This window comes from Streptomyces sp. NPDC096193, from assembly GCF_040302905.1.
Lineage (GTDB): Bacteria > Actinomycetota > Actinomycetes > Streptomycetales > Streptomycetaceae > Streptomyces.
The window spans coordinates 1-56004 of sequence record NZ_JBEOSJ010000017.1 but is presented as its reverse complement, the minus strand read 5'-3'; the positions used below and the strand labels follow the sequence as shown (position 1 = coordinate 56004).

The 56004-nt window shown below is 70.4% G+C and carries 54 protein-coding genes, 2 tRNA genes and 1 riboswitch (1 of these 57 only partly in view); of the genes, 21 read left to right on the top strand and 35 right to left on the bottom strand.

What is annotated here, in order from left to right; all coding sequences use genetic code 11:
- From ABTX78_RS23755 to ABTX78_RS23745, 3 genes are all read right to left on the bottom strand, one after another.
- A protein-coding gene (locus tag ABTX78_RS23755) for an FAD-dependent oxidoreductase (protein ID WP_352208800.1) crosses the window boundary here: on the bottom strand, positions 1-266 show its start. Its footprint begins 1267 nt before the window's first position; 266 of the gene's 1533 nt are visible here — the first part of the coding sequence; the start codon lies at positions 264-266; its stop codon lies beyond the left edge, outside the window.
- A gap of 13 nt (positions 267-279) precedes the next feature.
- Positions 280-1242, bottom strand: coding sequence for a TIGR03557 family F420-dependent LLM class oxidoreductase (locus ABTX78_RS23750; protein WP_352208799.1), 963 nt, complete (start codon positions 1240-1242; stop codon positions 280-282).
- A gap of 88 nt (positions 1243-1330) precedes the next feature.
- Entirely contained in the window at positions 1331-2053 is a 723-nt protein-coding gene (locus ABTX78_RS23745; protein ID WP_352208798.1) for a UdgX family uracil-DNA binding protein, read from the bottom strand.
- Positions 2054-2431: 378 nt separating this feature from the next.
- On the opposite strand from ABTX78_RS23745, the gene ABTX78_RS23740 reads away from it, so the two are divergent.
- Positions 2432-4234, top strand: coding sequence for a thiamine pyrophosphate-requiring protein (locus tag ABTX78_RS23740; protein ID WP_352208797.1), 1803 nt, complete (start codon positions 2432-2434; stop codon positions 4232-4234).
- Between the two features lie 82 nt (positions 4235-4316).
- Here the strand turns inward: ABTX78_RS23740 and ABTX78_RS23735 are convergent.
- Positions 4317-4393: transfer RNA gene (locus tag ABTX78_RS23735), tRNA-Pro, on the bottom strand.
- A 125-nt stretch (positions 4394-4518) separates the two neighbouring features.
- Between ABTX78_RS23735 and ABTX78_RS23730 the strand changes: the two genes are divergently transcribed.
- Entirely contained in the window at positions 4519-4986 is a 468-nt protein-coding gene (locus tag ABTX78_RS23730; protein ID WP_352208796.1) for a DUF309 domain-containing protein, read from the top strand.
- A gap of 156 nt (positions 4987-5142) precedes the next feature.
- On the opposite strand, the gene ABTX78_RS23725 is transcribed toward ABTX78_RS23730, so the two are convergent.
- Genes ABTX78_RS23725 through ABTX78_RS23715 form a run of 3 tightly spaced genes read right to left on the bottom strand, consistent with a single transcriptional unit; the run spans position 5143 to position 7897 of the window.
- Positions 5143-5775: a LutC/YkgG family protein gene (locus ABTX78_RS23725; protein WP_352208795.1), complete on the bottom strand. Its 633-nt coding sequence runs from the start codon at positions 5773-5775 to the stop codon at positions 5143-5145.
- Positions 5772-7190, bottom strand: a complete 1419-nt coding sequence (locus tag ABTX78_RS23720; RefSeq protein WP_352208794.1) for a LutB/LldF family L-lactate oxidation iron-sulfur protein — start codon at positions 7188-7190, stop codon at positions 5772-5774. Before ABTX78_RS23720 ends, ABTX78_RS23725 begins: the two co-directional genes overlap by 4 nt.
- Positions 7187-7897 (bottom strand): (Fe-S)-binding protein, encoded by a 711-nt coding sequence (locus ABTX78_RS23715; RefSeq protein ID WP_352208793.1) that lies wholly within the window; start codon positions 7895-7897, stop codon positions 7187-7189. The genes ABTX78_RS23720 and ABTX78_RS23715 overlap by 4 nt, the downstream gene beginning before the upstream one ends.
- A gap of 72 nt (positions 7898-7969) precedes the next feature.
- On the opposite strand from ABTX78_RS23715, the gene cobF reads away from it, so the two are divergent.
- Positions 7970-8725, top strand: coding sequence for a precorrin-6A synthase (deacetylating) (cobF, locus tag ABTX78_RS23710; protein ID WP_352208792.1), 756 nt, complete (start codon positions 7970-7972; stop codon positions 8723-8725).
- Here the strand turns inward: cobF and ABTX78_RS23705 are convergent.
- From ABTX78_RS23705 to ABTX78_RS23675, 7 genes are all read right to left on the bottom strand, one after another.
- The gene (locus ABTX78_RS23705; protein WP_352208791.1) at positions 8694-9455 is read right to left on the bottom strand and encodes a cobalt-precorrin-6A reductase; all 762 of its coding nucleotides are present in this window, start codon (positions 9453-9455) and stop codon (positions 8694-8696) included. The genes cobF and ABTX78_RS23705 overlap by 32 nt on opposite strands.
- Positions 9456-9464: 9 nt before the next feature.
- On the bottom strand, positions 9465-9665 hold the full coding sequence (locus ABTX78_RS23700; protein WP_352208790.1) for a hypothetical protein: 201 nt from the start codon (positions 9663-9665) through the stop codon (positions 9465-9467).
- A 146-nt stretch (positions 9666-9811) separates the two neighbouring features.
- Complete coding sequence (locus ABTX78_RS23695; RefSeq protein WP_352208789.1) at positions 9812-10567, bottom strand: sulfite exporter TauE/SafE family protein; 756 nt, start codon at positions 10565-10567, stop codon at positions 9812-9814.
- Positions 10568-10806: 239 nt separating this feature from the next.
- A complete protein-coding gene (locus tag ABTX78_RS23690; protein WP_352208788.1) occupies positions 10807-10989 on the bottom strand; it encodes a hypothetical protein in 183 nt (60 codons plus the stop codon).
- Positions 10986-11408 (bottom strand): ATP-binding protein, encoded by a 423-nt coding sequence (locus ABTX78_RS23685; protein ID WP_352208787.1) that lies wholly within the window; start codon positions 11406-11408, stop codon positions 10986-10988. The genes ABTX78_RS23690 and ABTX78_RS23685 overlap by 4 nt, the downstream gene beginning before the upstream one ends.
- Before the next feature lie 125 nt (positions 11409-11533).
- On the bottom strand, positions 11534-12745 hold the full coding sequence (locus tag ABTX78_RS23680) for a helix-turn-helix domain-containing protein (protein ID WP_352208786.1): 1212 nt from the start codon (positions 12743-12745) through the stop codon (positions 11534-11536).
- A gap of 359 nt (positions 12746-13104) precedes the next feature.
- A tRNA-Pro gene (locus ABTX78_RS23675) sits at positions 13105-13178 on the bottom strand.
- A gap of 160 nt (positions 13179-13338) precedes the next feature.
- On the opposite strand from ABTX78_RS23675, the gene ABTX78_RS23670 reads away from it, so the two are divergent.
- Positions 13339-14058 carry a thiamine pyrophosphate-binding protein gene (locus ABTX78_RS23670; protein ID WP_352208785.1) on the top strand — a complete coding sequence of 240 codons (720 nt, stop codon included), beginning with the start codon at positions 13339-13341 and terminating at the stop codon, positions 14056-14058.
- 61 nt (positions 14059-14119) lie between these two features.
- Positions 14120-15025: a transketolase family protein gene (locus ABTX78_RS23665; RefSeq protein WP_352208784.1), complete on the top strand. Its 906-nt coding sequence runs from the start codon at positions 14120-14122 to the stop codon at positions 15023-15025.
- Between the two features lie 36 nt (positions 15026-15061).
- Here the strand turns inward: ABTX78_RS23665 and ABTX78_RS23660 are convergent, their stop codons facing one another.
- On the bottom strand, positions 15062-15427 hold the full coding sequence (locus tag ABTX78_RS23660) for an MmcQ/YjbR family DNA-binding protein (protein ID WP_352208783.1): 366 nt from the start codon (positions 15425-15427) through the stop codon (positions 15062-15064).
- 190 nt (positions 15428-15617) lie between these two features.
- On the opposite strand from ABTX78_RS23660, the gene ABTX78_RS23655 reads away from it, so the two are divergent.
- Both ABTX78_RS23655 and ABTX78_RS23650 read left to right on the top strand, forming a co-directional pair.
- A complete protein-coding gene (locus ABTX78_RS23655) occupies positions 15618-19091 on the top strand; it encodes a ThuA domain-containing protein (protein WP_352208782.1) in 3474 nt (1157 codons plus the stop codon).
- A 28-nt stretch (positions 19092-19119) separates the two neighbouring features.
- Positions 19120-19977: a sugar phosphate isomerase/epimerase family protein gene (locus tag ABTX78_RS23650; protein ID WP_352208781.1), complete on the top strand. Its 858-nt coding sequence runs from the start codon at positions 19120-19122 to the stop codon at positions 19975-19977.
- A 202-nt stretch (positions 19978-20179) separates the two neighbouring features.
- Here ABTX78_RS23650 and ABTX78_RS23645 read toward each other — a convergent pair whose 3' ends face one another.
- Genes ABTX78_RS23645 through ABTX78_RS23635 form a run of 3 tightly spaced genes read right to left on the bottom strand, consistent with a single transcriptional unit; the run spans position 20180 to position 22931 of the window.
- Complete coding sequence (locus tag ABTX78_RS23645) at positions 20180-21016, bottom strand: ABC transporter ATP-binding protein (RefSeq protein WP_352208780.1); 837 nt, start codon at positions 21014-21016, stop codon at positions 20180-20182.
- Positions 21013-22032, bottom strand: coding sequence for an ABC transporter substrate-binding protein (locus ABTX78_RS23640; RefSeq protein WP_352208779.1), 1020 nt, complete (start codon positions 22030-22032; stop codon positions 21013-21015). Before ABTX78_RS23640 ends, ABTX78_RS23645 begins: the two co-directional genes overlap by 4 nt.
- A gap of 35 nt (positions 22033-22067) precedes the next feature.
- Positions 22068-22931 carry an ABC transporter permease gene (locus ABTX78_RS23635; RefSeq protein WP_352208778.1) on the bottom strand — a complete coding sequence of 288 codons (864 nt, stop codon included), beginning with the start codon at positions 22929-22931 and terminating at the stop codon, positions 22068-22070.
- A 186-nt stretch (positions 22932-23117) separates the two neighbouring features.
- Here ABTX78_RS23635 and ABTX78_RS23630 point away from each other — a divergent pair, with 186 nt between their 5' ends.
- From ABTX78_RS23630 to ABTX78_RS23620, 3 genes are all read left to right on the top strand, one after another.
- Complete coding sequence (locus ABTX78_RS23630; protein ID WP_352208895.1) at positions 23118-24158, top strand: LacI family DNA-binding transcriptional regulator; 1041 nt, start codon at positions 23118-23120, stop codon at positions 24156-24158.
- Complete coding sequence (locus tag ABTX78_RS23625; RefSeq protein ID WP_352208777.1) at positions 24158-25357, top strand: mandelate racemase/muconate lactonizing enzyme family protein; 1200 nt, start codon at positions 24158-24160, stop codon at positions 25355-25357. The genes ABTX78_RS23630 and ABTX78_RS23625 overlap by 1 nt, the downstream gene beginning before the upstream one ends.
- Positions 25358-25841: 484 nt before the next feature.
- The gene (locus ABTX78_RS23620) at positions 25842-27038 is read left to right on the top strand and encodes an acyl-CoA dehydrogenase family protein (protein ID WP_352208776.1); all 1197 of its coding nucleotides are present in this window, start codon (positions 25842-25844) and stop codon (positions 27036-27038) included.
- Positions 27039-27126: 88 nt separating this feature from the next.
- Here the strand turns inward: ABTX78_RS23620 and ABTX78_RS23615 are convergent, their stop codons facing one another.
- From ABTX78_RS23615 to ABTX78_RS23585, 7 genes are all read right to left on the bottom strand, one after another.
- On the bottom strand, positions 27127-27726 hold the full coding sequence (locus ABTX78_RS23615; protein ID WP_352208775.1) for a GAF domain-containing protein: 600 nt from the start codon (positions 27724-27726) through the stop codon (positions 27127-27129).
- The gene (locus ABTX78_RS23610; protein WP_352208774.1) at positions 27723-28337 is read right to left on the bottom strand and encodes a GTP-binding protein; all 615 of its coding nucleotides are present in this window, start codon (positions 28335-28337) and stop codon (positions 27723-27725) included. Before ABTX78_RS23610 ends, ABTX78_RS23615 begins: the two co-directional genes overlap by 4 nt.
- A complete protein-coding gene (locus ABTX78_RS23605; protein WP_352208773.1) occupies positions 28315-28686 on the bottom strand; it encodes a DUF742 domain-containing protein in 372 nt (123 codons plus the stop codon). The genes ABTX78_RS23610 and ABTX78_RS23605 overlap by 23 nt, the downstream gene beginning before the upstream one ends.
- 2 nt (positions 28687-28688) lie before the next feature.
- Positions 28689-29123 (bottom strand): roadblock/LC7 domain-containing protein, encoded by a 435-nt coding sequence (locus ABTX78_RS23600; RefSeq protein WP_352208772.1) that lies wholly within the window; start codon positions 29121-29123, stop codon positions 28689-28691.
- Positions 29124-29129: 6 nt separating this feature from the next.
- A complete protein-coding gene (locus ABTX78_RS23595; RefSeq protein WP_352208771.1) occupies positions 29130-31022 on the bottom strand; it encodes a sensor histidine kinase in 1893 nt (630 codons plus the stop codon).
- Positions 31023-31301: 279 nt separating this feature from the next.
- A complete protein-coding gene (locus ABTX78_RS23590) occupies positions 31302-32543 on the bottom strand; it encodes an MBL fold metallo-hydrolase (protein ID WP_352208770.1) in 1242 nt (413 codons plus the stop codon).
- Between the two features lie 93 nt (positions 32544-32636).
- On the bottom strand, positions 32637-33080 hold the full coding sequence (locus tag ABTX78_RS23585; RefSeq protein ID WP_352208769.1) for a PPOX class F420-dependent oxidoreductase: 444 nt from the start codon (positions 33078-33080) through the stop codon (positions 32637-32639).
- Positions 33081-33708: 628 nt separating this feature from the next.
- Between ABTX78_RS23585 and ABTX78_RS23580 the strand changes: the two genes are divergently transcribed.
- The 5 genes from ABTX78_RS23580 to ABTX78_RS23560 all read left to right on the top strand — a co-directional run bounded on the left by ABTX78_RS23580 (position 33709) and on the right by ABTX78_RS23560 (position 38630).
- Positions 33709-34911 (top strand): thiamine pyrophosphate-binding protein, encoded by a 1203-nt coding sequence (locus tag ABTX78_RS23580; RefSeq protein WP_352208768.1) that lies wholly within the window; start codon positions 33709-33711, stop codon positions 34909-34911.
- Entirely contained in the window at positions 34908-35636 is a 729-nt protein-coding gene (locus ABTX78_RS23575) for a thiamine pyrophosphate-dependent enzyme (RefSeq protein WP_352208767.1), read from the top strand. Before ABTX78_RS23580 ends, ABTX78_RS23575 begins: the two co-directional genes overlap by 4 nt.
- Positions 35633-36811: a Glu/Leu/Phe/Val dehydrogenase dimerization domain-containing protein gene (locus ABTX78_RS23570; RefSeq protein ID WP_352208766.1), complete on the top strand. Its 1179-nt coding sequence runs from the start codon at positions 35633-35635 to the stop codon at positions 36809-36811. Before ABTX78_RS23575 ends, ABTX78_RS23570 begins: the two co-directional genes overlap by 4 nt.
- Positions 36812-36965: 154 nt before the next feature.
- Positions 36966-37586, top strand: coding sequence for a TetR/AcrR family transcriptional regulator (locus tag ABTX78_RS23565; RefSeq protein WP_352208765.1), 621 nt, complete (start codon positions 36966-36968; stop codon positions 37584-37586).
- A gap of 186 nt (positions 37587-37772) precedes the next feature.
- Positions 37773-38630, top strand: a complete 858-nt coding sequence (locus tag ABTX78_RS23560; protein WP_352208764.1) for a carbohydrate kinase family protein — start codon at positions 37773-37775, stop codon at positions 38628-38630.
- A gap of 181 nt (positions 38631-38811) precedes the next feature.
- Here ABTX78_RS23560 and ABTX78_RS23555 read toward each other — a convergent pair whose 3' ends face one another.
- Both ABTX78_RS23555 and ABTX78_RS23550 read right to left on the bottom strand, forming a co-directional pair.
- Positions 38812-39861: a DUF6745 domain-containing protein gene (locus tag ABTX78_RS23555; protein ID WP_352208763.1), complete on the bottom strand. Its 1050-nt coding sequence runs from the start codon at positions 39859-39861 to the stop codon at positions 38812-38814.
- A gap of 159 nt (positions 39862-40020) precedes the next feature.
- Positions 40021-40347, bottom strand: a complete 327-nt coding sequence (locus ABTX78_RS23550) for a DUF8820 family protein (protein WP_352208762.1) — start codon at positions 40345-40347, stop codon at positions 40021-40023.
- 245 nt (positions 40348-40592) lie between these two features.
- Between ABTX78_RS23550 and ABTX78_RS23545 the strand changes: the two genes are divergently transcribed.
- From ABTX78_RS23545 to ABTX78_RS23525, 5 genes are all read left to right on the top strand, one after another.
- A complete protein-coding gene (locus tag ABTX78_RS23545) occupies positions 40593-41534 on the top strand; it encodes an STM4015 family protein (protein ID WP_352208761.1) in 942 nt (313 codons plus the stop codon).
- A 5-nt stretch (positions 41535-41539) separates the two neighbouring features.
- Positions 41540-42682, top strand: a complete 1143-nt coding sequence (locus tag ABTX78_RS23540) for an STM4014 family protein (RefSeq protein ID WP_352208760.1) — start codon at positions 41540-41542, stop codon at positions 42680-42682.
- A gap of 124 nt (positions 42683-42806) precedes the next feature.
- Positions 42807-43616: an STM4013/SEN3800 family hydrolase gene (locus tag ABTX78_RS23535; RefSeq protein ID WP_352208894.1), complete on the top strand. Its 810-nt coding sequence runs from the start codon at positions 42807-42809 to the stop codon at positions 43614-43616.
- A complete protein-coding gene (locus tag ABTX78_RS23530; RefSeq protein ID WP_352208759.1) occupies positions 43613-44950 on the top strand; it encodes an STM4012 family radical SAM protein in 1338 nt (445 codons plus the stop codon). The genes ABTX78_RS23535 and ABTX78_RS23530 overlap by 4 nt, the downstream gene beginning before the upstream one ends.
- 7 nt (positions 44951-44957) lie before the next feature.
- Positions 44958-45812: an STM4011 family radical SAM protein gene (locus tag ABTX78_RS23525; RefSeq protein ID WP_352208758.1), complete on the top strand. Its 855-nt coding sequence runs from the start codon at positions 44958-44960 to the stop codon at positions 45810-45812.
- Between the two features lie 19 nt (positions 45813-45831).
- On the opposite strand, the gene ABTX78_RS23520 is transcribed toward ABTX78_RS23525, so the two are convergent.
- The 3 genes from ABTX78_RS23520 to ABTX78_RS23510 all read right to left on the bottom strand — a co-directional run bounded on the left by ABTX78_RS23520 (position 45832) and on the right by ABTX78_RS23510 (position 50301).
- Positions 45832-46623: an SGNH/GDSL hydrolase family protein gene (locus ABTX78_RS23520; protein WP_352208757.1), complete on the bottom strand. Its 792-nt coding sequence runs from the start codon at positions 46621-46623 to the stop codon at positions 45832-45834.
- A gap of 161 nt (positions 46624-46784) precedes the next feature.
- Positions 46785-47735 (bottom strand): M23 family metallopeptidase, encoded by a 951-nt coding sequence (locus ABTX78_RS23515; RefSeq protein WP_352208756.1) that lies wholly within the window; start codon positions 47733-47735, stop codon positions 46785-46787.
- A 4-nt stretch (positions 47736-47739) separates the two neighbouring features.
- Positions 47740-47892: riboswitch (cyclic di-AMP (ydaO/yuaA leader) on the bottom strand.
- 315 nt (positions 47893-48207) lie between these two features.
- Entirely contained in the window at positions 48208-50301 is a 2094-nt protein-coding gene (locus tag ABTX78_RS23510) for an alpha-galactosidase (RefSeq protein ID WP_352208755.1), read from the bottom strand.
- Between the two features lie 180 nt (positions 50302-50481).
- Here ABTX78_RS23510 and ABTX78_RS23505 point away from each other — a divergent pair, with 180 nt between their 5' ends.
- Complete coding sequence (locus ABTX78_RS23505) at positions 50482-51294, top strand: tyrosine-protein phosphatase (protein ID WP_352208754.1); 813 nt, start codon at positions 50482-50484, stop codon at positions 51292-51294.
- Positions 51295-51318: 24 nt separating this feature from the next.
- Here ABTX78_RS23505 and ABTX78_RS23500 read toward each other — a convergent pair whose 3' ends face one another.
- The 5 genes from ABTX78_RS23500 to ABTX78_RS23480 form a co-directional block, all read right to left on the bottom strand.
- Positions 51319-51441 carry a DUF6126 family protein gene (locus ABTX78_RS23500; RefSeq protein ID WP_352208753.1) on the bottom strand — a complete coding sequence of 41 codons (123 nt, stop codon included), beginning with the start codon at positions 51439-51441 and terminating at the stop codon, positions 51319-51321.
- Positions 51442-51483: 42 nt separating this feature from the next.
- Positions 51484-52071 carry a helix-turn-helix domain-containing protein gene (locus ABTX78_RS23495; protein ID WP_352208752.1) on the bottom strand — a complete coding sequence of 196 codons (588 nt, stop codon included), beginning with the start codon at positions 52069-52071 and terminating at the stop codon, positions 51484-51486.
- Positions 52072-52130: 59 nt separating this feature from the next.
- Positions 52131-53555: an aspartate aminotransferase family protein gene (locus ABTX78_RS23490; RefSeq protein WP_352208751.1), complete on the bottom strand. Its 1425-nt coding sequence runs from the start codon at positions 53553-53555 to the stop codon at positions 52131-52133.
- Between the two features lie 3 nt (positions 53556-53558).
- Positions 53559-55433 carry a 1-deoxy-D-xylulose-5-phosphate synthase gene (gene dxs, locus ABTX78_RS23485; protein ID WP_352208750.1) on the bottom strand — a complete coding sequence of 625 codons (1875 nt, stop codon included), beginning with the start codon at positions 55431-55433 and terminating at the stop codon, positions 53559-53561.
- A 25-nt stretch (positions 55434-55458) separates the two neighbouring features.
- Positions 55459-56004: flavodoxin-dependent (E)-4-hydroxy-3-methylbut-2-enyl-diphosphate synthase (locus ABTX78_RS23480; RefSeq protein WP_352208749.1), on the bottom strand; the 546-nt coding region annotated here is incomplete at its 5' end.

Below are 56004 nucleotides of genomic sequence, written 5' to 3'. Positions count from 1 at the left end.
TCCAGCTGTGCGTAGTGCATTCCGTGCAGGGAGGTCAGTTTGGCCGTCGTGTAGCCGGTGACGCCCGCGGCGATCCGGTCGGCCTCCAGGACGACGACGTCCAGACCGGCCCGCTGGAGCTCCCATGCGGTGACGAGCCCGGCGATGCCGCCGCCGATCACCGCCACGTCCGCTGTCGCCTGCGACCGCAGGGGCGGATGGTTCGTGGCGGCGGTCGTGGTCATCCAGTACGACTCGTCGACGGTCGGGCGGTGGGCGAGGGCCATGGTTCCTCCGGAGTCAGCCTGCGTCCCGCAGCCGGGGCAGGACGCTGGTGCGGTAGAAGTCGAAGAACCCCTGCTGTTCGGGTCCGATCTGGTTGACGTAGACCTCGTCGAATCCGGCCTTCGCGTAGGCCCCGACGGTCTTCACATGCTCGTCGACGTCGTCACCGCAGGTCACGCCCTCACGCACCATGTCCTCGGTGACCAGCTCACTGGCCTGCTCGAAGTGCTTGGGGGTGGGCAGGATCTGGGCGAGTTCACCGGGCAGGAACTGGTTCGGCCAGAGCCGGTGCACGGTCTTGACCGCCTGGTCGCGGTCGGTGCCCCAGCACACCTTGAGCCCGCCGATCACCGGCTTCTGCCCGCCGCCGGCCCTGCGGAACTGCTCGACCAGGCTCTCGTCCGGCATCATCGTGACGAGTCCGTCGGCGATGCGGCCGGCGAGGGTGGCGGCCTGCGGTCCGAAGGCGGAGACGTAGAGGGGCGGCGGCTGGTCGGGGACCGTGTAGAGGCGGGCGTTCTCGACGGTGTAGTGCTTGCCGCGGTGGGAGACCTGCTTGCCGGTGAAGAGGTGGTTCATGACCTGGACGGCCTCTTCCAGCATCTCCATCCGCTGGTCGGCCTCCGGCCAGGCGTCGCCGTAGATGTGCTCATTGAGGGCCTCGCCGGTGCCGATGCCGAAACGGAACCGCCCTTCGGTGAGCACCGAGGCGGTGGCCGCCGCCTGCGCGTTGATCGCGGGATGCATCCGGACGGTCGGGCAGGTCACGAACGTGGTCACCGGCAGTGACGTGACCTGTGACAGTGCGCCGATCATCGACCAGACGAAGGAACTCTGCCCCTGCTCGTCGTTCCACGGATGAAAGTGGTCCGAGATCGCCAGTGCCTCGAAGCCGGCCTGTTCGGCGGCCCGGGCCTGGGCGAGCAGCTCGGCCGGGGTGAAGTCCTCGGACGAGAGAAAGTATCCGTAGGTGGTCATGACACTCCTTCGAGGTGCACCCCCGCTTCCCGGATCGAACGCTGGGCGAGTAACCGCTCACCTGCCCCTCAAACGACCGCCTGCCCATTCAGCCCAGTGCGCCCGCCGCGGCCCGCAGGTCGGTGACCAGCCCGGAGTAGGCCGCCTCCCGGTCCGTGGCCCGCAGGACGGCCGAGGGGTGGACGGTGGCCACCAGATGCGCTCGACGGTCCGTTCCGTCGTGCGCCGGGCCCTCTCCGAGGGCGTCCCAGTCCGGCATCGGCAGCACGGCACCGCGCTGCTGCGAGACCTTGAAGGAACTGCCGAGGAGGGCTTTGCCGGCGGTCGCGCCGAGTGCCACCACCAGATCGGGGTCCACCGCTCGCAGCTCGGCCTCCAGCCAGGGACGGCATGCGGTCATCTCCCGCAGGCTCGGGGGTTTATGGATTCTGCGCTTGCCGCGCTCCGCGACGGTGAATTTGAAGTGCTTCACCGCATTGGTGACGTAGGCCTCCCTGGCGTCCAGCCCCGCCTCGAAGAGGGCCTTTCTCAGCAGGCGCCCGGCGGGGCCGACGAAGGGCTGTCCCTCGCGGTCCTCCTGGTCCCCCGGCTGCTCGCCCGCCAGGACGTACCGTGCCGAGCGCGTGCCCGAGCCGAAGACCGTCCCGGTGGCCTCCGCGAACAGCGGGCAGCCACGGCAGTGGGCCGCCGCACGCCGAAGCGTCGGCAGGCCTCCGCCCTCGGGGAGATAGGGGCGGGCGTCATACCCCTGGCCGGTGTCCTGCTGCGGTGTTCTGCCCTGCCCGGTGTGCTTCGTTGCGGCGCCGCTCATGTCCATCGCCTCCTGCCATCGGCTCCGAGCAGGCCGGCGGCCATCGCCCCACGGCCTGCTCGACGGGCCCCTGTGTCGCCGGTACCCCGAATCGGCCTCCTGCCCCGTGGCCGGGAGCGCGCGGTGCGATGTTGCGCCGGCCTCCTCGGGAAGCCCTGGCCGCAGCCGGGGCCGCATGCGGTACGGCCGGGCGGGTTCGGCCTGGGATGACTGCCGGCATACGGGGGACTCGGGAGACATCACGCCGGTCGCGCCGATCACGTCACGAGGAGGGCGCGACACCCCCGGCAGGCGGCCGGTACCGGCCGCATGTCCACGCCCACCCCACGTCCACGCTCAGCAACGACACCGCACACCGACACCGAGAGGACCTTTCCGTTGTCGATCAAGGTTTCCGACCACATTCTCCAGCGCCTGCGCGAATGGGGCGTCGAACACGTCTTCGCCTACCCGGGTGACGGCATCAACGGCCTGCTCGCGGCCTGGGGACGGGCCGACAACTCACCGCGGTTCGTGCAGTCGCGCCACGAGGAGATGTCCGCGTTCCAGGCTGTCGGGTACGCCAAGTTCTCCGGCCGGGTGGGGGTGTGCGCCGCGACGTCGGGCCCGGGAGCGATCCACCTGCTCAACGGCCTGTACGACGCGAAGCTCGACCATGTGCCCGTCGTCGCCATCGTCGGTCAGACCAACCGCAGCGCCATGGGCGGCTCGTACCAGCAGGAGGTCGACCTGCTGAGCCTCTACAAGGACGTGGCATCCGACTTCTGCGAGATGGTGACGACACCCGAGCAGCTTCCCAACGTCCTCGACCGTGCGATCCGGACGGCCTACGCCAAGCGGACGGTGACGGCCGTCATCGTCCCCGGCGATGTCCAGGAGCTCGAATACACCCCGCCCACGCACGAGTTCAAGATGGTCCCGTCCAGCCTCGGCATGGCTCCCTACGCCCCGGTGCCGGACGACGCCGACATCGCCCGCGCCGCGGAACTGCTCAACGAGGGTGAGAAGGTCGCCGTTCTCATCGGCCAAGGTGCGCGCGGCGCCCGTGCGCAGGTCGAACAGCTCGCCGACACGCTCGGCGCCGGCGTGGCCAAGGCGCTGCTGGGCAAGGACGCGCTGCCGGACGATCTGCCCTATGTGACGGGTGCCATCGGTCTGCTCGGCACCCGCCCGTCGTACGAGCTCATGCAGGACTGCGACACCCTGCTCGTCATCGGATCGAGCTTCCCCTACAGCCAGTTCCTGCCGGAGTTCGGCCAGGCGCGCGCCGTACAGATCGACATCGACCCCTTCATGGTCGGGCTGCGCTATCCGTTCGAGATCAATCTCGTCGGTGACGCCCGCAAGACGCTCGAACGTCTGCTGCCGCAGCTGAAGCGGAAGAAGCACGGAGCCTGGCGCAAGAAGATCGAGAAGAGCACCGCCCGCTGGTGGGAGGTGATGGAACGGCGGGCCGCGGTCGACGCGGACCCCGTCAACCCGGAGTACGTCACGCATGTGCTGGACGGGCTGCTGCCCGACGACGTGATCCTTTCCGCGGACTCGGGCTCCGCGGCCAACTGGTACGCCCGCCATCTCCGGCTGCGCGGCGGGATGCGCGGCTCCCTCTCCGGCACGCTCGCCACGATGGGCCCCGGCGTGCCGTACGCCATCGGCGCAAAGTTCGCCCACCCGGGGCGTCCGGCGATCGCGCTCGTCGGGGACGGCGCGATGCAGATGAACGGCCTGTCAGAGATGATCACCGCGGCGAAGTACTGGCAGGAGTGGGACGATCCCCGGCTGGTCGTGGCGGTGTTCAACAACCAGGACCTCAACCAGGTGACCTGGGAGATGCGGGCGATGGAGGGCGCGCCGCAGTTCCTGCCGTCCCAGCACCTCCCCGATGTGCCGTACGCGGACTTCGCCCGGTCCATCGGGCTCGGCGGTGTGCGGGTGGAGAAGCCGGACCAGGTGGAGTCCGCCTGGCGGGCGGCGCTGGAGGCAGACCGTCCCTTCGTGATCGACTTCCGGACCGATCCGGCCGTACCGCCGATCCCGCCGCACGCGACGCTCGAACAGATCGAGGCCGCCGCGTCATCGGTCCTCAAGGGCGACAGCGACCGCGGGGCGATGATCCGGCAGGGGTTCAAGGCGAAGGTCCAGGAGATGCTGCCCGGCGGCCGCCACCGGGACGACCGCTGACGCGCCCCGGGGGCGCGGAGCCGGTGAACGGCGAAGAGGTCGTACCGGATGTTCCGATACGACCTCTGACCCGCGTAAACGCTGGTCGGGACGACAGGATTTGAACCTGCGACCCCTTGACCCCCAGTCAAGTGCGCTACCAAGCTGCGCCACGTCCCGATGCGTGCCTGCGCCGTTCCCGGCCGGGCACGCAGGAGAAACACTACCCCACTCTCCGGCACCGGCGGACGCCCCGCCGGATGGGCGGATGCAGGTCCGGCGGGGCGGGAGGGACAATCGGGAACGTGAACGCATCACGCAGGGACCGAGACGACGACGGGCGCGCACGCAACGCCCGGCCCCGCGACGGGCTCGGGCGGCCGCTGCCGTACGGCGCGCCCGGTGTGGAGCGACAGCCCGAGGGGATCGTGCGCTCCCCCGAGGAGACGTTGGCGGAGGCGCAGCGGCTGCTGGACGCGGGCAAGCCGTTCCACGCGCACGAGGTGTTCGAGGACGCGTGGAAGTCCGGGCCCGAGGAGGAGCGTGAGCTGTGGCGTGGCCTCGCGCAACTCGCGGTGGGTCTGACGCATGCCGCCCGCGGCAACGGAACGGGCGGGGCGCGTCTGCTGCTGCGCGGCGCGGACCGAATCGTCGCATTCGGCGATCCGCACGGGGTCGATGTGTCCGGCCTCGCCGCGTGGGCGCGTGACCTCGCGGGACGGCTCAGCGGCCCGGTGGACCCGGGCGCCGAGGCTCCCCGGCTGGCGCTCTAGGGTCCGTCGTTCGGATGGCCCCGGGTCAGTGAGCGGTGGTCCCCGTAGAGGGAGCGACGCGGTGGGGGTACCTCCCGTGCCGCATGGGCTACGGAGAGTGCGTGCCGGAGCACGCGCGTCCGGCAGGATCCGCACGAGTGGCCCCGGCCGCGGGCCTCACCCCTGGAGCAGGATCACTTCCAGGGTGCGGGGGCCGTGGACGCCCTCGACACGGTCGAGTTCGATGTCGCTGGTGGCGGACGGACCCGAGATCCACGTCAGCGGGCGGGTCGGGTCCAGGCGCGGCATCGCCTGCGGCACCGAGGCGACGACCTGCTCGGGGGCGCGGACGACGCAGAGGTGCAGATCGGGGACGAGGGTGAGGGCCCGGCGGCCCTGACCGGGACCGGCGTCCAGCACGATCGTGCCGGTCTCGGCGATCGCGAGCGCACATCCGCTGACCACGGCGTCGGTCGCGTCGAGTTCATAGGCCGTGAGCGGTCCCTCGTCGCCGCGCCGTTCGGCGGCGGTGGCCGCGAGCCAGTCCTCGGGCAGGCCGTCCGGCACCGCGACCGACCGTGCTCCGTGCCCGGCCAGCAGTGCGCCGATCAGTCCTGGCAACGCCGCGGGCGTACTGCGGTGCACGATCGCCCGGTAGTCGGCGAGGCCCTCGTGCAGCAGGTCCAGCACGAGGGCCGGGTCGTCCGGTGTGTGGGTGGCGAGATAGTCGCGTGCGGCTTCCGGCACGTCGGGAGCGTCGCCGACGGCGGCGCGGATCCTGCCGAGGATGCGGTCACGTGAAGAGGTCATCGGCGGTTCTTCTTCCACCAGTCGCGGAAGGACTCCGCGGGCACGTCGGGCAGGTCCCTGCTCGCGGTCCATCCGCCGGCGCCCGGCGGTTTCGCCGGATGGAATCGGCGGGTACTCGACGCGAGGCGCTCACCGGCGGCGAGGGCGCCGGGATGGTTGAGCACCCAGCCCGCCGCCATGATCGCGGCCTTCTCCAGCCGGTGCCCCTTGCCGCCCCTCTGTGCGACCGACTCCCGCAGATGGACGAGGACTTCGGGGATGTCGATGGCCACGGGACAGACCTCGTAGCAGGCGCCGCAGAGCGAGGAGGCGTACGGCAGGGAGGCGTCGATGTCGCTCTGGATGCCGCGCAGTTGGGGGCTGAGGATGGCGCCGATGGGGCCGGGGTAGACCGAACCGTAGGCGTGACCGCCGGCCCGCTCGTACACCGGGCACACGTTCAAGCAGGCGGAACAGCGGATGCAGCGCAGTGCCTGCCGGCCCACCTCGTCGGCGAGGGTGTCGGTGCGGCCGTTGTCGAGCAGGACCAGATGGAAGGTTCGCGGCCCGTCTGCGTCCGCCGTCCCGGTCCACATGGACGTGTAGGGGTTCATCCGCTCGGCCGTCGAGGAGCGGGGCAGGGTCTGGAGAAAGACTTCGAGGTCCCGCCAGCTGGGCACCACCTTCTCGACGCCGACGACGGAGATCAGGGTCTCCGGCAGGGTCAGACACATCCGTCCGTTGCCCTCGGACTCGAAGACGACGAGGGTTCCGGTCTCGGCGACCATGAAGTTGGCTCCGGAGACGCCCACCTTGGCGCGCAGGAACTTCTCCCGGAGGTGGAGCCGGGCGGCCTCCGCGAGTTCGGCCGGGGTGTCGGACAGTCCCTCGGGCGCCGCCCGGCCCCAGTCCGCCATCCGGCTGCGAAAGATGTCGCGGATCTCGCCGCGGTTGCGGTGGATGGCGGGGACGAGGATGTGGGAGGGCCGGTCGTCGCCGAGTTGCACGATCAGCTCCGCGAGGTCCGTCTCGTACGCGGAGATGCCCTCGGCCTCCAGCGCTTCGTTGAGGCCGATCTCCTGCGTCGCCATGGACTTGACCTTGACGACCTCGCGTTCGCCGGTGGCCTTGACCAGATCCGCGACGATGCGGTTGGCCTCGTCGGCGTCGGCGGCCCAGTGCACCAGCCCGCCCGCCGCGGTCACCCGCTCCTCCAACTGCACCAGATACCGGTCCAGGTGACGGAGGGTGTGGTCCTTGATCTGCTTGCCCGCCTCCCGCAGCAGCGACCAGTCGGCGAGCTCGGCGACGGCCTTGGCCCGCTTGTCGCGGATGGTGTGCGTGGCGTGCCGCAGGTTGGCCCGGAGGGTCGCGTCGTGCACCGCGTCCTTGGCGGCAGCGGGGAAGGACGGCATACCGAGATACGTCCCGCTCATACGTGGGGCTCCTCTTCCGTCGCGCTGAGGATCTCGGCGATGTGCAGCGCCCGCAGGGGCTCGTCCTGGCGGCGGATGATGCCGCCGATGTGCATCAGACAGGAGTTGTCCGCGCCGCACAGGACGGAGGCCCGGGTGGCGACGGCGTTGCGGACCTTGTCCTGGCCCATGGCGGCGGAGACATCGGGGTTCTTGACGGCGAAGGTGCCGCCGAAACCGCAGCACTCCTCGGCGCCGGGGAGCTCACGCAGCTCCAGTCCCTTGACCGCTTCGAGGAGCCGGCGCGGTCTGTCCCCGAGCCGCAGCATGCGCAGGCCGTGGCAGGAGGGATGGTAGGTCACGGTGTGCGGGAAGTACGCGCCGACGTCGGTAACCCCGAGGACGTCGACGAGGAACTCCGTCAGTTCGTACATCCGCGGCGGCAGGCCGGTCTCCCCGAACTTCGGATAGTGGTCGCGCACCATCGCCGCGCACGAACCGGACGGGGTGACGACGTACTCGTACTCCTCGAAGACCCGGGCCGTCCGCTCGACCAGGGGCCGCGTCTCGCGCCGGTAGCCGGTGTTGAACTGGGGTTGTCCGCAACAGGTCTGCCCGGCCGGGAAGTCCACCTCCACTCCGAGCCGTTCCAGGAGCCTCGTGGTCGCGATGCCGGTGGCCGGAAACATCGCGTCGTTGACGCAGGTGACGAAGAGTGCGACACGCATGGTCGGAGGATATGCCGCGACCGAGGACCCCGGTAGGTCCCGCGATCCGCCGAATGGGGCAGACTCGGCGGGGTGAGGAAGATCTATGTGATCGGCATCGGGGCGGGCGACCCCGACCATCTGACGCTTCAGGCCGTCAAGGCGTTGAACAAGGCGGATGCCTTCTTCATCCTCGACAAGGGTGAGGAGAAGGCGGATCTGACCCGGCTGCGCCGGGACATTCTCGACGCGCACATCGACGACCCCGCATACCGGCTCGTCGAGGCCCGCGATCCGGAGCGGGACCGTCAGACATCGGACTACTCCCCCGCCGTCGACGACTGGCGCCGTCGCCGCGCCGATCTCTACCAGCGGTTCATCACCGAGGAACTGGCCGACGACGAGTGCGGGGCCTTCCTCGTCTGGGGCGATCCCGCGCTCTACGACTCCACGCTCGGCATCCTGGAGGAGATCCTGGAACGCGGCGCGGTCGCCTTCGACCACGAGGTCGTTCCCGGTATCAGCAGCGTCTCCGCCCTGCTCGCAAGGCATCGCACCGGCCTGAACCGGGTCGCACGCCCGGTGCAGATCACCACCGGCCGGCGGCTGGCCGAGGGCTGGCCGGAGGGGGTGGACGACGTGGTGGTGATGCTCGACGCCCGGCAGGCGTTCACCCGCCATCTGGACCAGGACCTGTACATCTACTGGGGCGCGTACGTGGGCACGGAGGACGAGATCCTGGTGTCGGGCCGGCTTTCGGAGGTGTCGGACCGCATCGAGGAACTGCGGGCCGCGGCACGCGCCCGCAAGGGCTGGATCATGGACACCTATCTGCTGCGGCGCGACTGAGCAGCGCGAGCACTCCGGGCACGTCCTCGGCGGCCGGTACACCTGCGGGCCCGGGCGGCCGGCGGACCACGACGACCGGCAGGCCCAGCGACCGGGCCGCCGTGAGCTTGGCCGCGGTGGCCGGTCCCCCGCTGTCCTTGGTGACCAGCACGTCGATGCGATTTGTCCGCATCAGGTCCAGCTCACCGTCCACGGTGAACGGGCCCCGGGCCAGGACCGTCTCCGTGTGCGGCGGCAGGGGCGGATCGGGGAGTTCCACGGACCGTACGAGAAAGTGCGGTTCGGCGAGTCCGGCGAAGGCGGCGAGACCGAGCCGCCCGGTGGTGAGGAAGATCCGCTGCCCCAGTGCCGGCAGCTGCGCCGCGGCGTCGGCGAGGGAGAGCGCGTCGTACCAGCGGTCGCCGGGCCCGGCGTGCCAACCGGGCCTGCGCAGGGCGACGAGCGGGGTACCGGTGAGGGCCGCGGCCCGGGCGGCATGGCTGCTGATCACTTCCGCGAACGGATGGGTGGCGTCCACGACGGCGTCCACACGCTGGGCCCGCAGCCAGGCGGCCAGCCCCTCGGCGCCGCCGAATCCGCCGATGCGCACGTCACCGGCTGGCATCCGCGGGCGTGCCACCCGCCCGGCGAGCGAGGTCGTGACCCGGACGCCGCCGAGCACGGCGAGCTCGGTGGCGAGCTGCCGTGCCTCGGCCGTGCCGCCGAGGATCAGGATGTGCGTGCCGGTCATGGCCCGAGGCTACGTCGCCACCGCTCGCGGACCCGACCGAGGGGCCCGGGAGCGCCCCGGCCGTACGTGGACGACGAGGTACAGGGCCTCCGGTGAGCGGTGGATCAGGGTGGGGAGCATCAGCGGCGGTGGCCGGTCCTCGTCGATCCGCAGCCCGGGCATACGGCGTGTGAACAGCTCCAGGGTGAGCCTCGGATCGGCTCTGGCCACGCGGCGCCTCCGGGACGGCAGAAGGAACGGCGGCCGTCCACCGGCCGGTCCGGCCAGGGTGCACCCGCGCAAAGACGCCGGAAAGTACGCCCGGCCGGGAGCGTGCCGCTGTCGGACGGCGGACACAACAGGCGCTCGAACGGCTGTCAGAACAAGAGCAGTTGGAGACCTCCGAGCACGGTCGCCGCGATGACCAGTCGTTCGAAGAGCACCTGGTCGATGCGGTCGGCGCACCACTTCCCGAGCATCGCTCCCGGCAGGACGAACAGGACGAGGACCGCGTCCAGCAGGAGCGAGGTCCGGTCGATGAGCCCGAGCCCCACGCTGAACGGCACCTTGGACACGTTGACGATCAGGAAGAACCACGCGGACGTGCCCAGGAAGCCCAGCTTCCGGAAGCCCGCGGAGAGCAGATACAGGGACATGACCGGACCGCCCGCGTTGGCGACCATGGTGGTGAACCCGCTGAGTACCCCGTACGACCGCGCTTTCAGCCGGCCCCGCGGGCCCTCCGACGACGGCGGCTCCTCGTCCCCCGCCGACCGGCGGCGCAATCCGGTCACGCCGGCCATCAGCAGCAGAATCGCCCCGATCGAGGTACGCACGATCTGGTCGTCGGCCCAGAACAGGAACACGGTGCCGGCCACGACGCCCGCGGCGACCGCCGGGAACAGCCGCAGCAGCGTCGGCCAGTGCGCATGGCGCCGATAGGTGAGCACCGCGACCACATCGCCGGCGATCAGGATGGGAAGGAGGACGCCCGTCGACTCCCGGGCGGGCAGTACGGCGGCGAAGACCGCCAGGCTGACGGTGTTCGCGCCGCTGACCGCCGTCTTGGAGAACCCGACCAGCGCGGCCGCGGCGGCGAGCGCGACCAGTCCCCAGCTCATAGTGATGTCCATGCCAGGAACAGATGCTACGGCCACGGAAAACCGAAAAGGCCGTACCGGATGATTCCGATACGGCCCCCCAGTGAACGAAACACCGTCCAGGGGAGTCCGTGAGATCCAAGGAGTGCGGAAACGTCCAGTCAGCGCCTCAAATTCCGCGTCGGTTCGTGCAGTTCATGAGACCAGTGCGGGACGGCGTATGACGGCGAAGCCCCGGCTGGTGGAGTTCACGGCCGGAGCTTCGCCGCGTCTCAGTTCTGCCGCGACTCCAGCAGGGTCAGCCGCTCGGGATGCTCCGAGGTCCACAGACCCACCCCGTACTCCGGCCGCAGCACCCACAGCGTGCCGCCGCTTACGTCGGTGACGATCGCGCGCCGGTCGGCGTCCTCGTCGTGGATCAGGTCGCCCACCCAAGGGCTCCGCTTCGCGCTCATGCTCGTTCCTTCCCGTGCAGTTCCGCCCACACCTGCTTTCCCCACGGCAGCAGATCGGTTCCCCAGTCCTCGGCCAGCTCCGTCACGAGCGCGAGGCCGCGCCCGCCCTCGTCGTCCGGACCCGGCACCTTGCGCACCGGCGGCACCTTCGAGAAGTCCACGACGCCGATACGCACACGTGCAGCGCCGGGGCGGTCGATGACGACCCGGATGGACTCCCGCCGGGCGTGCCGCACGGCGTTGGCCACCAGCTCGGAGACGATCAGCGCCCCGTCCTCGGCCAAGTCCTCCAGCCCCCAGACGGCGCAGGCGGTGCGGAGCAAGCGCCGGGCGGTCACGGCGCTCTCGGGCTCGCGCGGCAGGCTCTCGCTGTACCCGGGGTGTCCCGTCCGGCAGGCCCGGGTTGTAGGTTGCGGCATGTCGGTCTGCTCTCTCAGATCGGCCAAGCCCCGGGGCCGGTCGCACGGCCGCCGGGGTGCTGTCCGCTCATGTAAGCGACATGCCAGGAACGTTGACAGGGGCGCAACGTCCCACTTTCAGCACGCTATTCACCGACCCCCAGGAATTCGGCCAACGGCCGTAGCCCCGTCGGGTGGTTGGGGAGCGCCCACAGGTCGCGCACGATGGCCACGGCCAACGTGTGATGCTGCATCCACGTCGGTGCCACCCGGCGCAGGGACTCCAGGGTCTTCACCGCTCCGGCTGCGTCCCCGATGTCCGTGTGGGCTCGTGCCACATCCAGCAGCAGCCACGTCCGCCAGGACGACGGGGTGTCCTTGCTCAGCCGCATTCCCTTGGCCAGCGCCAAGGCATCTTGTGGGTGACCGTACTGAACCGCGAGACGGACGCGTTCGATGCGGACCGACGACGGGCTGAAGACGCTGACCATACGGTTGTCGCCACCATCGGGGAGCTTCGAGACCCGGGCGGCTTCCTTCTCCGCCGTCTCCATCATTGCTGCCGCGCGCTCGTAGTCGCCGCTCCGCGCGGCCGACGTGGCGGCGCTCATGGTCAGTGCGCCCCACACCTTCAGGCCGTCGGCGGTCTTGTCACGGCCTGCGTTCACCATGTCGTCGGCGACACGGAGGGCGATGCTCAACGCGTCATCCAGACGACCTTGCCGCTGATAGGTCCACGCCGTCGAATTGACGATCATCGGCAGAAGGAGGGGGTCGGACGACTGTCCCGCAGCGACTATGGCGCGCTCCAGGCTCGCCAGAGCAAGGTCCGTCTTACCCATCCGCACGGCGACATGTCCGGCGAGCTGAAGCGCCTTGCCCAGGGCCGCGAAACCGGCCCTGCGGTCGTCTTCATCGCCTGAGGCCGTGGCGGTGCGAGCATCCGAGAGCAAGTCCGGCAGCGCCTTCATCACCGCGTCGAACTCGGCAGCGTGGTACTGCGTCCAGCCGTCCGCGATCTGCTCGCGGAGACGGTCCAGCGAGAAGTCAGGCCTTGGTGGCTCAGGCTCCGGCCCCCAGAGCACGGGCATGACGGCCCGGCGGACGGCCACGAAGCGCGGGCCGTCAGTCTCAGCGGAGGAGACAGCGGGCGGGTCACCGAGAAGCGTGGTCAACTCGACACCGATACCGTTGGCCAGCGCGTGCAGTGTGGGAAGGCGTGCCGAGTGCTTCCGCCTCTGTTCGAGTTGACGGATCACATCGACGGACACTTCAGATCGTTCCGCCAGCTCCTCCTGCGTCAGGGAGGCCAGACGGCGCAAGCGGCGCAGGGTCTTCCCCAGGTCTTCGTTTGCCACGCGACCACCGTACGCTGCCAGGCTGCTCACGATGCCTGCCGCAGTGGCCCCCATGCTCCTCATGTGCGGCTGTACGACGCGGGGCACGCCTGCCTCTCCTGGATGGCGAACAACGGCGTACCCGACACGGTGGTGTGGGCGTGGGCGGGACGCTCGGACCTGTCGTTCACGAAGCGGCGTGCACCTCGACCCGCAGTCCCTGAAGGCCGGTCCGGAGGAGCTGGCCGAACTGGCCCGGCTGACCTTGGTCAACAGCGTTTCTGCGAAATTGCGAGACGGCGTCCCCGAAAATGATCAAGGGCCCTGCCTCACCGAAGTGAAACAAGGCCCTGACCTGGGCTCGAAGCCCTCTTGCACCGTCGGGACGACAGGATTTGAACCTGCGACCCCTTGACCCCCAGTCAAGTGCGCTACCAAGCTGCGCCACGTCCCGGTGCCCATCTGACCTGGGGTTTCCCCCGGCCGAACGCGCATGAGAACAATACCGCACTTCCCCGGGTGGTCACGAACCGCTTTCCGTACGGACGGCGCATACCGGACCGACCTGCAGGAGCGCTTGACCTCAACGAAACCTGAGGTTGCACGGTGGTCTCATGACGAAGACAGCGACCACGCGCGCAGCGACCTCACCGGACCTCGACGCATCGGACCTGCACCGGCTGATGGCCCTGATGACGGGCGACGAGAAGCACGGACCCGCGGCGACCTCCACGCTCGACGCCCTCTGGGTGCTCTACGACCGCGTGCTGCGTGTCTCGCCCGCCACCGCCGACGCACCCGGTCGCGACCGGTTCCTCCTGTCCAAGGGGCACGGGCCCATGGCGTACTACGCGGTCCTCGCCGCCAAGGGCTTCTTCCCCGAGGCGTGGCTGCCCGGCTTCGGCTCGTACGCGTCACCTCTCGGGCACCACCCCGACCGGACGCTGGTGCCCGGGGTCGAGATCGGCAGCGGCTCGCTCGGGCACGGGCTGCCCCTCGCCGTCGGCACCGCGCTCGGGCTGCGGGCCCGGGGCCTGACCGATCCGAACGTATGGGTCCTGATCGGGGACGCCGAACTCGACGAGGGCAGCAACCACGAGGCCATCGCCTACGCGGGGCCCGCCGGCCTGGAGCGACTGCACACGCTCGTGATCGACAACTCCTCCGCCACCCACGGCTGGCCCGGCGGCATCGCCTCGCGGTTCGAGGCCGCCGGCTGGTCGGCGCAGACCGTCGACGGACGGGACCACGAGGCGCTGCACTCCGCGTACATCGCCCCGCATCCGGGGCTACCGCGGGTCGTCGTCGCCCGCGTCGAACCCAAGAACGACTGAATCACCGCCCGGCCCACCGCACCGCCCGGCCCACCGCACACACCACGAGGGGATGCTGATCATGGACACGATGCGTGACCGGTTCATCGCGACCACGAGCCGCCTGCTGGACGAGGACGCGCGGCTCGCCGTCGTACTCGCCGAGATCAGCAGGGACGGTTTCGACGGGGCACACCGCAGGCACCCTGACCGCGTGATCAACGTGGGGATCCGGGAACAGCTGCTGCTCGGGGTCGGCGGCGGCATGGCTCTCACCGGTATGCGTCCGGTCGTGCACACCTTCGCGAGCTTCCTGGTGGAACGGCCCTTCGAGCAGGTGAAGCTCGACCTCGGCCACCAGGACGTGGGCGGTGTGCTGGTGAGCGCCGGAGCGTCCTACGACTGGCCGGCGGGCGGCTTCACCCATATGTCACCGGGCGACGTGGCCCTGCTGGACACCCTGGAGGGCTGGACGGTCCAGGTGCCCGGCCATCCGGACGAGGCCGAATCGCTGATCCGGCACGCGGTCTCGGGGGACGACCGGGTGTACGTGCGGTTGTCGCTCCAGTCGAACACGCAGGGGCTCGACGTCGACGGAGCCCGTTTCCTGCGCGTACGCGAGGGGCGCGCCGGCGCGGTCGTCGCGGTCGGCCCGATGCTGGACAACGTGCTCGCCGCCACGGAGGGTCTCGATGTGACCGTGCTCTACGCCACCACGGTGCGGCCCTTCGACGGCGAGGCGCTGCGCGCGGCTGCGGCCGGGGCGCGGGCCGCGGACGTCGTGCTCATCGAGCCCTACCTCGCCGGCACATCGACCACCGCCGCCAACGACGCCCTCGCGGACCTGCCGCACCGGATCCTCGGCCTCGGCGTCTCCCACGAGGAGCTGCGCCGCTACGGCACGATGGACGAGCATCTGACGGCGCAGGGACTCGACGCACCAGGGCTCCGCGAGCTGATCAGCGCCTTCCTCGGCCGCGGGCGGTAGCCCTCGGCCCTCACCCACGTCGGACGGGGCCGGTCTTCAGCGCTCCTCCGGCACCGACAGACCGGGGTGCGCGTCCAGGAGCTTCTTCGGAGCGGCCTGGCGCCAGGAGTCGAGGAGGATCGCCCGGAGCTCCTCCTCGTCCTCCAGCGCCGCCAACCTCACGCGCATCCACGGCCACTGGTCGTCGTGGCCGACCCGGATGAAGAACTTCTCCGGCTCGGCGGCGATCAGCTCCTCGCGGTCCTCCCTCGGGCACTTCACCCCCAGCACCTTGTCCTCGTCGTCCAGCGAGGCGAACAGCCTGCCCTTGTCCACACGGAACGTGGGCAGCCCCCAGGAGAGCTTCTCCAGCGCTCCCGGCAGGGAGAGCGCGATCCTGCGTACGTCGTCGGCGGTCGCCATGGGACGACCGTACGACGCCGCACCGACACCCGCCTCGCGGCGGCCCAACTCGCCGTGTCCGCAAGCCCGATCGCTCCACACGGGCCGCTACCGACCCATTGACCCCCTGTGAGGCCGGAACCTACGCTGTGCGACGTATCTAGAAAGCGCTTTCTAATTCACGGTCCGCACACCAGCCACCGGGAGCGCAATGAGCAGGCACCGCACACGGCTCCGCCGAAGAATCCTCTTCCACTCCACCGTCGTCACGGCACTTCTCGCGCTCGTCGTCGGGCTCGGCCTGGCCTCGCCCCCGCGGGCCGAAGCGGCCGCGGCCTACCGGGTCCTGGTCTTCTCCAAGGTCACCAACTTCACCCATGACTCCATCCCGGCCGGGATCGAGGCCATCAAGAAGCTGGGCAGCGAGAACGGCTTCGAGGTCGAGGCCACCGACGACGCCTCCGCCTTCACCGACGCGAACCTCTCGCGCTTCCGGGCGATCGTCTTCAACAACACCAACTCCACGCCGGAGTCGGGCGATCTGCTGGACGCCGCGCAACGTGCCGCGCTCCAGAAGTACGTCCGCGGAGGTGGCGGCTGGGTCGGTCTGCACGCGGCCTCGGCCAGCGAGCGCGACTGGACCTGGTACGAGGGTCTCGTCGGCGCGATCTTCGACAAGCACCCCGCCGTCCAGACCGGGCGGGTCAAGGTCCTCGACCAGGCGCACCCCTCCACCAAGGGTCTCCCGGAACTCTGGGAGCGCTCGGAGGAGTGGTACAACTGGCGCACCAACCCCACCGGCAAGGTCCACACGCTCGCGCAGATCAAGGTGCGCGATGGCATCACCGGGCTCGACGAGGGTGTCGACCACCCGTGGTCCTGGTGCCAGAACTACGACGGCGGGCGCTCCTGGTTCACCGCGGGCGGGCACGCCAAGGCCGCTTTCGACGAAGCCGCCTTCCTCAAGCATCTGCTCGGCGGCATCCAGTGGGCGGCGGGCGACAAGCCAGGTGACTGCACCGCGGGCAAGACGGGCGCCTTCCAGCGCACGCCGCTCGCCACCAGCGATCTGGCGGACCCCTTCGAACTGGCCGTCGCGCCCGACCGCCGGGTGTTCTTCATCCAGCGCACCGGCAAGGTCAAGGTGATCGACCAGCAGACGCTCAAGGTCACCACCGCACTGGACTTCGCCTACACGCCGGAGATGACGAGCCAGTCCGACGGTCTCCTCGGCCTCGCACTGGACCCCGACTTCGCCGAGAACCACTGGCTGTATCTCCTGAACTCCGACAAGACCGAGAAGCGGATCAATCTGTCGCGGTTCACGGTCACGGGCAACACGATCGACCCCGCCTCCGAGAAGAGGCTGCTCGCCATCCCCACCCTGCGGGGCGAGGGCAGGGCCAACTCCCACATGGCCGGCTCGATCGCCTTCGACAAGCACGGCGAGCTCTACATCGCGACCGGGGACAACACCGACCCCTTCGCCTCCGACGGATTCACTCCGATCGACGAGGGTGCGGGCCGTCGCGCCTGGGACGCCCAGGGCACCTCGGGCAACACCAACGACCTGCGCGGCAAGGTGCTGCGCATCACGCCGAAGGACGACGGGACGTACAGCATCCCGGAGGGCAATCTCTTCGCTCCGGGTACGGACAAGACGCGTCCCGAGGTCTACGCGATGGGCATGCGCAACCCGTTCCGGATCACCACCGACCCGCAGAGCGGTGCGCTGATGGTCGCGGACTACGGACCCGACGCCCGTACGGCCAAGGCGGACCGCGGGCCCGAGGGGACGGTCGAGTACACCCGGATCACCAAGGCCGGAAACTTCGGCTGGCCGTACTGCATCGGCAACAACACCCCCTTCAACGACTACGACTTCACCACCAGGACCTCGGGTCCGAAGTTCGACTGCTCCGCCCCGGTCAACGACTCCCCCAACAACACCGGACTCACCCGGCTGCCGCCGGCCCAGCCGGCCACCGTGTGGTACGCCTACTCCGCGTCGCCCGAGTTCCCCGAGCTGGGAACCGGTGGCGGCGGGCCGATGAGCGGTCCGGTCTACGACTACGACCCGGCGAACACCTATCGCACCAAGTTCCCGGAGTACTTCGACGGGAAGTGGCTCAACTACGAGCTCACCCGCACCTGGTTCAAGGCGTTCTCGTTCCAGCAGAAGGACCAGACGTTCACCGATCCGCGCTTCGCCCCGGCGAAGGCCGGTGATCTGCACTCCATCAACGGGATCTTCGGCGACATGAAGTGGAATCAGCCCTTCGACGCCGACTTCGGGCCCGACGGAGCGCTCTACGTCATCGACTTCGGTCTCGGCAGCGGCACCGGCCGCGGTGGCAGCAACGAAGGCTCCGGCATCTACCGCATCGACTACGTCGGTGACGACCGGCTGCCGGACGCCAAGGTGACGGCCACGCCCGACAGCGGGAAGGCGCCTTTGACGGTGAAGTTCTCCAGCGCGGGATCGGGCCTGCCCAACGGCACACCGGTGACGTACGCCTGGGACTTCGACGGGAACGGCACCACCGACTCGACGGCTGCCGACCCCACCCACGTCTACCGGACCAAGGGCCGTTTCACCGCCCGGCTGACGGTCACCACGCCCGGGAAGCTCACCGGCCTCGCCGTCACCGACATCACCGTCGGCAACTCCCGGCCCGAGGTGACCATCCAACAGCCCCCGAACGGCGGGATGTTCAGCTTCGGCGACACCATCCCGTTCACGGTCAAGGTCAAGGACCGCGAGGACGGGGAGATCGACTGCTCGCGGGTGGTCGTACAGTCGCAGCTCGGCCATGACTCGCATCTGCATCCCCTGGACAACTACACCGGCTGCGCCGGTGAGATCCGGACGGACGCCGGCGACAGCCACGGGCCCGGCCAGAACCTGTACTACGGCATCACGGCTCAGTACGAGGACAAGGGAGCACCGGGCGCACCGGCGCTCACCGGCTCCACCTCGCTCACCCTGCGCCCCGCCCTGCGCGAGGCCGAGCACCACACCTCCACCGGCGGCGCCCACGGCGGTGTGGTGGTGGCGAGCCGCGCGGACGCCTCCGGCGGCAAGCGGCTCACCGAGATCGAGGACGGCGACTGGATCCGCTTCGACCCCGTGCACCTCAAGGGGATCGACTCGGTGACGGTCGGCGCGGCCTCGGGCGGGCTCGGCGGCACCGTCGAGTTCCGTTCCGGATCACCCACCGGCTCCCTGCTCGGCAGCGTGAGCGTGCCCAACACCGGCGACTGGGGCAATGTCGTCTCACCGACGACACCCCTGAAGTTCGCGGGGATCACCGCGCCGTTGTACGCGGTCTTCTCCAACCCGCAGTGGACCGCCGACAAGCCGGACCTGTTCGCCGTGGACTGGCTGCACTTCAACGGGCGCGGTGTCGAGAAGCAGCCGGGCAGCAAGGTCACCGTGCAGGCGGCTCCGGCCGCCGGGACCGCTCCCCTCGCCGTCCGGCTGACGAGCACCGTGAAACCGCTCGCGGGCCGCACCATCGCCTCGTACCACTGGGACTTCGGTGACAACACCAAGCCCACCGCCCCCGAGGGCGCGACGGCCACGCACAGCTACACCAGGCCCGGTACGTACACGGCGCACCTGACCGTCACCGACAACGAGGGCGACACCACCAGCGCTTTCGCTCGCGTCACCGTGAGTTGAGGCTGGAGCAGAAATGAGAGGAGCTGAAATGAACGGCACCCGACGCGCCTTCCTCGGAACCGCTCTGGGAGCGGCCGCGGCGACCGCCCTGGGCACACCCGTCCAGGCCGCCGAGACGGGCCGGTCCCGGCGGCGCATACCGCCGTCCGGCCTCGGCATGCACCTGTACACCATGCGCACCCCGCTGGCGACGGACTTCAAGGGCACCCTCGCCCGGCTCGCGGACATCGGCTACGCCACGGTCGGCGTGAGCGGCCGGCACGGCAACAGCGCGGCCGCGATCCGGACCATGCTGGACGAGACCCGTCTGAAGGCGGTGCTCGAACACGTGGGGTACGACATCGTCCGCAGCAGCGGTCTGCCCCAGGCCCTGGAGGACATCCACACCCTCGGCGCCCGGTGGATCGTCGTCCCGAGCCTGCCCGCCGCCATGCACACCCCGGCGGGATTCCGGGAAGCGGCCCGGGAGTTCAACAAGGCCGGGCTGGCGGCCCGCGAGGCCGGGCTCGGGCCGCTCCTGTTCCACAACCACGGCCTGGACCACCAGGTCGTCGAGGGCGAGAACCTGTACGACATCCTGCTGAAGGAGACCGACCCGCATCTGGTCGGATTCGAGCTCGATGTGTACTGGGCGGCCAAGGGCGGAGCGGATCCGCGGTCGCTGTTCGTGCGCCACCGCCGGCGCTTCCCGGCGCTGCACGTCAAGGACATGGCCCCGAACGGCGACTTCGCCGATGTCGGTTCCGGTGTCCTCGACTTCCGCTCGATGTTCGGGACGGCGAACAGCGGCGGCGTACGGCAGTGGCTGGTGGAGCACGACTCACCGGCCGACCCGTTCGCCACGGCCCTGAACAGCTACCGGTATCTCGCCCGTCTGAGGTACTGACGGCGGCAGGCCGACACGCCACTGAGCCTCGCACCCCGACGAAGGGGTGCGAGGCTCAGTGGCGGTGGTCCGTGCGCCGGTCCGGGACCGGTGCGGTGCGGGCGCCGGTCCGGGACCGGTGCGGTGCGGGCGCCGGTCCGGGACCGGTGCGGTGCGGGCGCCGGTCCGGGGACGCACGCGAGGCGCCGTGCGCCCACGCGTGTCAGTCCGCGGCGGAGGCCGCACCGAGCAGATGGCGGATATGGCTGGTGGCCTCCCGGAACTCCGGACGCCCCATCGTGTCGGTGTAGTTGCGCTCGGCCGGCAGCCCCACCTCGATGATCTCGGTGATGGTGCCGGGCCGCGGGCTCATCACCACCACACGGTCGGCCAGGTAGCAGGCCTCGGAGATGGAGTGGGTGACGAGCAGCACAGTGGTGCCCGTCTCCCGCCAGATCCGGTTGAGTTCCACGTTCATCTGCTCGCGGGTCAGTGCGTCGAGCGCTCCGAACGGCTCGTCCATCAGCAGCACCGGCGGTTCGTGCAGCAGTGCGCGGCACAGTGCCACGCGCTGCTGCATTCCACCGGACAGCTCGTGCGGATAGGCGTCCTCGAAGCCGCCGAGGCCGGTCATGGCGATCAGGTCGTCGACGCGCCGCCGGGCGGTCGCGCCCGGCATCCTGCGCATCTCGGCTTGGAGCAGGATGTTGCGGCGGGCCGAGCGCCACTCCAGCAGGGCCGCGCGCTGGAAGACGTACCCGATGTCGTGGCGCGGGCCGCGCACCTGCTCGCCGCCGAGCCGGACATCGCCCCCGGACGGCTTCAGCAGACCGGCGACCAGCTTGAGCAGGGTGGACTTGCCGCAGCCCGAGGGGCCGACGATGGCGGCGAACTCGCCGGGCGCGACATCGAGGGAGACACCCTCCAGGGCGGTGACGTCCCGGTTCTTGGTGCGGAAGCGCACGGCCACGTCCGTCAGACCGACCGCCGCCGGCTGCCGCTCGTCCTTGTCCAACTGCACTGCGGGCTCCCGCACCGTCGTCTCTCTCGCCATCGTCATCCCTTCATTGCCGTGGCGCTGTCCCAGTACTCCGCCACGGCCTTGGGGCTCTTGACCAGGCCGGCCTCGGAGAAGACGTCGATCGTCTGCTGCCAGTCGGCCTCGGTGTTGACGCCCGGTGCCTTGCCCTGAGTCGCGCGGGTGTGCAGCAGCGTCAGGGTCGTCCTGAACTGCTCGGCCAGCACCTCCTTGGGCGGGAGTTGCTCGCTCGCGCCGTCCATGGCGCCGACGGCCGGGTCGGGTGACTTCTCGGCGGCGGCGAAGGACTCGCTGACCGCCTTGGCCATGCGGGCGGCCACGTCCTTCTTGGTGCTCAGGAGACGCTGCCCGGTGATGAGGCCGTTGGAGTAGAAGTTGAGCCCGTTCTCGGAGAAGCGCAGATACGCGACCGGCTTCTTGGCCTTGTTCTGCATGGTGGGGCCCTGGTCGCTGGCGTAGCCGAGCAGCCCGTCCGTCTTGCCGGAGAGCACCGCGGCGATCTTGCCCGCCGGGTCGGTGTTCTGGACCTTGACGTCCGCCTCTTGGAGGTTGTTCTTCTTCAGGAAGATCGGGAACGTCTTGGAGAGCGCGTCGCCCGCGGTGCCCGCGATGGTCTTGCCCTTGAGGTCGGCGGGGGCCTTGATGCCCTGCGACTCGAAGAACTGCACGGAGGACGGTGTGGTCTGGAGGAAGACGCCGAGGCTCTTGACCTTGACGCCGGAGTCGACGCCGGAGAGCACCGCGGGGGTGTCCGCCCAGCCGAAGTCGGTCTGGCCGGCGCCGGTGGCCTGGACGGTTTTCTGGGAACCCTGTCCGGCCTGGATGGTGAGGTCGATGCCGTGCTTCTCGAAGATCTTCTGCTGCTTGCCGTAGTAGAACGGCGCGTGCTCGCCGTACGGATACCAGTTGAGGGTCAGGGTGACCTTGTCGAGCTTCTTGCCCGAGTCACTGGTGCTCTGGTCCGAGCCGTCCTCACCGCAGGCCGTGGCGACCAGGAGCAGCGGAACGAGGCCGATCAGAACTCTGCGCGCAGTCATGGCTGGTCCTTCTCGTCAGCGTGGGTCGTGCGGGATCAGTAGGCGGTGGTGACACCGGAGTCCCGGCGGCTGGCGTGCCACGGGAGCAGGAACTTCTCGGCGATCTCGACGAGGACGAAGAGGATCACGCCGATCAGCGACATCACGAGCAGTCCCGCGAAGAGCATCGGGGTGTCGAGGTTGCCGTTGGCCTGGAGGATGACGTAGCCGAGTCCCTCGTTGGCACCGACGAACTCGCCGACGACGGCGCCGGTGACGGCGAGGGTGACCGCGACCTTGAGGCCGGAGAAGAGATGCGGGAGCGAGGCGGGGAAGCGGATCTTGACGAACGTCTGCCAGGAGTTCGCGCCCATCGTCGACGACAGCTGGAGCATCTCCGGGTCGACCGCCTTGAGCCCGGTCACCATCGAGATGACGACGGGGAAGAAGGCGATCAGCACGGCGATCAGGATCTTCGGGGCAATGCCGAAACCGAGCCAGACGACGAACAGCGGGGCGATGGCGATCTTGGGTACGACCTGGGCGAAGAGCAGGATCGGGTAGAGCGTCTTCTCGACGGTCGCCGAGTAGACCATGATCACCGCGGCGGCGACCCCGACGACGACGGCGATCACGAAGCCGAGCAGCGTCTCGTAGGTGGTCACCCAGGTGTGCTGCCAGAGGTAGTCGGTCTTGCCGGTCAGGACGTCGAGCGTCGCGCCCGGTGAGGGGACGAGGTAGGGCTCGACCAGTTCGGCCGCGGCGATCACCCACCACGCGCCGAAGCAGACCAGCAGCAGCGCCACGGGGCGCCAGCTGCGGTCCAGGGCGCGGGTGATCCGCTCCCCCGTTCCCGGCTTGTTCCGCTGGGCAACTCCCGCCACCTTCTCGGGTGTTGCGTTGATGACGCTCTGGCTCACGGGTCAACTCCTCCGGTCTCCGGAGCGGCTAAGAAGAGCTGTGGACTGGCATGTTCGGAAAACGCTTTCAGAAAGCGCTTTCTGATAAGGTGTCGCCACGCTAATGACTGCCTGTACGCACGGTCAATAGGTCGTCCCGAAGTTTCGGGGGGTGCGGTGAGTGAACGGCAAGCAACACCGATCCATGTGACGCTCGACGTCGTCGCGCGGCAGGCCGGGGTCTCCCTGGCCACGGCCTCCCGAGCGCTGAACGGGACCACACGGGTCCGGGAGGACCTGCGCCAGCGGGTACGCGCGGCCGCGGACCTGCTCGGCTACATACCCAACGCCCATGCCCAGGCGCTCGCCAGCGCCTCCAACAACACCGTCGGACTGATCTGCCACGACGTCGGCGACCCCTACTTCGCGGCGATCGCCGCCGGAGTGATGCGCGCGGCCGCCGAGCAGGACCTCCTCGTCATGCTCGCCAGCACCTTCCGGGAACCCGAGCGCGAGATCGCGTACGTCTCCACCCTCCGCGCCCAGCGGGCCCGCGCGATCCTGCTCATCGGCTCGGGGTTCCAGAACCGCGCCTGGGAGCGGGCCCTCGCCGCCGAACTCGAACCGTACGTCCGCGCCGGCGGCCGGGTCGCGGTGGTGAGCCGGCACCGCGACCTGCGGGTGGACGCCGTCCTGCCCGAGAACCGCGCCGGCGCGGCGGCCCTCGCGCGGGCTCTGCTGGGCCTCGGGCACAGGGAGTTCGCCGTGCTCAGCGGACCGCCCGAGCTGACGACCGTCTCCGACCGGCTGGCGGGCTTCCGTGAGGGCCTGGCCGGGGCCGGCATCGTCCTGCCTCCGGAGCGCATCGTCGAGGGCCCGTTCACCCGCGACGGCGGATACGCGGCCGCACGTGAGCTGTTGACCCGGCCCACCCGGCCGACCTGTGTCTTCGCCGTCACCGACGTGATGGCGGTCGGGGCCCTCGCCGCCTTCCGGGAGGAGGGCGTGCGGGTCCCCGAGGACATCTCCCTGGCGGGCTTCGACGACATCCCTCTCGTACGGGAGCTCTCACCGCCCCTGACCACCGTCGCCCTGCCGCTCGCCGCGATGGGTCAGCAGGTCATGGCCCTCGCCCTGCGGGAGCCGCGCGGACCGCGCTCACGCGTGGTGCGGGCCGGCGGCGAGGTCGTCCTGCGTGCCAGCGCCGCGCCACCTCCACCCGATTCCCCTGCGGAAAGGACCCGTTGATGACCGCGCAGAGCCAGCCGACCGTCCGGAACACGTCTCCCGTGCATGCCACGATCGACCGTGTCGAGACCTTCGCGGTCGCGCTGCCGACCCGCCGCTCCTTCGGCGTCTCGGGCGGCGCGGTCGCCGTCGCCGGTCAGCCCTCGATACGGGTGCTGGTGAAGGTGACGGCGGACGGGGCGCACGGCTGGGGCGAGGCCACGCCGTTGCCGGCCTGGACCTACGAGACGGCCGAGTCCATCGTCACCACCATCGACCGCTATCTCGCCCCGGCCGTCATCGGCACTCCAGTCTGGAACCTGGACGCCGTCGACCGCGCCTTCGACCGGGCGATCAACCGCGGCTTCACCATCGGGGCACCCCTCGCCAAGAGCGCGGTCGACACGGCCCTGCACGACCTGCTGGGGCGCGCCGCCGGCGTACCGCTCGGCGTGCTGTGGGGACAGCGCCGGTCGGAGACGATCGAGCTCGGGTGGATCGTGTCCGGGCAGTCCCCCGCCGAGGTCGGGGACAGCGTGGCGGAGGGTTCGGACGCCGGCCACCGTGCGTTCAAGGTCAAGATCGGCCTCCACGACGAGGACACGGACGCCGCCGTGGTGGCGGCCGTGCGCGAGCACGCGCCGGGCGCCCCGGTGTGGGTGGACGCCAATCAGGCGTACACGGTGGACGCCGCACTGCGCATGGCCCGGCGGCTGGACGACATCGGCATCACCGCCTTCGAACAGCCGCTGCCCGCCAACGACATCGCGGGACTGCGCCGGCTGCGCGAGCACTCCCCCGTGCCGGTGGCCCTCGACGAGAGCCTGCGCCATCCGACCGATCTGGCGACCTTCGTACGTCTGGAGGCCGTCGACGTGGCGATCGCCAAGGTTCAGCGCAGTGGCGGACTCACCCTGTCGCGCCGGCTGTGCTCGCTCGCCGAGGACTGCGGGGTGCGGCTGATGGGGTCGGGGCTCACCGACTCCGATCTGGGGCTCGCCGCGTCACTGCACCTGTTCTCGGCGTACGGCATCGACACCCCGGTCGACCTGAACGGGCGGCAGTTCATCGACTCGCCGTACGCGAGTGAGACGGTACGGGTGGAGAAGGGCGTGGCCCGTGTTCCCGACGCCCCGGGTCTCGGGGTCGAGGTCGACGAGACGGTCGTGCGCGAGCTGTCCGTCGACGTACTGGAGCACCGGGCGCGACCGGCGCGCTGACGCGTCCGAACGCGCCGGTGCATGCGCCCCTGGCGCCCTGTGTACGCACCACGCGCCGAAAAGCACCGCTGTGCGCGGGCACCGCCGGGTCTGCCGCCGCGGGCTCGGTCCGGCCGTGCCGCTTCCGCCCGAAACCTTGTCGTAGCGGTCCTTGCGGTGCGCACAGCTGTCCGCTTCGGGGCCTCTTGGCGACCCGCGGCTGTCCCTCAGTGCCATATGCCCACGAAACCTTTGCCGTTGGCATGTGGCAGAAAGAAGTACACGGGGAATGCCGTACCGCAGTACCGGACAGGCCACCGCCACGCACGACCCACGCTCTCTTACCCGACGACGACCGGCATCAGGACACTGTCGGCGTCACTCCTGCGCCATCCGCAAGCGAACGACACGACGACGTGGCCGGTCTGTTCGGACGGGACCACTGCCGATGCACCACCTGCTCGAACAACCCCCCGAGCAGGCGTTTCGCAGAGGAGGGCTCGCGTTGGACGGTTATTTCGCCAGTCGGCCGCATCATCAACTACGCGCAGAAGTAAGGCGCTTCGCGGAGAGGGAGGTACGCCCCAGAATCCCCGCCATGGAGGCTGCCCGCTCGGTCCACCACGATCTGTCCCGGCTCATAGCCCGGCAGGGCTGGCTGGGGGCGACGATCAGCAGAGGACACGGCGGCATGGGCGCGGGACACCTCGCCAAGACCATCATCATCGAGGAGCTTGCCCGCGTCAGCGGCGCCATGGGCGCGATGGTGCAGGCCTCCCAGCTGGGCGTGGCCAAGATCGTCCACTTCGGCAATGAGACACAGAAGAAGACCTGGCTGCCCGCCATCGCCGCCGGCGAGTGTCTGCCGACGATCGCCGTGACCGAACCGGAGTCGGGCGGCCATGTCCTCGGAATGAGCGCCACCGCCGTACGGGACGGGGACGACTACGTCCTCAACGGCCGAAAGGTGTACGTCGGCAACAGTCACGTAGGCGATCTGCACGGCGTGGTGGTGCGCACCGGCTCCGGATCGGGTGGCCTCACAGCCTTTCTCGTCGAGTCGGACCGCCCCGGTGTGAGTGTCGGCGACCAGCGGCCGACGATGGGCCTGCACGGCTTCAGCTTCGGCGAACTCCACTTCCACGACTGCCGGGTGCCCGCGGCGAACCGGCTCGGCCGGGAAGGCGACGGTCTGGCCGTGGCGTACTCCTCCAGTGTGCTGTACGGACGCGCGAACCTCACCGCCGTCTCGCTCGGCATCCACCAGGCGATCCTGGACGAGACGACCCGGTTCTGCGAACAGCGCCACCGCTACGGCAAGCCGCTGCACGAACTGCCGTCCGTCAAGCTGAAGCTCGGCAAGCTCCAGTCGCGGCTCATGACCGCCCGGCTGGCCGCGTACCACGCGGTGCATCTGCTCGATGCGGGCCTGCCGTGCGACGCGGAGCTGATGAACGCCAAACTCATCAACGTGGAGTCGGCCATCGATTCCGCCCGCAACGCCATGGAGATCCACGCCGCCGCCGGGCTCTTCACCGACCGGCCCATCGAGCGCTATCTGCGGGACGCGCTGCACATGTTCGCCCCCGCCGGCACGTCCGACATCCAGTTGCTCCGTCTCGCGGAGGTGGCTCTGGGGACGGCGAAGGGCCAGTGGTCCGAGCGGCTGTCCGAAGTGGTCGGGCTCGAGCCGGCGGTGTGAACGGGAACCGTGCACCGGCCCGGTGCGCCCCGAGGCGTACCGGGCCGGCCAGTCCCGTACCGGCGAGAGGTGACGTGTGTCCGCAGCCTTACGGGCTGTCACTCGGCAGTCTCTGGACACCGCCGTCTTCGCGACGGTGGATCTGGTCGACCAGCTCCGCCGCCAGGGTTTTGATGGTCTCCAGCCCCGCCCTCCCCCAGGGGCGCGGCTCGGTGTCCACCACGCAGATGGTGCCCAGCGCGATCCCCGTCCGGTCGATCAAGGGCGCACCCAGATAGGAACGGATGCCGATCTCGTCCACCACCGGATTGCCGGCGAACCGCGGGTAGTCGCAGACGTCTTCGAGGACCAGCGCCTTTCGCCGTACGACGACATGTGGGCAGTAGCCGTGGTCACGAGCCATGAAGCGGCTGACCTCGGCACCGCCCGACGCGGCCGCCGCGCCCAGGTCGCTGCCGCTGTGCGTGCCCGCCGGGGTGTGCAGCCCGGCGAAGAACTGCCGGTTCTCGTCGATGAAGTTGACCATGGAGTACGGAGCGCCGGTCACCTCCGCGAGCTTGCGGGCGAACTCGTCGAAGGCCTGGTCGGGCCGTTCCCCGAGCCCGAGCTGGCGCAGCCGCCGGACGCGCATGGGCGCCTCCCGGTCGACAGGGGTCAGCAGCAGATGGCCGGTCGGGTCGTAGGTCATGTCGGTGCTCCGTAGCTCGGCGCCGGGGCCGGCACCGCGGTGGTGGTGAGCAGGTGCTGGACGAGGGTGACCAGGGTGCCGATCCCGGAGCTGGCGATCCGCGCGTCGCACAGCACGACGGGCACCTCCGACTTGAGGTCGATCGCGGCCCGCACCTCTTCGGGTTCGTAGCGGTAGGCGCCGTCGAACTCGTTCACGGCCACGACGAACCCGATGCCGCGCCGCTCGAAGAAGTCGACGGCGGCGAAGGAGTCCTCGAGTCTGCGTGTGTCGGCGAGGATGATCGCGCCGAGCGCCCCGTCGGAGAGCTCGTCCCACATGAACCAGAAGCGCTCCTGACCCGGGGTGCCGAAGAGGTAGAGCACATGGCGCTCGTCCAGGGTGATCCGGCCGAAGTCCATGGCGACCGTGGTAGTGGTCTTGGACTCGATGCCGTCGAGACTGTCCGTGGCCGCGCCGACCTGGGTCAACAACTCCTCCGTGCTGAGCGGTTCGATCTCGCTGACCGCTCCCACGAAGGTCGTCTTGCCCACGCCGAACCCGCCCGCGATCAGGATCTTGAGCGCGGTCGGAAAGAGCACTTCCACGTCAGAGCCGTCGTCGTAGGCCATCGAGCACTGCCTCCAGCAGAGAGCGGTCGGTGGATGCGTCGTTGCAGCGCGGGGCCCGGGCGGTCACGGCGCCGCAGTCCACGAGGTCGGAGAGCAGCACCTTGGTGACGACGGCCGGAAGTCGCAGATGCGCCGAGATCTCGGCGACGGACGTCGGCCCGCCGCACAGCCCGAGCGCGGTCGCGTGCTCGGGCCCGAGGTGCGCCTGGGGCACGGTGCCCGTGGCCATCACCAGGGAGAGCAGATCCAGCGCGGCCGTCGGGCGGGTACGACCGCCGCTCACCGTGTACGGGCGGATGAGGCGGCCCGCGGCATCGTCGAGCAGCGGCCCGTCCGTGGGGGACGGCACGCTCACGGCCCCGCGACGCCGGTCGCCCCCGCCGCCTGTCTGGCAGGCGTGGTGAGGTACGGCCGTACGCTCTTGACCAGCATCGCCATCTCGTAGCCGAGGACGGCTGCGTCCGCCTCGCGGCCCGCCAGCACGGCCAGACAGGTCCCGGAACCGGCGGTGGAGACGAACAGCAGCGTGCTGTCGAGTTCCACGACGACCTGACGCACCTCTCCCCCGTCGCCGAAGCGCGTTCCGGCGCTGCGGCCGAGGGAGTAGAGGCCGGACGCGAGGGCTGCCATGTGGTCGGCGCTGTCGTGGTCCAGGCCGTGTACGGATTTCACCAGGCCGTCCGAGGAGAGAAGTACCGCGTTTCGGGTGTACGGCACGCGCTGGACCAGGCCGCTGAGCAGCCAGTCGAGGTCCGAGACATGGCCGTTCGGCACATCGCTCGCCATGTGCATCTACTCCTTGGGGGTGTTGTCGTGGCGCTGCGGTTCGCCCTGCCGGACGGAATCCGCGGGGGGCTGCGCCTCGGCCAGTCCGATGCCGCGCCGGAAGGCGGCCATCAGACCGGGGTCGTGCAGGGCGTGTTCGTCGTCCTTGCGGGGCGGTGGGGGGTTCTTGAGCTGCGGAACGATGTGCTCCTGGCTGCGCCGCCTGGGCAGTTGGGGCCTGCCCATGGTGCCGCGCACCACTCCGGGGGGCCTGCTGCCCCGCACGGAGGCCGTCTCGCCGGCGGGAGGGCCCTGGGAGGGTCCCGCGACGCTGAAGCCCGGTGGTGCCTCGGCCGGGTTGGGTCGGTCGGGGTGTGCCGCCCGGACGGGCAGGGGTGCCGAGGCACCGGGAATGGCGTGGGCCGGCTGTGCATATTGCGGCTGGTGCTGTGGTTGCGAGGGGTGGTGCTGCGGCGGAGGGGTTTGGTGGTGCTGTTGCAGTTGTGGCGTCTGCGGCTGCTGGTTCTGCGACGCCTGATGCTGTGGCTGTGGCTGCCGCGGGATCGCGGGCGGTGAGGTCGCCTGGGTGACGGCCGGCTGGCCCCTGCGGCGTCGGCCGTCGCCCTCGGGCGCGGCGGCGGTGGAGGCGGTGGGGGCGTTGGCCTCGGACTGCTGGAGTCCCCCCGGCTCCGTGCCGAGCAGACCTTCCGGCAGGACGAGCGTGGCCTGCACTCCGCCGTAGATGTTGGACTGGAGCCGGACCGCGATGCCGTGCCGGCGGGCCAGCGCCGAGACGACGAACAGGCCGATCCGCCCGTCCTGGAGCAGATGTGCCACGTTGACCTGGTCGGGGTCGGCGAGCAGGGCGTTCATCTTGGTCTGCTCATTGAGGGGCATACCGAGTCCGCGGTCCTCGACCTCGACGGCGAGACCTGCCGTGACGTGCTGGGCGCGCATCAGCACCTGGGTGTGCGGCGCGGAGTACAGCGTGGCGTTCTCCACCAGCTCGGCCAGCAGGTGGATGACGTCGGCGACGGCGTGACCGCGCAGGGTGCCGTCGATGGGCGGTACCAGCTTGACCCTCGGGTACTGCTCGACCTCCGCGATCGCGGAACGCAGCACCTCGGTCATGGTGACCGGGTTGGACCACTGCCGGCGGGAGATCGCGCCGCCGAGAACGGCGAGGTTCTCCGCGTGCCTGCGGATACGGGTCGCGAGGTGGTCGACGTGGAAGAGGCCCTTGAGCAGCTCGGGGTCCTCGACCTCGTTCTCCAGCTCGTCGAGGAGCTGGATCTCGCGGTGGACCAGCGACTGGAGCCGCCGGGCGAGATTGACGAAGACCTCGACCTTCTGTTCGTTACCGACGCTGCTGGACAGCCGGGACGCCTGCACCACCGCAGCCACCGCGGACTCGTGGGAGCGGCCCAACTCGTAGGTGAGCAGGTCGAATTCGTCACCGTGCTGTACCGCGGGCAGCGCCGGCGCGGGGGCCGGCGGCCCTTCGCCCCGGCGGAGCCGGTCGACCACGGTACGCAGGTCCGCCTGGCTGCGGGCGGTGGTGCGGCGCAGTGCCGCACACCGGTCGAGCACCGACCGGGCCATCCGGTCCGCGCCGAGTGCCGCGGCGGCGACGGCCGCTATCGCGAGCGCCGCCGAGCCGGTCAGCACGACCCAGAGGGCGCCGGAGGGCTGGGGCGTCGCGGAGCGGATGGTGAAGATCACCGCGGCGGCGCCGCTCAGCGCGGCGACCAGGGCCGGCAGCACCGCCGTACGCAGCAGTTGCGGGCGTATGCGGGTTTCCGGCGACGACGGCGCGGAATGCTGTCTGCCCGCCGGTGAGGCGGAGCGGGCGGCAGACCGGCCGTGGCGCCCACCTTCGCGGCGGTCCGGCCGCGCGGCGGGTGCGCGTAGTTGAGACATCAGCGTCCTTGGTACGTGGGGTCCCAGGATTCGGCGTGCATGGGTCGGCGCGGTTCAACGACGGCTCGGGAATGGCGATATGAGCCCATCGTTGATCACCGGCAACACACGGTAGTCGCCGCTTCGTCACGTGCGACGGGCAGTTGACAAACTTGCCCGCGAATCGTCCCGCTCTGGTATGAGGCATCGCACACCAGCGCGACAACACACAATTGACCCCTGCCGCGGCAGTGGCCACGACAGGGGTCGGACGCCGAAGAGGCGTGGGAAAGGGAGAGGTCAGCCGGTGGGCGCGACCTCCGGGCTGCCGGTACCGGCGCTCTTGCCGCCGCCCTGCTCCGCGGGGTTGCCGTCCGTGCGGGTGCCGTCCTGACGGGGATGGACGGACCATCCTCCGGCGGGTGCGGTCGCCGCCTGCCGCCACCACGGCTCGGCGGGGACGTGCTCCGTGGTCGGCTCGAAGGGCTCTCCCGGGCGCGGCAGCGCGAGGCGCGCGCCCGCCTCGGCGGCGGCAGCGACCGTGCCCTCGCCCGGCTCGGCCCACGGGTGGGGGGCGAGATTGAAGGTGCCCCAGTGGATGGGCAGCATGACGCCGGACGGCTCGCCGCCCTGGAGGTCGAGGTGGGCGCGCATGCCCTCGGCGGGGGTCATGTGGATGTCGGGCCAGTACTCGCTGTACGCGCCGATCTGGATCATGGTGGCGTCGAAGGGCCCGTGCTCGGCGCCGATGTCCTTGAAACCGGGGAAGTACCCCGTGTCACCGCTGTGGTAGATCCGGTGCTCGGGGCCCGCGACCGCCCAGGACGCCCAGAGGGTGTGCTGCTGGTTACGGATGCCTCGTCCGCAGAAGTGCCGGGCGGGGGTGGCGGTGAGCCTGATGCCCGCCACTTCGGCCGTCTCGTTCCAGTCCAGCTCGCGCAGCCGGTCGGCCGGGACGCCCCAGCGCTCCAGGTGCGCACCGACGCCGAGCGGCACCGCGAAGACGGTGTCGGTGGAGGCCAGGGCCTTGATGGAGGGCATGTCGAGGTGGTCGTAGTGATCGTGCGAGATCACGACGACGTCGACGGGACCGAGGGAGGCGATCGGCAGGGGCACGGGGTGCAGCCGCTTGGGTCCGGCGAAGGCGAACGGCGAGCAGCGGTTGCCCCAGACCGGGTCGAACAGCACCCGGCGTCCGTCGATCTCGGCGAGCACGCTGGAGTGCCCCACCCAGGTCAGGCGCAGGCCGGAGACCGGCGGGTGTTCCAGGTCCTTCAGCGTGGTGGCGTGCAGGGGCACCTGGCCGAGAGGCGACCGGCGAGCCCGGGCCTCTTTTTGGAAGTAGATCTTGGCGAACTCGGCCATGGAGCCGCCGGACGGCCTCGTCCGCGCTCCGACCGGGTTCTGGAACGTGCCGTCCGAGAAGTTCGGTGAGCGGCGGATCCGCTCCATCCGCTCTCCGGCAGGGTCGGCGCCGAACGCGGCGGGGCGCAGCGCACGCAGCCGGGATCTCAGCGTGTGGGGGGAACCAGCGCCGGTCACGGCACCTCCTGATGTCGGGGTCTTTCCATTATGTGCGCGGGATGCGTCGCCAGGGGAGGGTGATCCGCCGGCGCGGAAGCATCGGCTCCGCCGTCATGCCTCTCGGGTTTCGCCATACGCGCGCTCGACGCGCAGCCTCATCACCAGACGCCGGTCGCGGACCATCGCGTGCCGGTAGTCGTCCCAGTCCGGGTGCTCGCCCTGGATGTCGCGGTAGAGGCGGATCAGCTCCTCGACCGTGTCGTCGTACGGATCGGCCGCGACCGCGGACAGCTCCGCGGTGCCCTCGGCCACCGTCCACGCCCATCGGTCGGGGCTCGTGACGTGGTACGACGCTCGGGGGTCGCGCCTCAGATTCCTGGTCTTGGCCCGGTCGTCCGTGACCGACACCCGGATGGTCCGCTCCTGCGGGTCATAGGCGTGGTTCACGTTCGACAGCTGGGGCCGGCCGTCCTTCTTGAGGGTGACCAGCACTCCTCCGTCGTGGTCGGCGACCAGTCGGAGCAGCGATTCCTGCCGCGCGTCGGATTCCGTCATGACCAAGGCAACGCACGCCACGGTTCTGGTGTTCCTGACGTTTCCTCATCCCTTCCCGCCACTCGCTTCTCTTCCCCCGCTCTGCTGCCCGCCGGGTGCTCCGGTTCGGGACCACGCCTCCCCTGCGGGCCGAGGCCCACCCGCGCTCTCCCGGCTCGCCACCAGGCTCACGTCGGGCTCGCACCGGCCGGCTGCCCGGCGATCATGTTGACAGCGGACCTCAGCGGTTCAGATACTGACTGACGGTTCAGTTAGAAGTTTCCTGTCGCGCCTGGAGGCAGCATGCCGGAGCTCGCCGCGGAGCCGGTCCCGCACTCGACCGGCGGGCCCCGCACCGCCGGGCCCGGACGCGCGCTCGCGCACGACCGGATCCGGCCATGGGAAGGCCGGTTCGCCCTGGCCGACGGGCGCCGGGTGCCACTCGCGGTATCCGGAAAAGCTGCATACTGCACCTGCGCAGCGGTACCGAGGCCCGACGGACGGCGTCACCCGCCGCGCCACCCGGCGGATCGGTGGAGTCACCCGCCCCACCACCCGGCGGATCGGCGGTCGCCCGACGCCGGGGCGGTGGGCAACGAGGGGAGCATCCCGGACATCATGCGGCTGATCAGCGCAGGCGGTGGGTGACATGTCGGCCATGCCCCTCACCGGCGGCGAGATGGTCGTTCGCGCGCTGGCCCTGCACGGCACCGTCCAGGCTTTCGGCATCCCCGGCACCCACAACCTCGAGATCTACCGGCATCTCGCCGCCTACGGCATCTCCCATGTGACCCCGCGCCACGAGCAGGGTGCCGGGTACGCGGCGGACGGCTACGCGCGGGTCACCGGGCGGCCCGGGGTCGCGATCACCACCACCGGACCCGCCCTGCTGAACATCGCGGCCGCGGTGGGTCAGGCCTACTCGGACAGTGTGCCGCTCCTCGTTGTCTCCCCCGGCATGCCGTTGCGGCATCCACGACAGGCGACCGGACTGCTGCACGAGATGCGCAGCCAGACGGAGGCGCTGCGCGGGGTGGCCGCGTTCAGCCACCGGGTGTCGACGGTCGATGAGATCGGTAACGCGGTGGCCCGGGCGTTCACGCTGTTCACGACCGAGCGGCCGCGGCCCGTGCACATCGAGATTCCACTGGACCTGCTGGGGTCCGCGGAATCCGTCGTACCCCTGCGCCTCTCCCCGCCCGTGCGACCGGCGACGCCCCGGTCCGAGCAACTCGCCCGAGCCGGCGAGGCCTTGCGGACGGCGAGCCGTCCCGCGCTGGTGCTGGGCGGCGGCGCCCGGGGGGCCGCGAGCGAACTGTGCTCCCTGGTCGAGGAGTTGGCCGCCCCCGTGGTCACCACCGCCAATGGCAAGGGCGTCGTGGACGAGTCCCATCCGCTGTCCCTCGGTGTGTCGTTGCACAGCCCGGCCGTCCAGAAGTGGCTGGCGGACTGCGATGTGGTGCTGGCCGTGGGCACCGAACTGGCGGAGTCGGACCTGTGGTCCGAGCCCGTGCCGCTCGGCGGAACGCTGGTGCGGGTCGACCTGGACCCGGCCCAGATGTACGCGGGGGTCCCGGCGCACATCCCGCTCGTGGGCGACGCTCGGGAGATCGTGTCGGCGCTGCTGAGCGCGTGCCGCGAGGGACCGCGCGGGTATCGAAGGCCCCGCCCCCGCGTCCGGCCACAGGCGCTGTCGCGGAGGGTTCGCGCCGGATGGTCCAGCTGCGGCTGGTCCGGGGCGACGGGAGCCGCCCGGACACGGGCGGGCCAGAAGGGGCAGCAGCGGTCCAGGGCGGCACCGGGACCCGGGCAGCCGGCGGAAGGCCGGTCGTCGCGGGGCCGGGCGCCGTGATCGATGGTTCGGGCCCGGAACCCGGCGCCGACGTCGTCGCGGAACACGGGCCCGGGACGGTCGCGGCCGGCGCCGACCACGAGCGCGGGACCGTCGCCGCCGAACGCCGGACCGGCGTGGCCGAACACCGGACCGGCGTCGCCGCCGTCGCCGAGCTGCGGGCCGCCCGCGACAGCGAGACCCACGAGCGCGACGCCCGTTGGCTGCCGTACCTCCACGCCATCCGGTCCGTACTCGACCCCGACGCCGTCATCACCTCCGACAGCGCCCAGTGCTGCTACTACGGCGCTCTCCCCCACCTGCCGATCGGCCCCGACGCCCGCTATCTGCATCCCACGGGCTTCGGCACCCTCGGCTACGCGCTGCCCGCCGCGATCGGCGCGAAGAGCGCCCATCCCGACCGCCAGGTACTCGCGCTCAGCGGTGACGGTGGGCTCCAGTTCTCCATCCAGGAACTCGCCACCGCGGCGCAGCTCCGACTGCCCCTGCCGGTCGTCGTGTTCGACAACGGCGGCTACGGCGAGATCCGTGACGAAATGGCCGCCCGCGGCGACACCCCCGCCGCCGTCGACCTCGCGCCCGTCGATCTGCCCGGCATCGCCCGGGCGTACGGCGGGCACGGCGCATCCGCCACCAACCCCGAGGCGCTGGCCGCCGCGCTCATCCGCGCGTTCGCCACCCCCGGCCCCACCGTGATCACCGTTCCCGAGGAGACCTCTCGATGACCGCCCCCGTGCTCTCGCTCACCTGGACCGACCATGTCACCGGCCGCCAGGGCCATCTGGTGATCGACCGGCTCGTGCGCGGAGTCTCCAGCGGCGGTCTGCGGATGCGAGAGGGCTGCACCCTCGACGAGGTGGCGGGGCTCGCCCGCGGGATGACCATGAAGGAGGCCCTGCACTACAACCCGGACGGGAAGTACATCCCCCTCGGCGGCGCGAAGGGCGGTATCGACTGCGATCCGCAGGACCCGCGTGCGTACGGCATCCTCGTCCGCTATCTGCGGGCCGTGCGCCCGTACGTCGAGGCGATGTGGACCACCGGCGAGGACCTCGGGCTGATGCAGGACGTCGTCGACCGCGCCGCCGCCGAGGCGGGACTGGTCTCCTCCATCCAGGCCGTGTACCACCTGCTGGACGACGAGGCCACGGCCCGCCGGCGGCTCGCGGACGCCTTCGCCGTCGAGGTCGACGGCATCGGGCTCGACGAACTCGTCGGCGGCTGCGGTGTCGCCGAGTCGGTCCTGGTGGCGCTCGACCGTGCGGGCGTCGCCCGCGAGGGCACGCGGGTGTCCGTGCAGGGGCTCGGCACGATGGGCGGAGCCACGGCGCGGTTTCTCGCGCGCGCCGGACTGAAGGTCGTGGCCGTCGCCGACATCAAGGGCACGGTCGCCAACCCGGACGGCCTGGACGTCGACGCCCTTCTTGCCGCACGGGACTCCTACGGCACCGTCGACCGGACGGCACTTCGCCCGGAGGACCTCGAACTGCCGGGCGACGCCTGGTTGTCGGTCGATGCGGAGGTACTCGTGCCCGCCGCGGTCTCGTACGCGATCGACACGGCCAACCAGGCGCAGATCACCGCCTCGTGGATCGTGGAGGCGGCGAACATGCCGGTGCTCCAGGAGGCGGAGGAACTGCTCGTACGGCGGGGCGTCACCCTACTGCCGGACGTGGTGGTCAACTCCGGCACCAACGCCTGGTGGTGGTGGACCCTGTTCGGGGACATCGAGGCCGATGCGGAGGAGGCGTTCGCGTACACCCGGCGGTCGATGCGCGAGCTGATCGGCCAGATGCTGGCGCGGGCGGAGGCGGACGGCACCACTCCGCGCGCGGCGGCGCACGCCATCGTCGCCGAACGGATGCCCGTCATCGCCGAACGCTTCGGCTGGTATCGCTGACAGCAGCTCCGCAGTGGGGCCCGCCGACAACAACTCCGACAGTGGGGCCCGTCGACGACGGCACCGACGGTGAGGCCCCGCGCCCGGTCACCGCCGGCTTCCGCCCGGACGCCATCCATGGCTCCCACCAAGATCGGCTGTGTAGGGTGAGAACGTGGCAAGAGTCCGGTTGAGCGTGGCGGAGCGACGTGAGGAGCTTCTCGGTGCTGCCGTCGCGCAGATCGAGGAGCGCGGTGTCGCGGCCGTACGCATCGCCGACGTGGCCGCGTCCCTCGGGGTGAGCAACGCGCTGGTTCTGTACCACTTCTCGACCAAGGAGAAGCTCGTCGCGGCGGCCTTCGCGCATGCCGCAGACGGCGATCTGACCCATCTGCGCAAGTTGCTGGGCCGGCGTACGACCGCGGTGCGCCGACTGCGATCAGCCGTCCGCTGGTACGCGCCCACCGGCACCGCCAAGGGCTGGCGGCTGTGGATCGAGAGCTGGGCGGCGTCGCTGCGCGAGCCGGCGCTCCGTGAGGTCGCCCGTGACCTCGACCAGCAGTGGAAGGCCGCTCTGACAGAGGTCATCGCTCAGGGCGCGGCCGAGGGTGAGTTCCCCTGCGACGATCCGGCGGCGGCGGCGTGGCGACTGACCGCGTTCCTGGACGGTCTCGCCGTACAGATGACGTCGTACGCCGGTTCGCTGTCCCGGGCGGCGATGCTGGAGTGGACCGACGAAGCGCTCGCCCGTGAACTCGGCCTGGACCGCACGGAACTGGCAGCCGCCACCCGCTGACCGGACAACGCCGCACCGGCTGACCGGTCAACACCTGCACCACAGAAGTCCCAACGGCCATACTGGGCAACTGTGTCGCACCTGTCGCAGCGCCAAACGGAACATACCGTCCCTCTCTCCGCTTCCTCCCTCGATGCGCCTCCCTCCGATACACCCCCCGACGTACTCGTCATCGGTGGCACCGGTGTGGACACGGTCGTCCGTGTCGACACGCTGCCCGTACCGCTCTCCGACTCGCTCGGTGTCGGCCCCATCCGTGAATGGCCCGGCCACACAGGTGGCAATGTCGCCCTGGGCTGCCGGGCCCTGGGTCTGCAGGTCACCCTCCTCGACTACATAGGCGACGACTGGCCCGGCCACCAGGTCCGGGAACGACTGGCCGCCGGTGATGTCGCCTTCGAGGCGCTGATATCCCCCGCCGGAACCCGCCGGGCGGTCAATCTGGTCGATCCGTCGGGCCACCGCATGTCGTTCTACGACGGCCGCGACCCCGCCGATCTGCGGATGCCGCGCGATGCCTACCTCCCTCATCTGCGGCGAGCCCGCCATGTCCATCTGTCGATCGTGAACTTCGCCCGCTTCCTCTTCGACGACATCCAGGAACTCGGTGTCCCCGTCTCCACCGATCTGCACGACTGGGACGGACTGGCGGACCACCAGCGGGAGTTCGCCCTGCGTGCCGATCTCGTCTTCCTCAGCGCCGCGGGGGCGGGTGAGCGCATCGCGTCAGTGATGCGGAAGATCCTGCGCGACGGCCGTGCCCAGGCCGTGGTCGCGACGGCCGGAGCAGGCGGCTCCTATCTCCTCACCCGCGACGGCAGCAGCACGCCGCGACCCGTGCCCGCAGTCGCCCCGCCCGGCCGCGTGGTCGACTCCAACGGCGCCGGAGACGCCTACGTCAGCGGTTTCCTCTACGGCCGGCTGGGCGGACGCGACCTGGAGGAGTGCGCCCGGCTGGGAGCGCTCGCCGGTGCCCACGCCTGTACGGGCGAAGGCAGCACCGCACTGATCGGCGAGAAGCAGATCCGGGCGGCACAGGTCTGAGCAGGTCAGGCCTGAGCCGGCCAGGCATGAACAGGTCGGACGGGAACAGTTCAAGTCCGAGCCGGTCAGGCCGGAGCCGGCCCGATCCGCCCGGGGCCGGTCCGCTCAGTGCCGATCTTCACACGTCCGATCCGCTCAAGTCCGGTCCGCCCCAGGTCCCATCCGCACACGTCCGGTCCGCTCAGGTCTGCAGCAGCGGTTCGTACGCCTCCTCCGCGAGGCCGAACGTCCAGGCCACGCCTTCCCTCGCGGTCCGGGTGGTGGGCGGCACCCTCAGCCAGTAGGTGCGGTGCGTGCCGTCCGGCTCCGGGGTGGAATTGAGCACCTCGACCATCACCACGTCCTCGTCGTCGGTCAACGCGATCCGCCACAGCGTGCCGGCCTCGTCGGTGTGGACCGGCTGGGCGCCCGACTCGGCGAGGTAGCGGTCGTAGCCGTAGTACTCGAGCATCACCCGGCGCAGTTCCGCGTTCTCCTCGGTGCGTATGCGCTCGGGTGTGAGCGAGGGGAGTTCCCGCAGGAACGCGGCGGGCACGGGCATGCCCCGCCATGCGTGGAGAGCGAATCCGTCGGAGAAGGCGAGCGCGGGTCCTTCGCCGCGGTCGAGGCGGCCCGCCTCGTCCCGGTGCAGCTCGACGGGCCGTTCGCAGATCACCACCGCCTTCTCGAACGGCCACCACCAGCAAGCCTGACGAGCGACACGGGCGAGCCCTTCGAGCCGCTCGCTGCGGCCGTCGAAAGCGGCGAGCCAGGCCGCGTCGTGCTGTCCGAGCACGGCGTCCAGCAGGGTCAGCCGTATCCCGGTCTCGGCGGCCCGCGTCGCGGCGCCCTGCGACGCCGTGTCCGCAGGCGCCGCGGCCGGCTCTCGGGCGACGAGATCGTCCACCACGCCAGTCCGTATCCGCTCGGCGAGCGCACGGGTGCCGTCCCAGAGCCGGGCGCCGGTCACGCTCCACAGCTCCGTCCAGCCCGCTGGGCCCAACTCGTCGTGGACACGGCGGCGTTCTTCAGCCCAGGGCCTGGTGCGCACCTCGTCGCGGACGGACCGTCCGGCGCCCTCGAGGGCACGCACTTCGCTCACACCCGTCCGGGGCGAGGCCGCCCAGATGATCCGCTTCGGCTCCGGGAGCCCCGCGGTGCGGTAGGCGAGGCGCAGCCCCTCTTCGGCGGCGGCCCGGTCCGCCGGGCCGGTAGCCGTCGCCACAGCCCGCCACATCTCCACGTCCTGCATGTTCTTCCCCGTCCCCTGTCCGGCGGTGTCGCTGCTTCTCTGTGCTTGGTGCTTGGTGCTTGGTGCTTGGTGCCTTGTGTCTGTGTGCCTGGTGCTTGGCGCCTGTGTCTGTATGCCTGCGCGGCTGTGCGTCCGCGCGTCTGACGTCCCGCTCGTCGCTCAGTCCGCGACGATGCGCACCGCGCCCGGCAGATACTCGCGCTGGCGCACGACGCGGTACGAGCCCTTGGGAAGGGTGATCGCCGCGTGTTCCTCGTGCACCACACGGCCACCCTCCGGCAGTTGGAGAAGCATCGGACCGAACGGCCCCGGTTCGCGCACCAGCCGGCCCGGCCCCGTGACCGCGTGGGCGTGGCCCGTCACCTCGCCGAGCGCGAGGACGAGCCGGCCCCGCCCGTCCCGGGCCTCACCCGGGGTGTCGGCGATGTGCGACGGCACAGCCTCCTCCGCGACGGGCACGATCAGCACATCTCCCTGCCGGTACATGGCTCTCCCCTCACTCCCGGCGCCGAGTGCGCCGAAGCTGATACCGACGCTAGAGGCAGGGTCTGACAACGCCGCCCGGACCGGCCCCCGCACGGCGACCGGGCCCCGGTCCAGCCACCCTCGCCCGGTAGCGCGGCCTCGGTCGGCCCGGCCCCGCGGGGAGCGTTGTCAGTGCGGCTTGGTAGAACTCTGATCGTCAGCGATGTACGCCGTCCCGACCGCACCGTCCGGTGTCTGGAGCCCGCATGACCATTTCGGAGCATCTGCAGGAGCTGCACGGCCTGCCCGTGTTCGACTTCCCCGACGCCGGGTCGAAGGTCGAACTGCCGAGCGTGCCTTCCGTGGCGTGGCGGATAGCGGTCGACTCGTACGACAGCGAGGAGGAGTGGGAGGAGGCCTTCGCCCGCTTCCTGGGCGCGGTGGACACCACGCAGGTGCGGGCGTTGGTCGTCGGGCCGTGGAGCGAGGCGTTCGACTCCGGTCCGGAGCCCATCGTCTCGGCGCTGGTCGAGGCCCGCGAGCGACTTCCGCGCCTGCGGGCGCTGTTCGTCGGCGACATCACGTACGAGGAGTGCGAGATCTCCTGGATCAACCAGGGGCTGGTGACGCCGCTGCTCGACGCCTATCCCGAGTTGCTGGAGTTCGGGGTCCGCGGCGGTCAAGGGCTTGCCTTCCCCGCTGTACGGCACGACAAGCTCCGTTCGCTCACCATCGAGGCGGGCGGGCTGGACGCGGGCGTGGTGCGCGGGGTGGCGGCGAGCGATCTGCCCGCCCTGGAGCACCTCGACCTGTGGCTCGGCACCTCCTGGTACGGCGCGAACGCCGATGTGTCCGATCTGGAACCGATCCTCGCGGGCACCCGGCTTCCTTCCCTGAAGCACCTGGCCCTGCGCAACAGCGAGATACAGGACGAGGTCGCCGTGGCGGTGGCCGGCGCCCCGGTCGTCGCGCGGCTGGAGACCCTCGATCTCTCGATGGGGACGCTGGGCGACGACGGTGCCGAAGCCCTGCTGAACGGGCAGCCGCTCTCGCATCTGAAGAAGCTGGACCTGCATCACCACTTCATCAGCAAGCCGATGGCCGACCGGCTGGCCGGCGCACTCGGGGCGGACGGCGTGGAGGTCGACCTGTCCGAGGACGAGAGCGCTGAAGGCCGGGAGGACCGCTACACGGCTGTGGCGGAGTGACATCGGTGCGGCCCTCGCCGCGGCTCGCGGTGGTCGGCATCGCCGGCAACCGCCGCGTCACCCTGTTCCAGGACGCGGCGCGTGCCGGCGGTCTGTCCGACGTGCGCGCCGTGCCGTGGATCGACGTGCTGCGCGGCCGGGCACGGTTCCGCCCCGGCGAGTGGGTCCGCATCGAGTCACCCGGCGAGGATCCGGTGGTGGACCGGGAGCTGCGGGGCTTGGACGACACGGCGAGGGTCGAGGGTACGGCCCGCTGGTACGAGGGGTTAGTGCGGGCCGCGAGGACCGTGGCGGAGCTCGCGACGGATGCCGGAGCAACGTTGCTGGACGACCCGGATGAGTTGGCCGTGCTCTTCGACAAGAGACGCTGTCACGGAGTGTTGCGGCAAGCCGGGGTTCCGGTGCCCGACTCGCCCACGTCCGGCGAAGCCTCACCGAGGGTAGGCGGCTGGGAGGACGTCCGTGCCCTGCAGCAGGACACCGGGCTGCGCCGGATGTTCGTCAAGCTCGCCCACGGTTCCTCGGCGTCGGGCGTGCTCGCCGTGGAGACGGCCGGCGGCGGCAGGGTGCAGGCGACCACCTCCGTGGAGCGGGACGATCAGGGCCGGCTGTTCAACTCCCTGCGCGTACGCCGCTATTCGACCGAGCGCGAGGTGGCGGCGCTCGTGGACGCCCTCGCGCCGGACGGTCTGCACATCGAGCGCTGGCTGCCCAAGGCCTCACAGTTCGGCAGGTCGGCCGACCTGCGGGTGGTCGTCGTCGCGGGCCGCGCCACCCACGCGGTCGTCAGAACGAGTCGGTCCCCCATGACCAACCTCCACCTCGGCGGGTCACGCGGGGATCTGACGGCGGCCCGGGCCGCGAGCGAGGCCGCGGGCAGCAGTTGGCCCGGCATGCTGGAGCTGTGCGAGCGGGCCGCGGGCTGTTTCCCCGACTCGTTGAGGGTGGGCGTCGATGTGCTGCCCACCACCGGATGGCGCCGCTTCGCCGTCGGCGAGGTCAATGCCTTCGGTGACCTGCTGCCGGGCCTCACGGGTCTGCCGGGCAGTGGTGCGGAGGGCCAGGACACCTACTCGGCGCAGATCACCGCCGTACGCAGAGCCGCCGATCCCGGCAGAAGAAGGAACGTGCACCGTGCCACCGCCTGACACCACCGCCCGCCCGACGTCGGGGATCCTGCACACGAGCCCGGCCCCGGCCGCGACCCCGACACCAGCACCGGCCCAGAACCCGGCCCCAGTACCGGCCCAGAACCCGGCCCCAGACCCGGACATGAACGAGGTCGTCGGGCGCGACGATCTGCTGCTCGTCACCCTCGACACGCTGCGTTTCGACGTCGCCGCCGAGCTCGCGGCCGCCGGCCGCATCCCCCATCTGGCCCGTCATCTGCCCGGCGGGCGCTGGCAGGAGCGGCACGCGCCGGGCAGCTTCACCTACGCCTCCCACCAGGCGATCTTCGCGGGTTTCCTGCCGACCCCGGCCGCGCCGGGACCACATCCGCGACTGTTCGCCGCACGCTTCGCGGGCAGTGAGACAACCGCCCCCCGGACCTACGTCTTCGACACTCCCGACCTGGTATCCGGTCTCGCGCAGGCCGGTTACCGCACGGTGTGCGTCGGTGGAGTGGGCTTCTTCAACGGACAGGGCCCGCTGGGCTCCGTCCTCCCGGGGATGTTCCAGGAGAGCCACTGGGAGCCGGAATTCGGGGTCGCGTCGCCCACCTCCTTCGAGGCGCAGGTGACGCGTGCCGAGCAGATCGTCGCCGGGCTCGCCCACGAGCAGCGCCTGTTCCTGTTCGTCAACGTTCCCTCGCTGCACCAGCCCAACTGGTTCCATCTCCCGGGCGCCACCCGGGAGTCGGGCGACACGCGGGAGAGCCACGCGGCCGCCCTGGAGTACGTCGACCGTCACATCGGCCGGCTGTTCGCCGCCGCCCGCAGCCGCCGGCGCTGCTTCGCCATCGTCTGCTCCGACCACGGCACGGCCTACGGGGACGACGGCTACACCGGGCACCGTCTCGGTCATGAGGCCGTCTGGACCGTGCCGTACGCCCACTTCTTCCTCGAAGGGGCCGACGTATGAGCCCACCGGTGAACCGCCCACGCCCGTACCAGAGTTACGTGTACGCGTATCCGCACAAGACGGCGTACCGTCCGCTCCCCGACCGGCCCTCGCTGCGCGAGCTGTGGTCGGCGGAGCGCAAGGACGCGCTCTCCCTCTATCTGCACATACCGTTCTGCGAGGTCCGCTGCGGCTTCTGCAATCTCTTCACCAGGATCGGCGCTCCCGACGAGCTGAGCACCCGCTATCTCGACGCGCTGGACCGCCAGGCGACCGCTGTCCGGGACGCGCTCGGGGACCGGGATCCGGTGCGGTTCGCCGCCGCGGCCTTCGGTGGTGGCACACCCACCTTCCTCACCGCCGGCGAGCTGGACCGGCTGTGCGACATCGCCGAGAAGAGGACCGGCGTTCATCTTCGCGCCGTCCCGCTGTCCGTGGAGACCTCTCCGGCCACCGCGACCGCGGACCGGCTCGCCGTCCTCGCCGGCCGTGGCGCCACCCGGCTCAGCATCGGTGTACAGAGCTTCGACGACCAGGAGGCCCGGGCCGCCGTCCGCCCGCAGCGCCGCGCCGACGTGGAGTCCGCGCTGTCCCGCATCCGCGACGCCCGCGTCCCCGTCCTCAACATCGACCTGATCTACGGCATAGACGGCCAGACCCCGACGAGTTGGCGCCGTTCGCTGGACGCAGCGCTCGCCTGGGAACCGGAGGAGCTGTATCTCTATCCGCTGTACGTCCGACCGCTCACGGGTCTGGGCCGTCGAGCGGCGGCCGGTGACGAGGCATGGGACGCCCAGCGGCTGGAGCTGTACCGCGAGGGCCGTGACCATCTCCTCGCCGAGGGATACGAGCAGGTGTCGATGCGGATGTTCCGCCGCAAGGGAGCGCCTGCGCAGGGCGCGGACGACCACGCCTGCCAGACCGACGGCATGATCGGCCTCGGCTGCGGCGCCCGCTCCTACACCTCCGCCCTGCACTACTCCTTCGACTACGCCGTGGACATGCACCAGGTCCGCAGAATCATCGACGACTACACGGCCACCGAGAACTTCGGCCGTGCCGAGGTCGGCCGCCGGATCGACGAGTCCGAGGCCCGCCGCCGCCATCTGCTGCAGTCGCTTCTCCAGGCGGAGGGCATGGAGGTAGACGGCTACCGGCAACGGTTCGGACGCCACCCTGCCCATGACTTCGGCGAAGAGCTGGAGCGGTTCGCGTCGCTCGGCTGGCTCGACGAAACCGCGGCACCGGACCGGCTGCGGCTCAGCGCCGAGGGCCTGGCGCACTCCGACGCGCTCGGTCCGGAGCTCTTCTCGCCCGCGGTGCGCGCCACCATGGCCGCGTATGAACCGAGGTGAGCCGCACATGGATCTGACCCTCCTGTACCGGGGCCCGCTCGCTTCGTGCGACTACGACTGCCTCTACTGTCCGTTCGCGAAGCGGCGGGAGCGCACCGAGCAGCTGCGTGCGGACCGGGCCGCTCTGGAACGCTTCGCCGGATGGGTGTCCGAGCAGACCGACGACCGTCTGGCGGTGCTGTTCACGCCCTGGGGCGAGGGCCTGGTCCGTTCCTGGTACCGCAGGGCGCTCGTCGATCTGTCACGGCTCCCGCAGGTCCGGCGGGTGGCGATCCAGACGAACCTGAGCTGCCGTACCGACTGGCTCGCGGACGCGGACCCGGATGCCCTGGCGCTCTGGTGCACCTACCATCCGGGCCAGACACCGTACGACCGTTTCCTCGGCAAATGCCGGGATCTGTCCGAGCGCGGGGTCCGCTTCAGCGTCGGAGTCGTCGGGTTCCCCGAACACCTGGAGCACGCCCGCCGGCTCCGCACCGAGCTGCCCGACCATGTCTATCTCTGGGTGAACGCGGCGGAGGGCCACACCTACACCCACGCCGAGGCCGCCGAGTGGACCGAGCTCGACCCGCTGTTCGCCTACAGCCGCCATCCGCACCGCTCGGCCGGGCTCCCCTGCCGGACGGGCGAATCGGTCGTCTCGGTGGACGGGAACGGCACGGTACGCCGCTGCCACTTCGTCCCGGACGAGCTCGGGAACCTCTACGACGGCACCTACCGGCAGGCGCTGCGTCCCCGCGCCTGTCCGCTGGCCGTCTGCGACTGCCACATCGGCTATGTCCACCTGGAGTCGTTGCCGTTGTACGACGTGTTCGCGGGCGGGGTGCTGGAGCGGATCCCGGCCCGACAGGCCGACCGGTAGCCGTTCCCCGCCGCCCGTGTCACAACGGCAGCAGGTCCGGGCGCTTCGCCTCGACGTGGTCACCCGAGCTCTCGCCGCGCAGCCTGCGGCCGATCCACGGCACCAGGTGCTCGCGTGCCCACTGGACGTTGTCACGGCGCACCGCGAAGGGAGCGCGCGGCGGCAGGACCGGCCACTCCTGGTCCGGGTCGGCGGGCACATCGATTCCGAGGACCTGGGCGGCGCGCAAGGCGACCCTGGTGTGGCCCTCGGGCGACAGGTGCAGCCGGTCGGAGTCCCACGCCCGCCTGTCCTGGACCGACTTGAGCGACCAGAGGTCGAGCACCGGGCAGTCGTAGCGGTCGGCGATGGCCCGGACATGGGCCGTGTACGTGGCGATCTTGCCGCGCAGATGGCGCAGCACCGGCACACCGCGGGTGTCGAACCCGGTGGTGACCATCACCGTCCCGACGGCGCCCGTGAGGTCGGCGACGGCCCGCTCGAATCGTTCGGCCACATGGTCGGGGTCGCTGCCCGGGCGGATGATGTCGTTGCCGCCGGCGCAGAACGTCACCAGGTCGGGGGCGAGTTCCTTCGCCCGCGGCACCTGCTCCGCGACGATCTGGTCGAGCAGCCGGCCACGCACGGCGAGGTTGGCGTAGCGAAAGGTGTGTTCGGGCATCCGGTCGTCGAGCAGGACCGCGAACCGGTCCGCCCAGCCGACGAACGCCCCGTCCGGTCCCGGGTCCCCGACGCCTTCGGTGAAGCTGTCACCGATCGCCGCGTACGACCCGATTGCGCCTGTTTCGTCTGTTCTCGAATCGTCTGCCACAAGGACTCATCCTGTCCTCACGGGTGTGGCCTACGCGACCGTAAGGAGGGGTTGACGGTGCGTGATCTTTGCCACCGGTCAAGTTTCGACAAGCGCGGAATACGCCGAATCCCCTCGTGCCGAAATGGTCGGTACGAGGGGATTCGGACGTTGTGCGTACGTCAGAGAGAAACGCCGTGCTGGCGCAGGTACGACACCGGGTCCATGTCCGAGCCGTAGCTCGGGCCGGTGCGGATCTCGAAGTGCAGGTGCGGGCCACTGGAGTTGCCCGTGGAGCCCGAGAGGCCGATCTGCTGTCCACCGCTCACGTTCTGACCCGCGGAGACGGTCAGCGACGAGAGGTGGGCGTACTGGGAGTAGGTGCCGTCGGTGTGCTGGATGACGACCTCGTTGCCGTACGCACCGCTCCACCCGGCGGAGACGACGCTGCCCGGGCCCACGGACTTGACCGTGGTGCCGGTGGACGCGGCGAAGTCGATACCGGTGTGGTAGCCGCTGGACCACATGGCGCCGGAAGCGCGGTAGGGGGTCGTGACGGCGGCGGAGTCCAGCGGCGCGGAGTAGCCGGAGGCGTTCTCCTGCGGCGCGGACTCGGCCGAGTCGCTCGTCGAGGCCTTCGAGGCCGTTTCGCTCGCGCGGGACTCGCCGCGGGAGGCGCGGTCCTCGGTGTCCGAGGCCTTCGGCTTCGCGGGCGCAGCCTTCTGTGCCGGCTTCTCGGCGGGCCGCTCCTCGGCCTTGGCGCCGAGGGTGAGCTTGAGGCCCGGGTGGATCAGCGCGGGGTCGTCGCCCACGGCGGCGCGGTTGTCCGCGTACAGCTTCTGCCAGCCGCCGCGCACGTCGTGCTCGGCGGCGATCTTGGACAGATAGTCACCGGCGACGACGCGGTACGACGTGGGGGCGGCCTGCTTCTGCGCGGTGGAAGCGGCCGGAGCCGCGGCCGCCTTCTGCGGAGCGACGGCCGGGGCCGCGGCGGGAGCGGCCTTGTCCGCGGCGTGGGCGCCTGCCGCACCCATCAGCGGGAGGGCGATGGCTGCGCCACCGGTGCCCGCGGCGACGAAACCGCGGGAGATGGAACGGGACTTGGGACGGCGGTGCTTACCCTTTCCGGGCATGGCGCATTCCTCTCCGGCGCCGGCGAGGTGAGCTGTCGGGTTCGGGCTGGAGATGCCCGGTCACGTTGCTGCGTGACTTCACCCCGAGCCGTCCGGAGCACCGGACGGCGTACTACCTGGGTCCCCCGCTCCTGCCACACGTGGGTGGGTGGGTATTCCGGTCGGCGGCAGGATTAGGCGGTCCGTCCGGATTGCCGTGACCGTAAGCGAGCATTGCGGACGGGAACAAGCCACCTCTTTTTCCGATCACGGGCCACATGCATATCGGACGGGAAATTCCGGTCACACTCCGTGGACGAAGGAGCGTCAACTTCCTTCTGATGTCGCAGTTCTGGCCGGCGGATCCGCCACGGTCCGTCACGAATGAGATCCTGCTCACGGGCCTTTTCCCATCTCTATTCCAGACGGGGCAGGCTATGGCGAACAGTTCAATTCGGACAGAAAACCCAGATGCAAATAATGGTGAGCGGTATCAGCCAATTCGGCGCAACCTGATCACCGTGGCGTCCATGTCACCCGTCAGCCCGGTCCGCAGCCCGTGGTGCAGCAGCACCGATCCCCGGTGCACCTGCGCCGTGTCCGGGCTCTGGTAGGCGGCGGCCGGGTCGAGACCGCGCAGCCTCAGCCGCGGCGGCTGCTCGCCGTAGTGCTGCGCCTGGAGCCAGGCGAGGACGACGGTCTCGTCCCCGCGCGTGTACTGCACGGCGCTGAGCCCGCCCTCCGGCGCCCGCAGCCGGTAGAGGTCTCCGTGCTGCACGACCGGCCGGATCTTCTTGTAGAGCTCCACCCAGTCGCGCGCCTCGGTCAGCTCCTCCTCGGTCCACTCGGTCAGGTCGCCACCCACCCCGAGCACACCCGCCATCGCGCTGACGAAGCGGAAGCGCAGACTGCTGAACCGCCCGTTGAGCTGGACGTTGGGGCTGTCGGTGACCCAGGCGGCCATCACCCGCGCGGGGTGGATCTGGGTGAAGCCGTCCTGGATGGCGAGCCGGTCCAGCGGGTCGGTGTTGTCCGAAGTCCACACCTGGTCGGTGCGGGAGAGGATGCCCAGATCGATCCGGCCGCCGCCGCCGGAGCAGGACTCGAACGCCACACCGGGGTGTGCGGCCCGCAGCCGCTCCAGAAGCGCGTAGAGGGCGTCGACGTGTTCCACCCACAACCGCTGCGGATAGTCCTCACCGGGCCAGCCGGCGTCCGTGAAGCAGCGGTTGAAGTCCCACTTCACGTAGTCGATCGGTGCGCTGGTGAGCAGCGTGTCCAACTGTTCCCACAGGTAGCCCTGCACGTCCTGGCGGGCCAGGTTCAGGACGAGCTGGTTGCGGAGCTCGGTCCTGGTCCGTCCGGGGTGGTGCTGCACCCAGTCGGGGTGCGCCCGGTAGAGACCGCTGTCGGCGTTGACCATCTCCGGCTCGACCCAGATGCCGAACTGCATGCCCAGGTCGTGCACTTCGTCCGCGAGCGGCCGCAGACCGTTCGGGAAGCGGTCCGGGTTGGGGGTCCAGTCGCCGAGGCCGGCGCGATCGCTCGTCCGCTGCCCGAACCAGGCGTCGTCGACCACGAACAGCTCGACGCCCATGTCCGCGGCCCGCCGGGCGAGCGCGCGCTGCTGGTCCTCCGAGATGTCGAAGTTGGTGGCCTCCCAGGAGTTGTAGAGCACGGGCCGGTCGGCGGCGGCGTCCGGGATCACCCGCGCGCGCTGCCACGTGTGCCAGGCACGGCTGGCGCCGCCGAACCCCTCGGCGCTCCACAGGCCCGCGAAGACGGGTGAGGTGTAGCTCTGCCCGGGCGCGAGCTTCAGCAGTCCGGAGTCGTCGTAGCCGGCCCCGCCGGTGATCTGCACCGAGCCGTCGGGCAACTGCTGGACGCTGATGCGCCAGGACCCGGACCAGCCGAGCGCGCAGCCGTAGACCTCGCCCTGTTCCTCGGTCGCCCCGCCCGCGTCGAGCGCGACCCACGGGAGGTGCTGATGGCCGGTGTGGCCGCGGCGGCTGCTGAGCACCTTCTCGCCGTAGGTGAGCGGAGACCGTACGAGCAGGGACTCGGCCGCCCACCGTCCGTGCAGCTGGCTCAGCCGCCAGGCGTCGCGCTGCGGCAGCGTCCAGGTGGCCGCGTCGGCCCGCAGCAGCTCGAGATCCGGACCGTCCCCTTCATGGGCGACCGTCACCCAGCGCTCGATCACATCGGCGTCGTCCCGCATGCGGTGGTGGAGGGTGAGTCCGAGCCCGTGCACGGCGTCCGTGAAGCGCAGCCGCAGCTCGTCGCCGTCCTCGGAGGCGTCGGCGAAGACCCACTCGGTGCCGCGCACCTGGGGTGTGCGTACGGAGAGGGAGGGGCGGACGAACCGGGGGCCGCCCTCGACGGGGTACTCCTCGTGCCCGTCGAGCGGAGACTCGAACGGCCAGTAGGGCGGCAGCCCCTGCTCCGCGAGCGCCTCGGCGTCCGCACCGGATATGCGTGGCCCCCAGTGGAGATGCAGCAGCTCGTCGTCGTCGGTGAGGTGCAGTGCATAGCTGCTCGTCGGTCCGGAGAGAACCCACGTACGACCCTTGCCAACGCTCTCGATCATCCCGACCCCTCAGATACTCACAGGTCCGCACAGGCCCGCACATCATCCGACGCGGAGCACCGCCCGTGCAACGCCTCTGCGGGGTCGGGGCCGAGATGATTGCCCAACGAATCCATGTCGTATCGTCGAAACACGCCGTCGTCGGCGACCGGGCCGACCGCAGTGACTTCAGGAGCTCACGTGACGCAGCAGCTGCCGCAGGTCCCGTCGACCGAGCCCGAGCTGGCCGGTGTGCGCAATTTCCGGGACGTGGGTGGTCTGCCGACCGTGGACGGCAGGCAGGTGCGGCACGGGATGCTCTTCCGCAGCGGCCATCTCGCGAACGCGACCGCGGCCGACGCCTCGTTCCTCACGACGCTCGGCCTGCACACGATCTTCGACTTCCGCAACGCGGCGGACATGCGGCTGGAAGGCCCTGACGTCGAGCTTCCCGGTGTACGCAATCTGAATCTGCCGCTGACCGACCCGGCCGACGGCGCGGAGTTCTGGAAGATGGTCCGCGAGGGCAACATCGACCAGCTGCGCTCGATCCTCTCGGACGGCAAGGCGGCCGACAGGATGTCCGCCTCGTACCGCACGATCATCACGCAACGCACCGGCGAGCACAGCCGGGTGCTGCACGCACTCGCCGAGAACAGCGTGCCGGCCCTGATGCACTGCGCCGCCGGCAAGGACCGCGCGGGGCTGTCGATCGCCGTGTCACTGATGGCGATCGGCGTGGAGCGCGAGGCGATCGAGGCGGACTACCTCAAGTCCAACGACCCGCACCGGCGTTACGTGGTCCGGCGCAAGGACAACTCCCCCGCCGGCATGTCGCCGGAGGTGATGGAGCTGCTGAGCCCTCTCTTCGACGCACGCTCCTCGTATCTGCACGCCGCGTTCGACACGATCGACCAGACCTGGGGCACGACCGACCGCTACCTCACCGAGGGCCTGAAGGTGAGCCCCGAGACGCGTGAGCAGTTGCGGGCCCGGCTCCTCGACGAGGCGTGAGCCCTGCCGAGTGAAGGCACGGACCTACTCCGCGACGGTGAACAGCAGATAGAGGAACCCGGCGAACACATGGCCCGCCACCAGGTACGCGAAGAGCCGGATCACCAGACCCCGGGGAAACGACTTCTCCTCGTTGCTCTCGGACACGACGGTCTCGCTTTCGGCTCAGTGGTGCGGAGGGTGCCCGGATCAGGCGTGCGGATGCAGATCGGGGCTCTGCAGCAGCGTGTGCACGAACAGCAGCTCGGCCCCTTCCGGGGTGGCCGCCGCGATGCGGTGCGGAGTCAGCGAGTCGAAGTGCGCGCTGTCCCCGGGGGCCAGTTCATGGACCGTGTCGCCGAGGCTCAGCCGCAGCCGTCCGTCGAGGACGTGGATCCACTCCTCGCCCGGATGCACCCGCACCAGGTCGCCCTGGGCCCCGTACGGCACCACCACCCGCAGGGCCTGCATCGCGCGGCCGGATCCGCCGGCCTGGTGGTAGGTCCAGCCGTCCGCCGTGGTGGGCTGGCGCGCACCGGCCCGGATGACCGGCTCACGCTCGGGCGCCTGCTCGCCGAGAAGCTCGGCGACGGTCGTACCGTAGATTCTGGCGAGACCGAGCAGCATCGGCAGCGACGGCTGCCGGCGGCCGGTCTCCAGCCGGGAGAGATGGGCGGGTGACAGCTCGGCTCGCTGCGCCGCTGCTTCCAGGGTGAGCCCTCGGCGGCGGCGCAGGTCGCGCAGCCGGGGCGCGACATCGGGCAGCGCGCCCGGCGACTCTCCCGCGTGGCTGGTCATGCGTCCATTGGGCCAGAGAAAGTGCCTCTGAGGCAAACTTCTTGCCTCAGAGGCAAAGCTCAGCGGTTGGCGACTGCCTGCTTCATCAGGGTCTTGCCGAAGTCCCACATCAGTCCGCCGGCGTGCGCGTCGTCCATCACGGCCGTGAAGGCGGCGACGAACCGGTCGACCTCCCGCTCGCCGATCGTCAGCGGCGGAATCAGCTTGATCACCTCCAGATGATCACCGGAGACCTGGGTGAGAATGCGGTGCTTCTGGAGCAGAGGCACGACGACCATCTGCGCGAACAGACCCTTGCGGGCCGCCTGCAGCATGGTCCAGCGACTGCGGAGCCTGACCGAATCGGGCCGGCCGAACTCGATACCGATCATCAGACCGCGTCCGCGTACCTCGTGCAGGAACTCGTACCGGTCGACGAGCGCGGCCAGCCGGGACCGCAGCAGATCACCGGTCGCCCGGGCGTTCGCCACGACCTGCTCGTCCTCGATCACCGACAGGACCGCCAGCCCGGCGGCCATCGCCTGGGCGTTGGAGCCGAAGCTCGCCGAGTGCACGAGGACCCGGTCCATAGAGGAGTAGACCTTCTTGAAGATCCAGTCCTTGCCGAGGGTCGCCCCCACCGGCACGTAGCCGCCGGAGAGCGCCTTCGCCACACAGACGAGGTCCGGCTCGACGTCCTCGTGCTGGTAGGCGTAGAAGTCGCCGGTACGGCCGAGGCCGGTCTGCACCTCGTCGGCGATCAGCAGCGCCTTGTGGCGGCGCAGCACGTCCTGAGCGGCGCGCAGGAACCCGGGCGGGGGCTCGATGACCCCCTTGCCCTGGATCGGCTCGACCACCAGGGCGGCGACGTCGCCGCGCTTCAGCTCGCGTTCCAGTGCGGCGAGGTCGCCGGGCTCGACCGCGGTGTCGGGCAGCAGCGGGGCGAACCCGTCCCGGAAGGACGCCTCGCCGTTGACGGAGAGGGATCCGGTGGTCAGCCCGTGAAAGGCGTGGGTGCAGTACAGCACCCTTGGGCGGCCGGTGGCGTAGCGGGCGAACTTCAGTGCGGTCTCGATCGCTTCCGTACCGCTGTTGCCGAAGAACACCCGGTCCAGATGCGGGCTGTGCGCCAGCAGCTTCTCGGCGAGCAGCCCCGGCAGGGGCTGGCAGTCGAAGCGGGTGAGATCGGCGAGCGAGGCGTCGAGCACGTCGTGCAGCGCCTTGCGGACGACGGGGTGATGGCGGCCGAGTCCCATCACCCCGAAGCCCGCGAGCATGTCGAGGTGGTCGTTGCCCTCGGCGTCCCAGAAGTAGGCGCCTTCGGCGCGTTCGTAGACCTTGTCGAAGCCGATGGTGTGCAGCATGCGCGGCAGTTGGTGATTGAGGTGCCGCAGATGCAGGTCGTAGCGCTCGGCCCCGCGCTCGGCCAGCAGCTTCGCGAGGTCGAAGCCCTTGGGCGGCTCCGCGCCGGGAGGCTGCTCGCATGCCTTGAGCGGCTCGGTCATTCCTCAGTTCTCCTTAGGCACGAGGGCGGCACTGATCCGTCCCGCGATCTCCACCGGTGTGAGGCCGATGTCGGCGAGCACCTCGCCGCGTTTGGCGTGGGCGAGGAACTGCTCGGGGATGCCGAACGTGCGCAGCGGCACGTCCACTCCCGCGTCCCGGAGCGCCTGTCCCACGGCCGAACCGACGCCGCCGGCCCGGCTGTTGTCCTCCACCACGGCCACCAGCCGGTGCGCCGCGGCGAGCGGTGGGAGCTGTTCGTCCACCGGCTTGACCCACCGCGGGTCCACCAGCGTGCAGCGGATCCCGCGACCGTGGAGCAGGTCCACCGCCTGAAGACAGACGGAGGCGAGGGTGCCCACGGACACCAGCAGGACCTCGGGGTCCTCCGCACGGTGCAGGACATCCATCCCGCCGACCCGGTCGAGGGCCTCGACGGGCTCGCCGACGGTCTCCTTCGGGAAGCGCAGCACGGTCGGCGCGTCGTCCACCGCGACGGCCTCGCGCAGCTCCTGCCGCAGTCGCTCGGCGTCGCGCGGAGCGGCGATCCGCAGGCCCGGGACGACCTGCAGGATCGACATGTCCCACATGCCGTTGTGCGAGGGCCCGTCGACGCCGGTGACCCCGGCCCGGTCCAGGACGAAGGTCACGCCGCACCGGTGCAGGGCGACATCCATCAGCAGCTGGTCGAAGGCGCGGTTGAGGAAGGTGGCGTAGACGGCGACGACGGGATGCAGTCCGCCGGTGGCGAGTCCGGCCGCGGAGACGGCGGCGTGCTGCTCGGCGATCCCGACGTCCCACACGCGGTCCGGGAAGCGCTCGGCGAACCGGGTCAGTCCGACCGGGTGCAGCATCGCGGCGGTGATCGCGACGACGTCCGGCCGCTCCGCACCGATCTCGGCGATCTCGTCACCGAACACCGACGTCCACGACGGCCCGTCGGCGGGCGTGAGCGGCTCGCAGGTGAGCGGGTCCATCACGCCGACCGTGTGGAACCGGTCGGCCTCGTCCTCGACGGCGGGCTGGTAACCGCGGCCCTTCTGGGTCAGGCAGTGCACCAGGACGGGCCCGTGGAAGCGGGCGGCCCGCCGCAGCGCCGACTCGACCGCGGCCACATCGTGCCCGTCGATGGGCCCCACATACTTCAGTCCCAGGTCCTCGAACATCCCCTGCGGGGCGAAGGCGTCCTTGAAGCCCTTCTTGGCCCCGTGCAGGGACTCGTACAACGGTTTGCCGACGACCGGGGTGTGGTGGAGGACGTCCTTGCCCCAGGCGAGAAAGCGTTCGTAACCGTCGGTCGTACGGAGGGTGGCCAGGTGGTTCGCGAGGCCGCCGATCGTGGGCGCATAGGAACGCTCGTTGTCGTTGACGACGATGATGAGCGGGCGGTCCTTGGCCGCGGCGATGTTGTTCAGCGCTTCCCAGGCCATGCCTCCGGTCAGCGCGCCGTCCCCGATGACGGCCACGACATGGCCGGTGGAGCCGAGCACCTGGTGCGCCTTGGCGAATCCGTCGGCCCAGCCGAGCACGGTGGACGCGTGGGAGTTCTCGATGACGTCGTGCTCGGACTCCTCGCGGGAGGGGTAACCGGAAAGCCCGCCCTTGCCCCGCAGCTTGGAGAAGTCCTGACGGCCGGTCAGCAGTTTGTGCACATAGCTCTGGTGACCGGTGTCCCACAGGATGCGGTCGACGGGCGAGTCGAAGACGCGGTGCAGAGCGACGGTCAGCTCCACCACGCCGAGATTGGGGCCGAGATGGCCCCCCGTTCGGGCCACCGCATGGACCAGGAACTCTCTGATCTCTCTGCCGAGTTCCTCGATTTCCTCGTCGGTCAGCGCCTTGAGATCGCGCGGCCCCCTGATGCTCTCCAGAATCGTCACGGTCGGACCCCCTTCACTTGCCGGTTCAGCTCACGGTGACGGCGGGCGGACCCGATACCGCCCCGGTGTCCTCCATCTGTTCGGCGATCTTCATCGCCTCTTCGATGAGCGTCTCCACGATCTTCGACTCCGGCACCGTCTTGATGACCTCGCCCTTCACGAAGATCTGACCCTTGCCGTTGCCGGACGCCACACCCAGATCGGCCTCACGGGCCTCACCCGGACCATTCACCACACACCCCATGACCGCGACCCGCAAAGGCACCTCCATGCCCTCCAGACCCGCCGTCACCTCATCCGCCAACTTGTACACATCCACCTGCGCCCGACCACACGACGGACACGACACGATCTCCAGCCGCCGCTGACGCAGATCGAGCGCCTCCAGGATCTGGATACCGACCTTGACCTCCTCCGCCGGCGGCGCCGACAGAGAAACCCGGATCGTGTCCCCGATCCCCTCACTCAGCAGCGCTCCGAACGCCACCGCCGACTTGATCGTGCCCTGGAACGCCGGACCCGCCTCCGTCACACCCAGATGCAGCGGATAGTCCGACCGAGCCGCCAACTG

Bases quoted from the DNA above. Each gene is read 5' to 3' on its own strand.
- ABTX78_RS23750 (WP_352208799.1), bottom strand. From the start codon at position 1,242: ATGACCACCTACGGATACTTTCTCTCGTCCGAGGACTTCACCCCGGCC.
- ABTX78_RS23745 (WP_352208798.1), bottom strand. From the start codon at position 2,053: ATGAGCGGCGCCGCAACGAAGCACACCGGGCAGGGCAGAACACCGCAG.
- ABTX78_RS23725 (WP_352208795.1), bottom strand. From the start codon at position 5,775: ATGACCTCTTCACGTGACCGCATCCTCGGCAGGATCCGCGCCGCCGTC.
- ABTX78_RS23720 (WP_352208794.1), bottom strand. From the start codon at position 7,190: ATGAGCGGGACGTATCTCGGTATGCCGTCCTTCCCCGCTGCCGCCAAG.
- ABTX78_RS23715 (WP_352208793.1), bottom strand. From the start codon at position 7,897: ATGCGTGTCGCACTCTTCGTCACCTGCGTCAACGACGCGATGTTTCCG.
- ABTX78_RS23705 (WP_352208791.1), bottom strand. From the start codon at position 9,455: ATGACCGGCACGCACATCCTGATCCTCGGCGGCACGGCCGAGGCACGG.
- ABTX78_RS23695 (WP_352208789.1), bottom strand. From the start codon at position 10,567: ATGGACATCACTATGAGCTGGGGACTGGTCGCGCTCGCCGCCGCGGCC.
- ABTX78_RS23690 (WP_352208788.1), bottom strand. From the start codon at position 10,989: ATGAGCGCGAAGCGGAGCCCTTGGGTGGGCGACCTGATCCACGACGAG.
- ABTX78_RS23685 (WP_352208787.1), bottom strand. From the start codon at position 11,408: ATGCCGCAACCTACAACCCGGGCCTGCCGGACGGGACACCCCGGGTAC.
- ABTX78_RS23670 (WP_352208785.1), top strand. From the start codon at position 13,339: ATGACGAAGACAGCGACCACGCGCGCAGCGACCTCACCGGACCTCGAC.
- ABTX78_RS23665 (WP_352208784.1), top strand. From the start codon at position 14,120: ATGGACACGATGCGTGACCGGTTCATCGCGACCACGAGCCGCCTGCTG.
- ABTX78_RS23660 (WP_352208783.1), bottom strand. From the start codon at position 15,427: ATGGCGACCGCCGACGACGTACGCAGGATCGCGCTCTCCCTGCCGGGA.
- ABTX78_RS23655 (WP_352208782.1), top strand. From the start codon at position 15,618: ATGAGCAGGCACCGCACACGGCTCCGCCGAAGAATCCTCTTCCACTCC.
- ABTX78_RS23650 (WP_352208781.1), top strand. From the start codon at position 19,120: ATGAACGGCACCCGACGCGCCTTCCTCGGAACCGCTCTGGGAGCGGCC.
- ABTX78_RS23645 (WP_352208780.1), bottom strand. From the start codon at position 21,016: ATGACGATGGCGAGAGAGACGACGGTGCGGGAGCCCGCAGTGCAGTTG.
- ABTX78_RS23640 (WP_352208779.1), bottom strand. From the start codon at position 22,032: ATGACTGCGCGCAGAGTTCTGATCGGCCTCGTTCCGCTGCTCCTGGTC.
- ABTX78_RS23625 (WP_352208777.1), top strand. From the start codon at position 24,158: ATGACCGCGCAGAGCCAGCCGACCGTCCGGAACACGTCTCCCGTGCAT.
- ABTX78_RS23615 (WP_352208775.1), bottom strand. From the start codon at position 27,726: ATGACCTACGACCCGACCGGCCATCTGCTGCTGACCCCTGTCGACCGG.
- ABTX78_RS23610 (WP_352208774.1), bottom strand. From the start codon at position 28,337: ATGGCCTACGACGACGGCTCTGACGTGGAAGTGCTCTTTCCGACCGCG.
- ABTX78_RS23600 (WP_352208772.1), bottom strand. From the start codon at position 29,123: ATGGCGAGCGATGTGCCGAACGGCCATGTCTCGGACCTCGACTGGCTG.
- ABTX78_RS23595 (WP_352208771.1), bottom strand. From the start codon at position 31,022: ATGTCTCAACTACGCGCACCCGCCGCGCGGCCGGACCGCCGCGAAGGT.
- ABTX78_RS23585 (WP_352208769.1), bottom strand. From the start codon at position 33,080: ATGACGGAATCCGACGCGCGGCAGGAATCGCTGCTCCGACTGGTCGCC.
- ABTX78_RS23580 (WP_352208768.1), top strand. From the start codon at position 33,709: ATGTCGGCCATGCCCCTCACCGGCGGCGAGATGGTCGTTCGCGCGCTG.
- ABTX78_RS23570 (WP_352208766.1), top strand. From the start codon at position 35,633: ATGACCGCCCCCGTGCTCTCGCTCACCTGGACCGACCATGTCACCGGC.
- ABTX78_RS23555 (WP_352208763.1), bottom strand. From the start codon at position 39,861: ATGCAGGACGTGGAGATGTGGCGGGCTGTGGCGACGGCTACCGGCCCG.
- ABTX78_RS23550 (WP_352208762.1), bottom strand. From the start codon at position 40,347: ATGTACCGGCAGGGAGATGTGCTGATCGTGCCCGTCGCGGAGGAGGCT.
- ABTX78_RS23545 (WP_352208761.1), top strand. From the start codon at position 40,593: ATGACCATTTCGGAGCATCTGCAGGAGCTGCACGGCCTGCCCGTGTTC.
- ABTX78_RS23535 (WP_352208894.1), top strand. From the start codon at position 42,807: ATGAACGAGGTCGTCGGGCGCGACGATCTGCTGCTCGTCACCCTCGAC.
- ABTX78_RS23530 (WP_352208759.1), top strand. From the start codon at position 43,613: ATGAGCCCACCGGTGAACCGCCCACGCCCGTACCAGAGTTACGTGTAC.
- ABTX78_RS23525 (WP_352208758.1), top strand. From the start codon at position 44,958: ATGGATCTGACCCTCCTGTACCGGGGCCCGCTCGCTTCGTGCGACTAC.
- ABTX78_RS23515 (WP_352208756.1), bottom strand. From the start codon at position 47,735: ATGCCCGGAAAGGGTAAGCACCGCCGTCCCAAGTCCCGTTCCATCTCC.
- ABTX78_RS23510 (WP_352208755.1), bottom strand. From the start codon at position 50,301: ATGATCGAGAGCGTTGGCAAGGGTCGTACGTGGGTTCTCTCCGGACCG.
- ABTX78_RS23495 (WP_352208752.1), bottom strand. From the start codon at position 52,071: ATGACCAGCCACGCGGGAGAGTCGCCGGGCGCGCTGCCCGATGTCGCG.
- ABTX78_RS23490 (WP_352208751.1), bottom strand. From the start codon at position 53,555: ATGACCGAGCCGCTCAAGGCATGCGAGCAGCCTCCCGGCGCGGAGCCG.